This is a genomic window from Acinetobacter sp. ANC 4218 (genome assembly GCF_002135245.1).
Classification (GTDB): Bacteria; Pseudomonadota; Gammaproteobacteria; order Pseudomonadales; family Moraxellaceae; genus Acinetobacter.
In genome coordinates, this window is record NZ_NEGD01000012.1 from 57672 (window position 1) to 115342 (window position 57671).

Sequence of the window (57671 nt, forward strand, 5' to 3'; positions counted from 1 at the left end):
TTCCTATCGGAATTTTTGCTGCAGCGTTGTCTCTTGTATTGGTAATCTTATTATTATCTATAGTTGTTGTATCCCCATTACTATAATCGACAAAACGACATGTTGCACTGGCAGTCATGCCGATGCTCATTAACAGCATTACAAAAAAAAATTTGAGCACAATGTAAAATTTATCATCCATATTATTCATTCTCTACAATGCATTGTAGTTGTAGTTTAATCATCGGTTGCTCTAGCTGCTGACGGTCAATACGGTAAGGCATTGTGCAACGTTGTCCTGCATCATCACCCCAATCGAAAGTCAGTGTACCTTGTGGCTGTTCGACACGCACATAAGCCTGCCCAGCCTGTCCGACCATGCCAATCACTTCACCGGCTTCATTGCGGACATCTGCCCCCATCGGAATATTTTGCCCTTCAGCTAACATACTTTGTATCAGCACACTATAGCCATAACGGGTTTTAAAGTTCACTTTGACTGCAGCACCGGCATAGGGTGCAATACGCTGTTCACCACCTTCCAATTCGATATTGCCGGACACCCCTTGCGGATCAAGGGCGATGGTATTGTAGCGATAAGGACTGATACTCGGGACCAAGGCATAACCAAAACGATCAATCCTGTTAGTTGGGGAACTGACAATTTTGGCACCTTTGGCACCTTTGGCTTCAACCAGGGCAAAGGTATCTCCGAGATAAGAACCCAATGTAATTCCACCAGCATGAATGGCCAGGGCACCACTGGCATTCAGGGAACTTTGCCAATATTGCTGATTATAGGCACTATTCAGGCCCAGCGACATTTTCGACAGCCGTTTGTACAAACCCACATTATAAGTTTGATCATTCGACTGTCCGCTGCCATTCATGCCCAGGTTATAGCTCAAGCTATAGTCTTCATCTAAGGCACCGCTAATGCCAACTTGATAGTTATCACTGTCATTGCTGCGATTATAGTTTGCATTCAGGTTCGGCGTCAGCCTGCCGCGGTTTGAACCAAGCGGGAAAGACAGGCTCAGGCCACCAAAGTTGTCAAAACGCTCTTGCTTGACCGAACCACCTTGAAGGCTATGCAATTTTTGACGCGTATAATTCAGATTGACACTCAGAATACCAAAAGATTTTTGATAGCCGGCTTGCAGCGATGTATCGCGTTGGCGTCCATCCCGATAGTCTTGGGTAGAACCAGATAAATAGAATGAACCATAACTTCCCAAGGGCTGACTCAGATTAATCTGAAAACGCGAACGCTGTAAGTTGTTATAGGAACTCCATAGACTGCCTTGCTCCCAAGCATAGCGGGATCTTAAAATATCACTGAATTCACGATAGCCACTGGTCGAATAACGATAGCCCGCCAGGGTAATCGTGGTCTTGGTTGGCTGCAAGGTCTTACTGTAAGTCAGATTGGTCATCCAGCCATCAGTGGATTCCTGCCCGTCTATACTTGGCAAATCAGCTCGTGAGTACGTCAAATTGGCACCCAAAGCGCCCAGAAAACTGCCATAAACGCCGCCGACAGCCAATGCCTGATAAGCATCGGCAAGACGTATACCACCATTCACAGTAATACTGTTGCTGACCCCATATTCATAATTAATATCAGAAAAAAAAGCATCAGGGGTCTGATCAAGATCGGTCCAGCCTAAGGCCAGACTATAATTCGACAATCCGGCACGTAGAGAGGTCGGAACCGCCGCATAGGGAACTTCTGTAGAATGTCTGGAACCATCGGCTTCGGTGACAATCACAGTCAAATTGCCATCATAATTGGTCGGATAGAGGTCATTAATTTCAAAGGGGCCAGGAGCCACCGTAATTTGATAGATCTCGATGCCATTCTGTTCAATCGACACTTTGGCATTGCTCTGGGCGATACCACGGATTACCGGAGCATAACCGCGCATCGAATCTGGCCGCATTCGTTCATCTGTTTGCAGACTCAGTCCCTGAAAAGCCAATCCGGACAAAAAACGTCCTGAGCTATACTGCTGTCCCAGGAGCAGTTGGGACTTCAACTTATCCACTGGGCGTTGCACATAACTGCGAAGATGACGCCAGGTCGTGTCATGCTCATTATTCATGGACAAATTGGATTGCTGCCGATATTGCCATTTACCCAGATTGATCCCACCGTTAAACCCCATAAAGGCAGATTCATTATTGTCCTCATGACTTAAACGGCTCTGAGAATAATAATAGTTGCCCATATAATTGACAAAGCCAATGCTGCTGCCACTATCCAGATCGGCTGGATTGACATAGCCTCGTGGCAAATTTTTCATGAAACGTTGCGGCACCATCAGGCTCAGACGTAACAAGGAAAAATCAAAATGGCTGCTACTGCCTGTTGCAACTTGGGTGATGGTTAAACATGGAGGAAGTTCAGGGATACTGGTTTGTTGTTTACGGTATCCTTCATCTCCCAAAACACCAGCTTGCTCTAGCAGTTCGGTGGATAAGCAGGCGTCTACACCCTGTGCTGCTGTCTGATTTTCAATAAACGGGATACTAAGCCGTTCCAAAAAACGATCATTGATGTAGATATCAACTTTATAGACACCGGCTTCAATCCGGTCTGCCTGATTAAAGCGTTCAATCATTGCAGCACTTAAGCCACTGCCTTGAAATAAATGCGGATCAAAAGTAAAGGTCTCTTTTGTCGGCTGTTTGCTATACGCCTGTGTAAGTGAGTTACTATTTGTGCTGACAGCCAATGGCTGTTCCTGAGCAGATGCTTGCTGTAAGCAGATACAGTGAATCATTAAGGATAAACAGGATGGTAAGAATAAGGGAAGTGTTCTCTCCATATTTTATCCTTACGCGACGCTAAGGCTGTTGTACAGGAATGTCCTGTCTGGCTATAGCACCATAATCATTCACATAAGTCACGCTCAGTACGCTGTCTTGATCTGCAGTTACTTTTTTAGGCAGTGGCCAGGTTGCATTGCTGTATGGGGCAATCATGGCAACAGATTTCGGGTCAATACTATAGCTTTGCTGTTTCACTTTGAGGGTCGCTGTGGTCAGGTTGGCATAATATCCAGTCGGGTTATGCACGGTCACCGTGCTGCCTTTAGTCTGCTGCTGTAGCGTATAGGTCCATTTTTGCGGCATGACTTCAACATTGCCAATAATGCTTTTAGGACGATAAAAAACTTTTAAGCGGTTCTTGACCAGAAAAATTAGCTTATTTTGGTCAGCCGAACTTTCCTGTAAAGCGGGAATCTGTTTGAAATTCAGATAAAAAATGGATTCACGATCCTGCGGCAAGGCAGTCTGAGGTACATAAATCAGGCGCGCCATTTGCCCCTTATGCGGATTAATACGGAATAACGGGGGATTCACTACAAAAGGAGCATCGGCATTTTCAGGCGTAGATGCATCGTTCCCCCGATCCAGCCAAATTTGCACAATATAGGGGATGTCACCATTATTACTGAACTGCAGGGTCTTTTCATTGCTTTCCGCAGGAAAAATAACTCGCGTCCCGACCATTACAATATTCGCCCAAGACTGCGTGGAAACTATGGAAGCCAATAAAGTTAATATAAAAGCATAACGAAACACGGTTTGGATTCCTGCATTTTTTTATATTTTTACTGAAATTATCTGACACATATCTAGAAATAAGTAAAGATCAATATATGTCAGATCGTTTATACATGTTTTATTCGTAAACTAATTCATAGTCTACAATTGCTTGCACAGTACCAGCGGTGACTCCATTTTCTACTGCAATATATCGTGCTACGAAAGGAAATTTTACTACTCCTAAACCTATAGCATCTGCTAATGGTTGAGTACCAGATTCAGCATATCCTGTAGTAAAGTTTAATGCTGTATCACCTGTGCTACCAATCACTCCTGTATCTTGCAAAAGTTGTATCGCGACCTTCGTTGCAGGGGTAGTGCCGGCTGTATTAGCTAAATTTGCTCCATTCACGTTCTGCGCTAAAAAACGCGTTTTAATCGATGTAATGAGTGGCGTGGTAATGGCAGTACAACCGGTTACGTCTATGGTAAAAGGTGTAGCCCCTGCAGTATCATTTGCATTAGCTAACTCTTGAATTTTCACTGTTGGCAACGTTACGGTAGCACTGGCAGTAGTGTTATTAACTGTTACTGCACAAGTACTATCCACAACTTGACCAATGAATGTAATTGTACCTGTATTAGCCATTGCCATATTTGCTGCTCCTGCAGCAATTCCAGCAAGTAATAAATGTTTTAATTTCATAAAAATCCCCTATTCCTATATACATTTATACGTAGTTATCAAGTGAAACTTAACGATAATTTTAAATTATTAATTTAACATTAGCATTAATAATCTATAAAAAAAAGTATTTTAGACATTAAAATTAAGAGGTTATTAAGCTTTAAAAATAGACTTTAAATATAACTGAACTGTTGCTGATGATTTCTTAAAACTGTCAAGGCTATCCAATATAGCGAAGTCTGGGTTAATGCCCTTGTCTTGAATAAAAGCGTCTCTTAGATTCCAGTCTACAGGTAGATTCTCAATAATGATCAGTGAAAACGCCAAAATGGCAGAATGTCTGAGTGATGGTTTTATTCAGCTCTCTTGTTCTTGAAACTACAGCCTCTCAAGAATGTCCTGCCAAAATATATAATGTTGATGGGCATAAACGTTACCTACTATGTAATATGTCTTTGATTGCAAGCGTATACCCGACACCGTCAGTGTTGCACCTTTTTATCACCCTTGAGTCAGCTTGTGGTAAAACCTGCTGGAGTCAGAAAGGCTTCCACGTATGCGACAACAATTTTTCAATCTGGCTGATTTTCTGTGTCGGCACTCTTTTCAATACATCACTCAAATCGGCTATGGATCCAATCAGCACAGTTCCGCTGACTGGATTAAAGGTCATATTGGCAGCGCATGGGCTCGCTGAGCAATGGTCCTATGAAACACTCAGACAGTTTTCTATAGCAAAATCTAAGATCGAATTAGAAATTTACAGTCCATGACAGTTGTGCGGTACGTGGTGCCCCAAGGAACAAATAGTCATCACCGAAGAAACTACCCGCATCTCGCCAGTATTTCTTATTGAACAGGTTATCTATGTTGAAGCGCAGCATATTGTCATAACCATAAGCCCGGAAGTTATAGCTTGTACCTGCATCAAATACGGTATAAGCAGGTACTTTTACGGTGCCTGTTTTGTTGGCATATTTACTGCTGCTGTACTGCATACCGGCCAATAAACGCCATCCCTCTACTTGCGGCACTTGATAAGACAGATGGCTGACGAAGCGGACAGTGGGTACATTTTGAGTTTGATGACCCTGGTATTCAGCTGTTTGTATTTCTGTGAGACGTGAACGGGTAAGTGCCAAAGTCGAGTTCAGATCTAGATTCTGACCTACGCGCCCTTGTAGACCCAGTTCCAGCCCCAGATTATGCTGCTCCCCCTCATTCACATAATAATTGTCTGAGTTGGTATATTGATTGTCTTGGGTTAAATCAAACACTGCCGCGGTAAAGAGTAACTTTTTCCACTGCTGCTTAATCCCCAATTCATACTGGGTGGAATGTACTGGCGCTAAAGTTACGCCAGCATTACCTTCGATACCTTTATCAGGATTACCCAGAGCATACCAAGGTGCCTGTCCACCATCACTCAAACCTTTGGCATAAGACGCATACAGATGGGTGTTTTCCCCAGGCTGATACATCAAGGCCAGCTGCGGCAGGAAACGAGTCAAATCGGTATCGCGGATGTTGTTGCCATTCGCATTATAAGCACTTTCATTGACATGCAAGAATTTGCCACCCAGCAAAACGGACCACGCCTGATTGAAATCAATCTGGTCGAGTAAGTTCAAGGCCTTGTGCTGACTATCCAGTGATTTGTAATGATTGCCTAGAGTTCTGTCATTAGGGGGTACGATGATAGGATCACTATAAATATTTCCTGTACCTACCCAAACCATACTATTAGTAGCATCATATTGTGCATGCCGTTTATAGGTTTGTGACAGTTCCAAGCTAAGCGTATGTTGCCATGCTCCAGTGTTGAATTGACCATTTAATCCAGCTTTAAGCTGATTGGTCAGATAGCTGTCATTCGGACTACGAAAATCATAAATATCATAGTTGCCATTTTGGTCAAAGGTATTACTTAAACCAAATCCCCATGGAAATGCCGAATAATCATCCACCGTCACACGGCTTTGCGAAGCGGCCAGATTGGCTGTCCAGTTATCATTGATCTGGTGAATATATTTTAAGCTGGTATTCAAACTTTCATTGGTCACCGGTTGGCTCCAGCTTTGATAACCCAGCAAACGGTCCCATTCAACGCCTGTGGGTACTGTTTTACCATCCAGCAACTGATAGCCGGGTACGGAGCGCTGACGTTGGCGCTGCGATTCGATATCAAATTCCAGTTTTGATCGATCCGAGATTTTCCAGTCTAAAGCCAAAGCACCAAATACGCGCTTGCCATCGGCATGTTCCACATAAGGATGAATCTCTTCATGTGTCAAATTGACTCGATAGCCAAACTGTTGATCTGCTCCAAGTAAACCACCCAAGTCCGTTGCCACGCGGTTGCCACCATGACTGTCGGCTTCAACAGTAAATGAGTGAATATCTTTGGGGCGTTTGGTCACATAGTTCACCACACCACCCGGGGTTGCCATGCCACTTTGAAGCACACTGATGCCTTTTAAAATTTCGACCTGTTCTTTGTTTTCCAGTGCTACATTTTGCTCACCGCGCAGCAAGTGACCATTGAGTAAATAGCTGGATCCCAGATTTAAGGCAAAACCACGCATGACAAAGTTCGGATAATAGCCAATCGGTGCATAGCCATCCCCTACTGCAGCGTCATTTTTAACTACATCCGTCAGGGTTTTGGCGTGCTGATCAGCGATCTGCTCGGCTGTGATTGTGCTGAGCGATGCCGGAATTTCAGCCAGATTTTGCTGGCTAAAACCGTATAAATTCACCTCGGGTTGGTCATAGGCCGTTTGTGCAGTCACTGTGAGCTTTTCCAGTTGTGAGATCTCATTCTCATTTGCAGCATGTACCCATACCGGGCTTAAGCTTAAGCCTAGACATGAAAATGAACCCGCAGCCAGCAATGCTTTTTGTAAATGAGAAAATGAATACGTTTTCACAGTAGTTGTCCAACCCCAAAAGATAATCTTGCAGCATAAATTTGCGGGCATGAGTATTCACAATTTTCTCAGATTGAACAAGCATTTCTACACCATATCCGAGATTTTTTTATCATGCTTCCGATACGGCTTTTTAAACCAGGATTTTGGATTGGGTTTATCCCTCCACTATTCAGATTTAAACTGCAACTTGCTGTGAAAGGTTTACATCATTCATTCAGCCTGTTGAATACCGCCATACCTGCATATATCTGAAACCTGATTTGAGAATACTGAATCGCCTCGGACCAAGTTTGATTTTGGCCTTGTTTGTCTTTTGATTGGATTTAGCATTAAATCACAAGAACGGTATTGCTTAGCCTGTGCCTTTTATTCAAAGACAACAGGCTATTCGTTTTATTAAAGCCTGCGCTGTAAATCTAAATGATTCAGCTTACTATACTGCTGCTGCATATCATTAAATGCGTCAGAAAAACCAATTAATGAAACTTCATTCACAACCGGTTTAGCATTATGAGATACATTAAACTCGGTTTTTACCTCAAAGCCACGCTTGAACTGATCTATAATGGCTTGAGCGTCACGGTATAAACCCTCACGCGCCTGCAAAACACTATTATTATCTACTTTAAGTAGTGTAATAGAATTTCTTGCATGGTTTATGCCAACACTTAAGCTGTAAGAATCGTTCATACGCATTACCGTAATATGGTTTTTACGCATTGTGCAAATTTTAGTATTTTCACTACTCTTTACCCAGCATTGAATATCCCAGCTTGCACGTCCCAATAACCGATTTTCAGATTTTTCAAGAGAGTCATTTATATGCTGATAATCTACCTGTTGTATTAAATAGCCCAACCGATCATTCTTCATGCTTATAGTTGCAGCTCCTGCCGCATTTGCAATCGTTAAACCTAAAACTGCCCCAAACAAAATATAAGTATTATTTAACATTAGTCTATATAAAAAGCTAAATTCAGCACACTATAGCAAGCTTTTAGCCTTTCACATCTTATACATTAATTTTATTTACTAAATTAAAAATCCATGATCCATTATTTTTATATTATCCATTATCTTGTCAATGTATGAGATTTAAAGCTAGCGTTCAGATGAAGAGGGTATCTTTTTAATTTTATAGTTTTTAACTTTTAAACTAAAGATAATACCTTTAAGAGTGTTATAGGCAGTTGTCTCTCAATCAGGTAAAGGTTATTTTGGAATAAAAAATGCAATATGAATATAGATTTCAGAAGTTAAACCAATCAGCAAGGTTTTTTAACCGCCTTATTTCCATAAAATAAAGCTTTAGAATATGTGATATATAAAATATCTCTTTCATAAATCAAAAATTAAGCTATTTATTGTTGATTATTTGTACCGTAGAATTTTTAACATTCATGCATAATTTTTAGATGAAATACATTGACTCAAAACAGCTTTCTGAAACACAGCTTAAGCGATTATGAGCATCTCATGGTCAACGTTTTATTTAATGGTTGAGAATTGCATAAGCATGTTCTAGCTAAAGGCAGACTACCCAAATTACACCTGGAGGATCAGATTCTGCTTTATCTAGGATAATGGGAGCAGTCCAATCATCTACTTAAGTACTAAGCTATGGTACAGAAAGCTTTGTCTAGACAAAGCTTTCCCGATTAAAGTCAAAATCAGAATTTCTGTCATCCTGATCTATTTTGAACAAAACAATAAGAAGAGTTGAAATGTTTAGGCTTAAGCTATGCTAAAAATCACTGTTTTCATACAGATGTGACATACGCTTCTGCTTTGTTTCTAAATAAGCTTTATTAAAATGATTTAAGCCTACCGTCAAGGGAACGCGGCTAACCACATTAATTCCTAAATCAGTCAGTGCCTTGATTTTAAGTGGATTATTTGTAATCAACTGGACATCTTTAATTTGTAGGTAATCCAGCATAATGCTACACATGTCATACTGCCGGGCATCTGCAGGTAAATTTAACAACAGATTGGCATCAAGCGTATCATGACCTTGATCTTGCAGTGCATATGCACGAATTTTATTGGTCAATCCTATGCCACGACCTTCCTGACGTAGATACAAGATCACCCCTTGCCCTGCATCATTAATCATTTTCATGGTTGCATGTAATTGTGGGCCACAATCACATTTTAATGAACCAAAAGCGTCCCCTGTGAGACACTCAGAATGCATTCTGACTAATACGGGTTTTAGAGGAACTGTTTCTAATCCTTGAGCAAGAGCAATATGTTCTTCACCCGTCGTTTGATCTTGAAATGCTATAATCTCAAAATTACCGAAAGCAGTCGGTAATTTAGATTTAGAAACAAATTGTATCACCACTGATTCATCCAATTAAATTTTAAGAGTCAGTAAAAACACTGTTCATCAAAAATAAAAGATCTGTCATATCAATTAAATTAAGATTGATTCAGTATTTTCGTATCTTCGAAATATTACATTTCGGATTTGATCATAGTGATTTTAAAGTGAATTTTATGTGAAACCCAAAAACATCTTGTTCACATTTTTAAACCGCTCTAGACCAGCACACAAAAACCACGGATTGAATGCTTGCCTCCTGTCAGCGTATCTGCTGTCAATGAGCATAACCTGTCCACTTTTGTCCGGAGCGTTTTGCAATCAGTCTAGCTGAGAGTAACCTGCAATGCTGCTGCCACATCAATCGCCAAGACATAAGGTTTCTGCTGGTAGTAATTGCCCCATTGAAGTTTTGCTTCCCCCAACACTTCAGGGTCGGCTTTTTCAATGACATGAAACTGCAACCCCATTTTTTGCAATACATAACGAACCGCTGCAGTACCGGTACACATGGCCCAATCAATATTTTTTTGCGATAAATGAAACACCAGAAAAGCCACCATCAATTTGGCTTTTTCCATATCCAAAGCTACCAAATTGCCAATCTCAACAATCTGCGGTCTTTGCACTGGCACATTACTTAATTGAGTGAGTATCTGTTCAATCGACGCATCTAGATACCGTTCAAGAAAAGCATCTGCCGTGCTTAAATGCTCCATACCAATCACAACCTGCATCTCAGTCCCAACATAACCGGCAAACAGGGTAGAAGAAAATTCACAGACTGAGGCCTGATGGACTTGGCGATATTTCTCACGGATAAAGTTTTCCAACATGTTCCGTTCAGCGATCTCGCTTCGTTGCACGGTTTTCACCATGAGGCGAAGTGGTGAATTTTTTAAGACCACAACAGGAGAAATAGAATAATTTTTTTGTTCTAAAAGTTTCTGATTATTGATGTTTTTTTTAAATTTTAATGGATGGATATTGCGATCCAGATAGTAGGTTTTACTAAATGAACGATCATCCAAATTGAATTTCATCATTCTCTTTTCACCACACATAAACAGCTTGGTGATCACCTTAGGTCTGTAAACTTAAAAAATACTTAACACTATCGAAGGCGTATTTTTAAGCAACTTCAGGCTTGAAAAGTTGAGCTATAGAATGAATCAGGTTCAAATTAAAGCGAATTATGCATCGCAATATCAGCACTTATCTTTGATTTTTAAACGGGTAGTTTAAATCTCAATCATGTTATTTTTATCACTTAACGTTTTGTTGTTTCTGCTTTATTAAATATAAGAGTAGGCATCTGGAAAACAAAAATCGGAGCTTAAATCATTCTAAAATTCGAACAGGGTAACCACATTTCTGATGAATGAACATCAAGGTGAAATATGGAAAAAATACAGTGTGCTTTAAAATAACAACCCCATAATTCTTGTTGCTGTTTAGTAAAATTGTTCTCTTAATATGTAATCAAATAATTATCAGATACCTTTTCTCCCCAGAAAAGCATTTCCCATCTCACTTATAGCATCCTAACCGGAATAGTGAGCTTAATATGGATTGAGAGCTAAATCTATATTATGTAGCGCTCATGTATTTATATAATAGAACTTTATTTTAGGACTTTTTTGATTTTACTGATCAATGCATTGGCAAACTCATAATCATCAAAATCAATATTGATCACCTCTTTATTTCCCTGACTCATTGACAAGGTTTTAATCAGCACTGAAAAAGTATTCGATTCAAGTGGCATAATTTCTGCTGAAACAATATGGTGAGCATTAAGAAAAAATCTTTTTAAATTGAATTAACATTTTTATTTTCGAATAAAAAACCAGAAAATTTATAGCATCTGAATTCAAAAAATATATAAATACTCCAAATTTAAATACTAAGCATGATTTTTTTAATTACCCATTTTTCTTAAGCTAAGAAAATTCTGATTGAGTCAATAATCGTTTAGTTTGAGTACTGCTTATGCTGATTTAGGTGGTAATTGTTCACAACTTAATGAAAAAGGTGTAGCAATTTGCTACACCTTTTTTTCTATTACTGATTTAGCATTTTTTTCAACAGGTTTTCCAGCTCCTGTAAGTTTTGATCATCAAATTCACTTATTTTTAATGACACTTTTAAAGTATTGTGATCAAACTTGATATTGCCAGCGACTTTCCCCTCATATTCAATTTTATGCACGATTGACGTTTTAATTGGTTGTTTGGTTTCTTTCGATTTGAGAATTTTTTCTGCCAATACTGCCAGTTTTGTTTGCTCTACTTCTTTTTTCAGTAATTTCGCCCAGGCTTCTAGCAGTGCTTTTTTAGCATTGCTGTAATTTTCTTCATAATCGGAGAGAAACTTTTTGACTGCTGTTGCGGCAGTTCGTGCCAGCAATGCCGGTTGCTGCTCTAAATCTTCAATCAGCTCTTGAGGTAATTTTTCGAAAGATAAATATTTATACATATCTTCCCGGTTCATGCCTAAGGATTTTGCCAGTTTTTGCTTGTTCTTTTTTAGTTTCTCATCCAGTGAACTTAAGCCCACATAAATTTCATAATCGGTTAAGTCTTCCCGTTTTAGGTTTTCCGCTAGCGTTAACAGTGCTACTTCTTCATCAGATGCATCAATAACAATCACTTCAATGGTGTTTTTATTGAGAATTTGATGTGCTTTCAAGCGTCTTTCACCAGCGATTAATTCATATTTGTCCTGGATCCGTCGCACTGCAATTGGTTGTAACAAGCCAATTTCTTCAATCGATGCCGCTAAGTCTTCTATATCTTGTGGATTAAATATTTTTCTTGGCTGATTTGGACTTGGCTGGATATCTGTAATTTGTACATTACGACGCAATTCTTTCACATCATTAACATGCTCTTGCTGAGCTTGTTGATGCTTTTGAGTATTTTGCTGTAAACGTTGTGCCAGCAATTCTTTTGTACTTACCATAATATTCTCAGCAGGCTTTTATTCAACACGATTGATGATTTCTTTGGCTAAATCTTGAAAGGCTTTACGAACTTTAGCGTTTTTATCTACACTTAATAAGGGCTGTTGTAAAATTGCGGCCTGATTCACTTTAGTACTCATAGGGATGGTTGTTTTTAACAGTTCACCGACTTGGCTTAAAGCTTCATCTCTAATCAATTTACAGACGTTTTGACGTTCATCATGTTTAATCAACAAGGCGCCTAAAAGTTTTAACTCAGGATTGACCCGTCTGATTTTACTTAAATGGTTAATCAAGTCAGTTACTCCATACAAGCCATATTGTGAACCTGACTCAATTGGTACCATCACATGGGTAGATGCTGCCAATGCATTACTGGTGAGCAGTTTTAGGCTTGGAGGACAGTCAATCAGGATGAAGTCATACAATCCTTTTAATAATTCCAACTTATTGGAGAGTTCTTCGGATGGTCTTGGTGCATCATCTTTGAGTTGATCTTCAGCTTTACCTAAATTAAGTGAACCATAAATTAAAGAAACGTTTTTAAAATTGGTTTCTTCTTCCAGGGCATCCGATAATAGGTTTAAATCACCCAGCAGTAATTCAGCCGACGTAGTTTCCACTTCACTTGGATGTCTTGATCCGATATGTAAGCTTGCATTGGCCTGAGGATCTAAATCTATTACCAATACTTTATTACCCAAGTCGGCTAGTTCAGACGCTAGATGAACGACTGTGGTTGTTTTTCCACAACCACCTTTATGATTTGCCACTGCAATGATTTTAGTTGACCGAGTTGTCATAATTATCCTCACTTGAGTTATTGTAATATAAAGAACTTTGTAGCAAGTTGCTACACCTTGTTGAGCTTAGTTTGAAGTTATAATCTGAATATGAATAAAAAACAAACAAATTGATTTTTTTATAAAATATAGCTAGCTAATTATAATTAGTATTAATTAATATAATTAGTTAATTATAATTAGAGCACTTTTTTATTTTTTAAAATCAATATCTTATAGATTTTAAAGTGGAAGGTTTGTCACCGAAAAGTGGAAGGTTTGTCACTAAAAGGTGGAAGACTTGTCACTGAAAGGTGGAAAACTTGTCACTGAAAGGTGGAAGGTCTGTCACTGAAAGGTGGAAGGTCTGTCACTATGGTGGAAGGCTTGTCACGGGTTTAAAAAAAAATTTAAATTTATCTTACAAAATTATTTAAATTCAATATTTTAATCTGTTGATAAGTTGAATTATTTGACCTTAAAGGTGGAAAGCTTGTCATTTTGATATTTTTATCCTGTGGATAAACTGTTTGTTGCTAATTTCATCAAGGCGACTGTACATTTTCACTTCTGGACTGGCTAAAAGTGGAAGCTTTGTCACTATTAAGGTGTATTTTTTATTATGTTTTCCACTTTAATGGCAAGATTAGGACATTTTTTACCCTTTTATAAGATTATAAAATGTCTGGAAAATATTAAAAGTGGAAGCTTTGTCACTAAAAGGTGGATTTTTTATATTATTTTCCACTTCATGTTTAAAAAGTGGTTTAAATGGCAAAATAGCGTGACAAGCTTTCCACCCTTAGCTTTGGATTTGCTTGCTTCCTGTCCAAGCATCGCTTTGCCTGAGTTAAAATGGTGGATAATTTGCATGAGATTCCACTTTTGTGTATAACATGTAGAAAATAACTTTTATTTTCCACTGATGAACAAGCTGAATGAACAAGAAGAAATAGAATATTTACCATATTGTATTGGCAATATTCGACATAATGGCGTGGTCAGCACCAGCAACCGCCTGATCCGGCCGATTGAACTGTCATCCAATGAGTATAAAGCGCTACTTTATGCGATGGCGGTGGCGAATTATGGGGAAAAAAATAATCAAGATCGTGAAATTACCGAACAAACCTATATTTATTTGCATAAAGATGATTTAGGCGAATTGCTGGGTTTGGATAAAAAGAACTCTATTAATGTCGCGATTGACCGGATCTATAAAGAGCTGTCCTCCCGGGTGGCCCATTTTGTGATTGAAGAACCGGTAGATGAAAGCAAGCGCAAGGTAAAAAAAGTCCATTCAGTGGTCCCGATTATTCGAGAGCTGCGTTGGGAAGATGATGCGAAAAATGCCTTGCAGATCCGTTTTACCAGCGAAGTGCTGCCTTATTTTACCCGTCTGGCAAGCGGCAATTTTACCACTTACCAATTAAAGGATTTATTTGCTTTAGACTCGGTAACCAGTATGAGCCTGTATTCCTACTTTATTAAAAACGAGTTCAAATATGCCAATCAAGACGTCTATGAAGTTGAACTGTCCCTAGAAAATATCAAGGCTTTAACCGACATTGGCGAGAAGAAATATGATCGTTGGGTCGACTTCAGACGTTATGTGCTGGATAAGATTGTGGAAGAAATTAATCAAAGAACCAGCCTCAAACTCGAATATGACACTATCAAGAAAGGTCGTCCTGTTGTCGGGGTGCGCTTTAAAATTGTGAATGGACATACTGAAAAGGTGATCCCGCACAGCAACGAAAAGACCCAGATCTACCTGGATGTCGATTTTGATGATAATGCCATTGTGAAAGAGTTGGGGGCAAAGTTCGATCTGACAGTGCGTTCCTGGTATATCTATGCCAATGATCCGAATTATAAACAGTTCAGCAAATGGTTTAAGATCGAAGGCTGCCTCACCGATTCACAGGCCAACGTGATTGTGAACGATATTATGTTTCAAATGGATTTTGCTGTGGCGGGTGCCTCCATGAGTGATTTCAAGAAAGAGATGAAATATAAGCTGAAAAATAATCCCAATTTCGTGCAGGAAAATCGCGAACGTTTGAATGAGATTTTTGGTAAAGAAATTATTTAAAAAGTGTAGCAACTTACTACAGCTTTTATGGCAAGGCTTCAAGCCAGATTTTTGGGCCAGTACTGATTTAAAGCGTGTAGCAACTTGCTACAACATTTATCATCTGTCTCGCATTTCAATGCAATATTTGAAAAAGTACAATCAAAGCGAAAAGTGATGTCACATCGCGCTGAAAGCTTTTGATCATTAAGCTAAACTATACTTATTGTTAAAAATTAAACTGATGGATTCTGCATGACCCAGGTACAACTGCAACAGCTACAAAAACAACTTTGGAATATTGCCAATACTTTGCGCGGCACCATGGGGGCAGATGAATTCCGGGATTACATTCTGGGTTTTATTTTCTTTAAATATTTATCGGAAAAGTCGGTTAATTTTGCTAATGAATTGCTAGATGGCGAAGACCTCAGTTTTCTTGAGCTGGATGAAAACCATCCTGAGCATGTGCCTTATATCGAAGAAATCAAAAAGAATGCAATTGCCGAAGTCGGTTATGCGCTGACGCCAAAACAGCTATTCCATACCTTAGCTGAGCGTGGTCGTCAGGGCGAGTTTATTCTGGATGATTTAACTGCGACTTTAAAATCGATTGAACAAAGTACTTTAGGCACCGACTCTGCCGATGACTTTGCCAACCTGTTTGAAGATCTGGATCTGAATTCGACTAAGCTGGGCAATAATGCCAGTGACCGTAATGAACTGGTGGCGAAAGTCCTCAGTCATTTAGACGACATTGATTTTGATATTTCCAATACTGAAGCCGATGTACTGGGTGATGCTTACGAATACCTGATTGGTGAGTTTGCATCAGGTGCGGGCAAGAAAGCTGGTGAGTTCTATACCCCGCAAACGGTATCGACTTTACTGGCTAAAATTGTCACCCAAGGCAAAGAGCGTTTACGTTCAGTGTATGACCCAACCTGCGGTTCGGGTTCTTTGTTGCTGCGGGTAAAACGTGAAGTCAAAGATGTGGATATGATTTATGGTCAGGAGATGAACCGTACCACTTATAACTTGGCGCGCATGAACATGATTCTGCATGGTGTACATTTTGCCAAGTTCGACATCAAGCAGGAAAACACTTTAACCCGTCCGCAGCATTTAGAGCACAAGTTTGATGCGGTGGTGGCCAATCCGCCATTTTCAGCCAACTGGTCAGCCGATCCCTTATTTCTACAGGATGAACGTTTTGCCGCTTATGGCAAACTGGCGCCAAGTTCCAAAGCCGATATGGCTTTTGTCCAGCATATGCTTTATCAACTGGATGATAACGGCACGATGGCGGTGGTGTTACCGCATGGCGTATTATTCCGTGGTTCCAGTGAAGGCGTTATTCGTCAGTACCTGATTGAACAGTTGAATGTGGTGGATACGATTATTGGTTTACCGGCCAATATTTTCTATGGCACCTCGATTCCGACCTGTATTTTGGTGTTGAAGAAAAACCGTGAGCATACTGGCAATATTCTGTTTATTGATGCCAGTAACGGTTTTGAAAAGCAGAAGAATCAAAACAAGTTATTGCCTGAGCATTTGGACCATATTATTGCGGCTTTTGAAAAGCGCCAAGACATTGAAAAATACGCGCATGTAGCAACTTTACAAGAAGTTAAAGACAACGATTACAACCTGAATATTCCGCGTTATGTGGATACCTTTGAAGCGGAAGCCGAGATTGATCTGGATGCAATTGCTCAGCAGTTACAGGCTTTGGAACAAGACAGCCAAAAGACCGATGCGGTAATTGCGGATTTCTGCAAAGAGCTTGGGATTGCTTCGCCTTTTACGGAGGTGAAGTAATGACTGCGCCAAAGTTAAGATTTAAAGAGTTTGATAGTGACTGGTCTAAGGTTAAGTTAAAAGAATTGGTGATATCTTTAGATCATAGGTATCTACACATCTTTAGGTACCTAATGCAATTGTTGCGATTTCATTCAGTTCATCTATTGAATATTCCGAGAGCAGTTGAAGAGTGTTCAGTAAAATCGAAAGTCCTGCCAATATTGCAGGTGCACTTTCCAACTTACCTCTCTTCTGCTGTCGGCCTGAAAGACGGGCCAGAAATATACGAATTTTCTGATTTTGTTCATCTTCAGAACGCTGTATTCGCCAAGTCAGCACACACGCCATACTGCTATCAGGAGCCGTCTTAAAATCGCTGCAGGTGTGGTCTGAAGCCATGATTCAACGTCATGGCCTGCCTGCTTGAGAAGCTTGAAATAGCACTCAATTGTCCAGCGCCAGTAATACCAGGTGGTTAGTTCTACCGCATCAATCTCTGAAGAAACATTGCTGATCAGCGACCATCTCGCGACTGTTTTACCTTGAGCATCTTTCACCACAGCAACAATTAATCTGGCTGCAACCGCCTTGCCTGGCTGGGGAGTAACCCGTTGGCCTGAATCGTCTTTTCTCTTCGGCTTTGCTGCACGCGTTATCCGAATATCGGTTTCTCCAACATGCAGCATATGCCGGTTTCCTTTATAAGCAATCGGCTTAACCTGCTGAGTTACTACTTTTTCTGCGGCTTCTGCAACTTTGTAGGTTTCCCCTTGATGCTCAATCCGATGGCTTTCTTTGGCCCGGATCAACCATTTAAAACCATGGCTGCTGATTTCCCTCAAGTGGGCAATCGAGTCTCCTTCACGGTCAATGATATGGACTTTTGTTTTCTCAATCGGATACTGTTCAATCGTTTTAATTTGTTCTGCGAGTGAGTCCAAATGGGACTTGCGCTCGCTGTATTGTTCACTGAATGTAGAGTAACAGCCGGATGCATCTGTTAGCGTCTGAGCTAATGGCGCAATCGGGAGCCCTGATGATGCATCGACAAGTAAACTGCTTTGCAATTCATAGCCTGAATTCACCTGTGTTCTTTGAAGACGCTGAACCTTATGATTGTGCTTCACATACTGCAGCTGAGACCAGTCATGAACGATTAATGCATACTGATGCGGTGATGTCTTGATCTGTTCGCATGCAAGAAGCTTAATCGGCTGGTTTAATTGACTAAAAGAGATTTTATCATTATTCAGGAATCGCCAAACTGCCTGTGTAGTTGAGAAACTCGACTTTTGGGTAGAGGCTAGGTCTTTGATTGCGGGAGCAAGTGAAGCAAGAGGATTCATATTGAGTTTTACAAGGCTGTTATAGCGTTTGACAAGACGCTGATCCAGACCAGAGATGTGAAATTGAAGAGCATGCTCTTCAATTTAACGCAAAGCTCGGAAATTGTGTAGATACCTATGTCTTTAGATGCGGGCGTTTCTGTAAATGGTGAAGATGTAGATGTCACTGAAGATGATTTTTCTGTTCTGAAAACGAGCTGTGTTTCTTTAGGTGTTTTTAATGCAAATGAACGAAAACTAGTTAATTTAGAAAACGAGATTCAAAGACTAAAAGAGCCTTTACTAGATAATTCACTTGTTATGAATCGTAGTAATACACCTTTATTGGTTGGATCATCTGCGTTTATTAAGAAAGCTCCGAAAAATACATATTTATCAGATAAATTGTGGCAAATCAAAGTTAATGATAAGGCTGATATTAGATGGTTGTCGTTTCATTTATCATCTGAAACTACTCTAATAAAACTAAGAGATATGGCAACAGGCACAAGTAATAGTATGAAGAATATTACTAAGTCTGATGTACTAAACTTTGAATTAAGTGCTCCATCAAAACAAGAACAAACCAAAATCGCTTCTTTTTTTTCCGCTGTAGATGAAAAGGTTAGTCAACTCACGCAAAAACATCAGCTACTGAGCCAATATAAACAAGGCATGATGCAAAAGCTGTTTAGCCAGCAGATTCGTTTTAAAGCGGATGATGGCAGTGAGTTTGGGGAATTTAAACAGAAGTGCATAAAAGATCTTAATCTTTACATTTCTGATGGAAACTATGGGGAGCTTTATCCAACAGCATCACAGTTTGAAACTGTGGGGATCCCTTTCATTCGGGCTAATAACATTAAGAACCTCAGAATTACTAATGATGATATGAGATTTATTGATGAAGATCTGAACAGAGTATTGGTTAGTGGGCATCTTAAAGAAAATGACATTTTAGTTACAACTAGAGGTGACATTGGAATGTTAGCTTTAGTTGATAAGCAACATGAGAACTCCAATATTAACGCTCAAATTTGCTTGTTAAGAGTATTGAATAGTAAGGAACTAGATTCTTTATATTTGCTTTATTTTCTTCATAGTAGTTTTGGTCAAAAACAATTCAAAGAACTACAAACAGGTACTGCATTAAAACAACTGCCAAAGAAAAATTTGAATCAAATTATTGTGTTAATCCCTTGCCTTGAAGAACAAACCAAAATCGCTAATTTCTTATCTGCGATTGACCAAAAAATTGAAGTGGTTGCACAGCAAATTGAACAGGCTAAAACTTGGAAAAAAGGCTTGTTGCAGCAGATGTTTGTGTAGGGGGTAAAGCATGACAGATTATTTTAAAAATCTTGTGCAACAGCTCTTAAATGAACCCAATGAACAGGAATGGTTAGAGTTTAAAGAAAACTATCATGGTCCAGAGGAGATTGGTGAGCGTATTTCGGCTTTATCCAATGGAGCCTGTTTATGTAGCAAAAGTTACGGTTACTTGATTTTTGGTATCAAAGACGATGACCAGACCATTGTGGGTACAACCTTTGAACCCAAAAAACAAAAAGCCAAAGGCAATGAAGATTTAGAATTTTGGCTACTGACCCGTTTGAATCCACGTATAGATTTTAAAATTCATGAACTTGATTTTGATGATAAAAAAGTCATTTTATTTGAAATACCCGCCACAAGTGGATCACCTGTGAGTTTTCTTCATGAGGCTTATATTCGTGTGGGTAGTTACACTAAAAAATTGAAAGACTATCCAGAAAAAGCCAAAAAAATATGGCAAAGTATGTCTACAGACTGGAGTGCTGAAATTTGTCCAGAGGCCACGATTCACGATTTAGATCCAGTTGCAATTACCACTGCACGACAGTTATTTATCCGTAAAAACCCGCGCTTGGCTGCAGAAGTCCCACAATGGGATGACGCCACCTTTTTAAATAAAGCCCGGATCACGATCCAAGGCAAAATTACACATACAGCGATAGTTTTATTGGGGTTGCCGGAATCTGCACATTTCCTTAATCCTGCTGTGGCCCAGATTACCTGGATTTAAAAAGGGGTAGATGGTATTGAAAAAGACTATCAACACTTCTATACCCCTTTTCTGCTGGCAGTAGATGAGGTGTATCACAAAATCCGTAATCTTAAATATCGCTACTTGGTTGATGGCACCTTGTTTCCTGAAGAAGTCGATCAATACGATCCATATATCATACGAGAAGCCCTCAGTAATGCGATCGCACACTAGGACTATCGTTTGGGTGGACGAATTACCATTGTAGAAAAAGAAGATTCCACACTGACCTTTCAGAATTATGGCAGCTTTCTTCCAGTATCGATTGAAAATGTCATTTTAGGGGATACACCCGAGCAAAAGTATCGTAATACATTTTTAGTCAATGCCATGATGCAGTTGAACCTGATTGATACCATTGGCAGCGGTATTCGAAGAATGTTTTTGAAACAACGAGAAAAGTTTTTCCCGATGCCAGATTACACTTTAGACAATAATCGTGTTCAGGTGAAAATCACAGGAAAAGTCCTGAGTATTGACTACGCGAGAAAACTCGCTGAGCTTCCAGATCTTTCTTTGACCAATATTATTACTTTAGATCAGGTTCAAAAAAATCAATTGATTAGCGATGATGATGCTGTGGAATTAAGAAAGAAAGGCTTAATTGAAGGAAGAAAGCCCAACTATTGTATTTCAGCCGATGTTGCCGAACATACAGATCAAAAAACCGAATATTTAGAAATGCGTGGATTAGATGATCAGCATTATCAGGGACTGATTTTGGAATATTTAAAAAAGTTTGGTCAAGCAAAGCGTTCTGAGTTAGAAAAACTATTGCTCGATAAGTTACCTCAAGTTTTAGATGAATCAAAAAAATTAATAGAATTAGGAATTTAATGCAAAAAATGCGGTTAAATGGCTTAATTAAAACAGAAGGGAAAACTTGGAAAATAGCTAAGAAATAGCTAAAAATGACTAAACTTAGCTAAAAATAACTAAGTTTAGTCATTTTTGTATATAAGTATTTGTTAAATATATATTTAAGTAAAAGAAAATAATGACAGTACAAAGCGAATATCAACTTGAAAACGAACTGATTGGCCAGCTGCAACAATTGGGTTATGCCTCAGTGACGCTCAAGGATGAAGTCCAGCTACTGTCTAACCTGAAAACCCAGATTGAACGTGCCAATGGTCTTGCGCCACTGTCAGAAACTGAGTGGAAGCAGGTCATCAGCTTTTTAAATACCGTAACAGTATTTGAACGCGCCAAGAATCTGCGCGATCTGTTCCCGGTCAAGTTTGATGATGGTACAAGCAAACACATCTTTTTCCTGTCCGATGACCCCAGAAAAAACATCTATCAGGTCACCAACCAGATCACGATTGACCACCGTGACTATAATGGCCGTACCAGCCGTTTTGATGTGACCTTATTGGTCAATGGTCTGCCACTAGTTCAGATCGAGCTGAAAAAGCGCGGCATGGAAATCGCCGAAGCCTTTAACCAGACCCAGCGCTATACGCGTGAAGCCTATTGGGCCAGACAGGGCCTGTTTGGCTTTATTCAGCTGTTTGTGATCAGTAATGGCGCCAATACCCGTTACTACTCCAACGGCACGACTGGCATTGAGTTCGCCTTTCCTTGGGCTGATGTCAGCAACAAACATATCAATGAAATTGTCGACTTTGCCGACGCTTTTCTCAATCAGCAGCATCTGACCCAGTACATGGTCATGCTGGAAACCACGAAAAGCCTGATGGTGCTGCGTCCCTATCAGATCTATGCAGTACAGAAAATTGTCCAGCAGGTACAAAACTCAAATCAGAACGGCTATATCTGGCATACCACCGGTTCAGGCAAGACCCTGACCTCGTTTAAAGCCAGTCAGATCATCATGCAAATGCCGGACGTGGAAAAAGTCCTGTTTGTGGTGGACAGGAACGACCTGGACACGCAAACCTCACGCGAATTTAATGCCTTTAAAGCCGAAAGTGTCGACAGCACCGATAGCACGCATACTTTGGTCAAGCAGCTGGATCAGCGGCATGACAAACTGATTGTCACTACCATTCAAAAGCTCAATCGCGCCATCAGCACGGATCGCTATCTGGAATACATTGATTATCTCAAAGACCGGAAAGTGGTGTTTATCTTTGATGAATGTCATCGCAGCCAGTTTGGTGAGACCCATCAGAATATCAAGAAGTTCTTTGGCAATGCCCAGATGTTTGGCTTTACTGGAACGCCGATCTTTGAGGAAAACAGCCAGTCTAAAGCCGGCCTGAAACTCACTACAGATTACCTGTTCAATGAATGCCTGCACCAATATGTGATTGTCGATGCGATCCGTGACGTGTTGTTAGCGGCAGTGTAAAAATGACCCCCTAATGGCATTTAAAAACTGACCCCCTTGGTTAATATAGCGGTCATTTTGGACTGCTCAATATGTTAACTTTGGAGCAAGCAGTGACAATCCGCAGCGTCTGGAAATGATTGCGCGCTATATTGTCGAGACGCATGATACCAAAACCCGTAATCGTGAATTCACGGCGATGTTCTGTGTCAGTTCGGTCGATACCTTAACCCAGTACTATGAACTGTTTGAAAAGGTTCAGGCCGAGAAACAGCAGCAGGATGAAGAGCAGGGCAGGTTATTTAAACCGCTGACCATTGCGACGATTTTCTCCTATGCCGCCAATGAAGCCGTGCCGGTGGATGAACAGAACGGGCTGATCCATGAAGAAGCGGCAGATATCCCGAGCCAGATCAATCCGTCCAGCCGTGACAAGCTGGATCGCTATATTGCCCAGTACAACCAGCAGTTTAAAACTAACTATAATTCTGGTGATCAGTTCTATGCCTATTACCGTGACATTGCCGATCGGGTCAAAAAGAAACAGATTGATATCCTGCTTGTGGTGAATATGTTTCTGACCGGTTTTGATTCCAAGCCATTGAATACGCTGTATGTCGACAAGAACCTGAAATACCATGGTCTGATTCAGGCATTCTCGCGAACCAACCGCGTCTTTAACGACAAAAAACCTTTCGGCAACATCATCTGTTTCCGTAACCTGAAACGCGCCACCGATGAAGCACTGGCATTATTTTCCAATAAAGAAGCGCAAAAAGTAGTACTGGTGCCAAGTTATGAAGAAATTCAGCAGGACTATGAAGTGGCAGTACAGAAGCTATTAAATATTACCTCTGATTATCAAAGTGTCGACGAGCTCATCACTGAAGATCAGCAGCTGGCGTTCATTAAAGCCTTTCGAGAAGTGATGCGTTACAACGCCCAGCTGCAAACCTTTATTGAATATGATCAGGACCAGACTGCACTGGATAAACAGCATTTTGCCAACTTTGCGTCCAAGTATGCCGATCTATGTCGTGATGTACGCAAGACCACTAAAAAAGAAAAAGTGTCGGTACTGGACGATGTCGATTTTCAGCTGGACTTACTGCACAGTGACCGGATCAATGTTGGTTATATCATTAACCTGTTACAGCTGGCCGTCAATAGCGGGGACGAGCAGAAGCGCAAAAAGTATGAAGCTCAGGTCTATGACCTGATTGGCAATGAAATCACCCTGTATGACAAGCAGGAGCTGATCCAGAAGTTTATTGAAGAAAACCTGCCCAAGATGATCAATGGCCAGAGCGTACAAACGGCCTTTGCTCAGTTCTGGGATGCTGAAAAAGAACAGGCCTATCAGCATCTCTGTAAAGAGGAAAATCTTAAACCAGAAGCAATGAAAACCGTCCTGGAGCATTATGAGTTCACCAAACGCTTGCCACGCAAGGAAGAATTGAAAGACTTGCCAAATTACAAGGTTAAGCTGTTTGAACGGGAGAACGTGTTTAGCAATCTGCTTGTGAAAACGCGGCAGCTGATTGAAAAGTTTTATATCGGGTTGTAAAAGCAAACAGCGATGTGATCTGACAGGATAAAATTTGAGCTAGTCAAGATCATGCCTGATCAGAGATCGTATTTAACCGATGGATTTATGCTTATGAAAAAAAAAAGGAAATGATCATATATCAATGATGTACCTTGGCTTTTTCTCTGGTAAATAGCCTAAGTATGAGACCTAACTATTCAGCTCATAAATCCGAAATAGTTGGTCAAAGGGTATTAATATCTTTGAGAACAACTGAATAACGCCATTGAAATTGGAGGCTATCTTAGGTCTATTTTGCAGGTTTAGCTAAGTTTTAATTTCTATTCAATAACTTGTCGTGATTTTACTGAGTAGCTTATGCATCGGCACACTCAAACCCGAGGTTGAAAAAATAGCATGCATCGAGTTTATTAGACATGAATTTATTAACTTATTTATCAAATGTATTATAAAATATAAATATAGTCACAATAGTTTGGGATCAGGTTTTTGAAACAGATTCTCTTGGCACTTAAATTAAATCTTCGCAAACTGATTTTGATTTCGACTATCCTCAGTGTTTCGTGTTTATTTATTGTTTCTGTATTTATTCTCAATTATGTCATTAAATACCAATTAATTCAGAATTCACTTTTAGTGAATGTCAAATATGCTTCAAAGGTTGCCAACAGCGCAGATCAGCATTTCGATGATATGCTCAAAGAATTAAAGTATAGTGCTGAGCTGTTAGGGCAGGATTTTTCTAATCCCCAATTAATCCAAGAAGAAGCAAAGCGTCTTAAACATCAATCCAACAAATTTAACAGTGTATTGGTTGTGGATAAGCAAAGTAGAGTTATTTCTTTTGCACCGCAAAGTTTAAACTTGAGTCCCCATATTTTATATAAAACAGTGGGAATTACTGAATCCTTACAGCATAAAAGTATTTATATTTCTCCCCCTTATTGGTCAGTGAGACATAATCTGGTGGTACTCTTGTCTCAACCGATCTATGACCGCAATAAAAAATATCAGGGCATGGTGGGGGGCACGATTTATTTACAAAAAAATAATCTGATCCAGAAAATGCTTTCTACCGAATATGACTTTAAGAAAAGTTATATGTATGTCATTGATCAGGATAATCGAATTATTTTTCATCCCGATCCGAGCAGAATCGGAGAAAAAATTATCAATAATACCGGGCTGGATTATATGATCCGTACTCGCATGGGAAGTGTCCGGTTAATCAATAGTCGGGGAATCGAGAATTTGGCAGGTTTTGCCTACATTCCCAGTGTGAACTGGATTGTCGTCTCCCAGCAACCGACGGAAGAGTTGTTTAGGCAGGCTAACGTTATTCTTTTAAAAGTCTCAGTCGGCATTTTAATTTTTTATATTTTTATTTTTATTATTGTCTGGAGAATGTCGCGCTTTATTTCTTCACCGTTAAATAGCTTGGCAAAAATGGCCAGCATGCTCAATCAGCCTGACATTCAGGAGAACATTAAACAAGTTGATCCTTGGTATTTTGAGGTTTTAAAGTTTAGAACCTCATTGTTACTCAGTTCGCAAACCTTCAGTGAGAAGATTGCTGAATTGCGTCAACATGTGAATACTGATCCACTGACCGGTTTATATAACCGGCGGGGGATGCAAATCTTCTTAAAAGAAGTGATGAACTTAGGACGAGATTTTGCTGTGCTAGCGATTGATATCGATTATTTTAAGCAGGTGAATGATCGCTATGGTCATGGTCAAGGAGATGCCGTTTTAAAAACCCTGGCCAGCTTGATGAAAAATAATTTCAGGGATGAAGACATCTGTTGTCGGATAGGAGGAGAGGAATTTATTGTATTAATGACGACTTCAGATACGAAGGTTGCTTATAATGCTGCGGAACGTTTAAGAAAAACAATCGAATCTAGTAACTTCAATTTTATCGAACCTATTACCATATCTGTTGGAATTGCCTTTTGGCCTAAAAGCTCAGATGATGTGACCGAGGTTTTTAAAATGGCTGATAATAAACTTTATCAGGCTAAAAATAACGGACGCAACTGTATCTGTTATTAGGCGGAGAGAGCGTATTGAGTTTTATACCAATTCTACCCGTTTATAATTAAGCTTGAGCTCGCTAAGCGAAGCGGGGTGAGCAAAATGGTAACCTTGAAAATGGTCACAATCATAGTTTTTTAAAAACTGTGCCTGAGCTTGAGTTTCTATGCCTTCAGCAACCACTTGTAATCCAAGTTGATGAGCCATGACAATAATTGCAGCGACAATCGCGCCATCTTTCTCATTTTGAGGTAAATGTTCAATAAAACTGCGATCGAGTTTTATCTCATCCACAGGTAAAGTACGTAAATAACTCAGGCTGGAGTATCCTGTGCCAAAGTCATCGACAGAGACTTTGATGCCCAAATCACGAACAGCCTTTAAAATTTCTAACGAACGGTCAGCACCTGCGATTAACATGGTTTCGGTAACTTCAATTTTTAACAACTCGGGCTGCAACTGGGTATCTGCCAGGGTTTCTTGTAAGTCATGTAAAAAGCCGGTGCGCTTAAACTGTAGCGGGGAAAGATTGACAGCTACACTCAGATTAGTGCCATTTTTCTTGTTCCAATCGACGATATCCTGGCAGGCTTGCTGTAATACCCATTGGCCAATCACTACAATTTGACCGGTTGTTTCAGCAAATGGAATAAACTCTGCTGGAGAGATGGAACCTCTTTGCGGATGCTGCCAACGAATCAAGGCTTCTACACTTTTTAATTGTCCTGAGTCAGCATCAATAACCGGTTGATAGACTAACCTGAACTGTTTTTCTTCTACGGCAACCATTAACTCATGGCGCATCAGCACATAGTCGATTTTCGGAGTGCGCGTAGAGTTAAAAGCATACCAATGCCAGGTATTGCCCCCTTCTTTTTTCGCTTCACTCATTGCATGTATGGCATGATGCAGCAATTCGTTAGATTTTTCTATTTGAGGATCATCATCTGCAATGCCAATACTTGCACTAATATGGATTTTATGACCATGAATATTAAATGGAGCGGATAGACTTTTTAAGACTTGCTCTGCAAGCACAGCGACCTGTTTTAAATCATCACATTTATTTAGCAGTATGCCAAATTCATCTGCTGAAAAATGTGAAATGATATGCTCTTCTGGGATAACCTGACGCAGACGATTGGCTACAGCTATCAAAAGTTGATCGCCAATGAAGTGGCCCAAACCTTGATTTAAAGGCTGGAAGCCATCTAGATCCACATACATGACAATGAGTGATCGGTGATTGTCATGGTGCAAATGGAAGGTCGTATCCAGTATTTCTTCAAAGGTATGATGATTAATTAATCCGGTTAGACTATCGTGGGTCTGCTGACGGGCGATATATTCGCTATTTGCCCGCTGCTGGGTAATATCTTGCTGAATTCCAATAAAATGGGTGCAAAAATTTTTGTCATCAAAAACCGGCCCCAATACCAGCTGATTCCAGAACCAGCTGCCATCTTTACGATAGTTTTTTAGGGTGATCTGGATTTCTTGCTGTTCTTGAAGTGCGTTGCGTATTTTATCAATTGTCTTCGGGTCGGTATCAGGACCTTGCAGAAAACGACAGTTCTGACCTAGCACATCTTCTTTTTTATAACCGGTCAGGCTTTCAAAAGCAGGATTAACATATTCAATAGCATGGTGTGCAGAAGCATTGGTCAGCACGATGCCATGAGGATTCGCATCGACACTACGTTTCAGTAAACGTAACATTTCTTCGGTTTCATGCCGTTCGGTAATATTACGGGCGATCCCAAATACACCGACCACCTGCTGAGCTTGTTGAAGAGGTAAATACGTGAGGTCTAGCCAGTAACATTCCCCCAAGGCATTCTTTGCCTGAATTTCCAGGTGTTGGCTGTTGCCTTGCAAGGCCTGTTCAAATGCAGTTTGAACTATAGCTTGAAAGTCAGGGCAGATAAATTTTGAGAAATGTAAGCCCCTAGTCTGTTCCGGATTTAATTTGGTGAGGTCTTTAGATGCAAGATTAACATCCAGAATAATACCTGCAGGATTATGTTCAAAAATGGCATCGGGATGGTAAGTGAAGAAAGACAGATATTTGTCATTTAACGCCAGTCTCTGTTGCCGTTCTGCATGCAGGTCCATACTCAAGGCAACTAAAGACGCGGCATGAGTAATCAATTTAATATGAGTAGAGCTTGGACACTTGGGAGAACGGTAATAGGTTGCAAAGGTTCCATAGAGGGTTCCCTGCGCATTAATAATCGGCATTGACCAACACGCGTTGAGATTCTCTTCTTGAATCAGGTTATTGAAAGCTTCCCAGTTGGGGTCAATCGCTAAATTTTCACAAATCACCAGTTTGCGGTGAAAAGCTGCCGCACCACATGCTCCCACATGTGGACCTATTTTTAGATCAGAGACCGTTTCTATATATCGGTTGGAAAAATGCTGGCTACCACTAATTAAATTTAAAGTTTGTTCTGTTTCAGAGTACAACATAATGGAGACCATTGAATCTGGTATCCGGACTTCTAGCCATTCACTGACCATCTGAAATATGAGGCTTAACTCAGCATGCTGCCCAATTAAATTAAAAATAGATTGAGTATCTAAATAACTCGCTGTTTGACTCATATAGTTTGCCACCCTAGAGTTGTATTGCGCATTTTGGATAGATTCTCAACGAAATTTTGTAAAACTGGATCTAAATGTGAATGATTACCCTTACTTAAATACTATAACAAAAATGCGATAATCTTCACATATTATTATCTAAAAGTCTTATCGATATCCGGTTTTAATTTACACAAGTAGCCTCAAGAATATTCCTGGTTACAATCATCGGGACAGAAACAATGGTTTGTTAACGTATCAACAGCTTATCTTAATCGAGCGTAAGACCCCCACCGACAGCCAGGTGGGGGATATAAGCGAGTAGCGTAAGCCATAAAAAATCTAATATCTTTATTGGTTTTTATCGCTTATTTTTGATACAATATAAATATATTAATTCTTTTTTAAACAATACTTTAACAAGTCAATCCTGGATCAAAGTTGGTCGATGCTTGTCGATATGTTGGAGTACAAACAGCAATGGCGAGGTGGTTTACTCGTTAAAGTTGACCCTAAATATACAAGTCAGACTTGTAGTTCTTGTGGTCATGTTGCAAAAGAAAATAGGCTCACTCAGGCAAACTTTAATTGTATGGACTGTGGCTTTAGCGAGAATGCGGATATTAACGCTTCTCGTAACATTTCGGCGGTGGGACACACCGTTTTGTCTGTGGAGGGTGGATGCGGTCAAGGTCACCCTGTGAAGCAGAAAGCAAGTGAAATCCGTGAGGAATTCACCTAAGAGCTTTTGCTTTTAGAATCCCTGAGAAACGAGTTTCGCAAGGAGCTAGTCGAAAGTGGGGGGAGTATGTCAATTCTCTCTTTTCTACTTGCAAATACCTTGGGATGCCTTGTTGAAGAAAAATGCGTGCTTGATAAAGCTCATACCCCATCATACTGATATATAATCGATAACAATCAAGTGAACTGAGCGACTGGAGCAGCGATGTCTGTACAGCATTTTGACGATGACACCCATGAAGATGATTTAATTCATCCAGAACAGCGTGCTCAGGCAGCGAGTAAAACCACTTGGGTGAGTGTCGGGGTTAACCTGGTTTTATCGATCTTTCAGATTGTGGTCGGGATTTTTGCCAAGTCCCAAGGCCTGATTGCAGACGGTATTCATACCCTCAGTGATTTGGTGGCTGATTTTATTGTCCTGTTTGCCAACCATCACAGTAAAAAAGAGGCAGATGACGATCATCCTTTTGGCCATCACCGTTTCGAGACAGCAGCCTCTTTTATTCTCGGTCTGTTGTTATTAGGAGTCGGTATCGGCATGCTGATTATGGCAACGAATAAAATTCTCAATCCGGAACAGATTCCGAAAGTACAGTCAGTGGCCTTGTATATCGCCATGTTGGCCCTGGTAGGTAAAGAATTATTGTTTCGTTACATGCTGAAAGTTGCCAAAAAAGTCAAATCAAGTATGTTGGTCGCGAATGCCTGGCATGCCCGTTCTGATGCCGCTTCATCTTTGGTGGTGCTGGTCGGGATTGCAGGAAACTTGTTCGGTTATCCTATTCTTGACCCGATTGCTGCTCTTGTGGTCGGTTTGATGATTATTAAAATGGGGTGGGAATTTGGCTGGCAAGCATTAAGTGATCTCATGGACCGGGCGGCAGATGAACATGAAATTCAGGCCATAGAACAGACCTTCCTTTCCACTGAAGGTATTCAAGGCGTGCATAATATTCGGACCCGTAAAATGGGAGATATGATTATCGTGGATGCACATATTGAGGTCGATGGCAATCTGAGTGTTCGTCAAGGACATGATATTTCAGTGAATGCGAGAAATCTGGTGATGAAGAAGCATCAGGTAATTGATGTCATCACCCATATGGATCCCGTTTGATTTATCCTGAGGGGGTACACAACCTAGGCGACCGCACTGAACAGCAATTGATGAAAACTGAAAAATAGCTTTCTTTGGTTCAGTGCCACCTTGTGCTTCATATTGAAGGTGACATGACGGTAATAAAATAATTTTCAAAAATGTCTTTAGAATAAAATTTGGGTAACAACGCACATGAATATGAAGAAACTCACGTTGGTCGGTACAGTAGTGATTCTGGGGCTGGTGGCCTATCTGGTCTGGAAAAACATGAACCAGCCGGATACAAAGGCTTTAGTCAGTGGTAATGGACGGATTGAGGCGACTGAAATCAATATCTCCAGTAAATTGTCTGGTCAGCTGGAAGAAATTTTGGTGCAGGAAGGCGATTTTGTCGAACCAGGCCAGGTTTTGGCACGCATTAAAGTCTCTACACTAGAAGCACAGCTGCGTGAAGTTCAGGCCCAGCAGCGTCAGGCACAGGATGGCATTGCGACCGCAGAAGCCCAGGTGGCCATGCGTATCAGTGAAAAAGCGGCAGCTGCAGCTATGGTCGAGCAGCGTGAAACCGAACTGGTCGCTGCTAAAAATCGTCTAGCACGAACCGAAATTTTGGCCAAAGACGGGGCAGTCTCTAAACAGCAGCTGGATGATGAGCGTGCTGATGTCAAAAGTGTTGCAGCCGTGCTGAGTGCGGCAAGAGCACAAGTGGACAGTGCACAAAGTGCGATTGTGGCCGCGCGCAGCCAGGTGTCGAGTGCACACTCGCAAGTCGATGCCATTAAGGCCACAATCGAGCGGATCAATTTCGATATTGAAGACGCCCAGCTCAAGGCACCGTTGAAGGCACGTGTCCAGTTTCTGGTGGCACAGCCGGGTGAAATGATTTCGGCAGGTGGACGGGTCATGAACCTGATCGATTTGTCTGATGTGTATATGACTTTCTTTCTGCCGGAAACCGTGGCTGGACATATCGCGATAGGTACTGAAGTCCGTATCGTACTTGATGCGGCCAAAAATGTGGTGATTCCTGCCAAGGTATCGTTTGTCGCGGATACTGCGCAATTCACGCCGAAGACGGTGGAAACTGAAAGTGAACGTCAGAAACTGATGTTCCGTATTAAGGCAAAAATTGATCCAGTGTTGTTGCAGAAATACATCCAGCAAGTCAAAACTGGTCTTCCGGGTGTAGCCTATATCAAAATTGACAAGAATGCACCTTGGCCTGCATTTCTAAGCCATCTGGTTAAATCATGACAGCAGCATCTGTACAGGATACGATTGTTGCCGACATTCAGCAGGTCAGTCTGAAATACGGCAAAACCCAGGCCTTAAAGGACATTTCCCTGTCATTGCCTGCGGCTTGCATGATTGGTCTGATCGGTCCGGATGGCGTGGGAAAATCCAGCCTGCTGGCATTGCTGGCTGGTGCCAAGGTGGTTCAGCAAGGCCGCTTGATGGTGCTTGGTGGCGATATTGCTGACCGAAAGCACCGCAGAGAAGTCTGTCCACATATCGCCTATATGCCACAAGGACTTGGTAAAAATCTGTCCAAAACCCTTTCGGTTGAAGAAAACCTACAGTTTGTTGCCCGTCTGTTTGGGCACAATGCTGCAGAAAGCCGAAAACGTATTGATGCATTGACCAAAAGCACGGGGCTGTATGACTTCCTTGATCGTCCGGCTGGGAAACTGTCCGGCGGTATGAAGCAGAAACTGGGCCTGTGCTGCTCCCTGATTCATGATCCGGACTTTTTGATCCTGGATGAGCCCACCACTGGGGTTGACCCCTTGGCACGTGCGCAATTTTGGGAATTGATCAACCGTATTCGTAACGTCCGTCCACAGATGAGTGTCATTGTTGCCACGGCGTATATGGATGAAGCGCAGGGCTTTGACTGGCTGGCGATGATGGATGCAGGCAGCATCCTGCAAACGGGTACACCGCAACAGTTGCTGGCCCAGACGGATAGCCATAGCCTGGAAGAAGCTTACATCAAGCTTTTACCGGAGGAAAAGAAACAGGGTTATGAACCGGTGGTGATTCCACCTTTAGCGAATGATGGTTCAGATGGCTATGCCTTGGAAGCCAAGGATCTGACGGTCAAATTTGGTGACTTTACCGCAGTGGATCATGTTAATTTCCAGATTCGGCGTGGTGAAATCTTCGGTTTCCTGGGTTCCAACGGCTGTGGTAAATCCACTACCATGAAGGTATTGACCGGATTGCTTGAAGCTTCGGAAGGGCAGGCCTGGCTGTTCGGACAGCCGGTGCAAGGCAGTGATATTGGCACCCGTCGGCGTGTCGGTTATATGTCGCAATCCTTTTCACTCTATAGTGAACTGACCATTATTCAGAATCTGGTGTTGCATGCCAAGTTATTTCATGTGCCGGCAGAGCAGATCGCATCACGTGTGCAGCAGATGTTGCAGCGTTTTGACCTGATGGAGCTGAAAGACAAATTGCCTGACGATTTGCCGTTAGGGATCAGGCAGCGTCTGTCACTGGCGGTGGCACTGGTGCATAATCCGGAAATTCTGATTTTGGATGAGCCAACTTCCGGTGTAGACCCGATTGCCCGGGATAAGTTCTGGCATGATCTGATCACTCTATCGCGCAAAGATGGGGTCACCATCTTTATTTCCACCCACTTCATGAATGAAGCCGAGCGCTGTGACCGCATGTCGCTGATGCATGCCGGACGGGTGCTGGACAGTGCCGCGCCGGCTCAATTGATGAAAAACCGGCAGGCTGTATCTTTGGAACAGGCCTTTATTGGCTATCTGCTAGATGCCGGTGCGGGCAGCCAGACTGTAGCGGAAGAACAGGAGGAAAGCAGTTCAGCCGATCATCTGCCCCTCAAGACGCAGCAAAGAAGATCCAGCCGATTCAGTCTGCAACGGCTGCTTAGTTATGCTTGGCGTGAATCCCTAGAGTTGGCTCGTGATCCGATTCGTGCCACCATGGCGCTGGTCGGCTCAATTATCCTGCTGTTTGTCATGGGTTATGGCATCACCATGGATGTGGATGGTCTGACTTTTGCTGTGCTGGATCGGGATCAGACCGGGCTAAGCCAGAACTACAACATGAGTATCGCTGGTTCGCCTTATTTTGTCGAAAAGGTACCTTTGCAAAGTTATGATGATCTGGACCAGCGCATGCGTAGCGGCGATATTGCTTTAGCTATCGAGATTCCGCCCGGTTTTGCCCGAGATGTGGCCCGAGGCGAAAATGTCAAGATTGGTGCCTGGATCGACGGTGCCATGCCCCAGCGTGCCGAGACGGTTCAGGGCTATGTACAGGGCATTCATGCACACTGGTTGATGCAGCAGGCGCTGGAGCAAAGCGGGTATAAAATATCGAGTACAGTCAATGTTGAAACCCGCTTCCGCTATAACCCGGATATCAAGAGCCTGCCTGCAATGGCACCGGCCTTATTTCCGCTGCTCATCCTGCTGATTCCGGCTATGTTGACAGCGCTGTCTGTGGTGCGGGAAAAAGAGCTGGGTTCGATTGTGAATTTGTATGTCACCCCGGTCACCCGTAGTGAATTCCTGATCGGCAAACAGATTCCCTACGTCGTGCTGGCCATGCTGAACTATGTCCTGATGTGCCTGATTATTGTGGTGATGTTTGATGTACCGATCAAAGGCAGTTTTTTGACCCTGACCCTGGCTTCCTTCCTGTTTATCATTTTTTCTACAGGCACGGGTTTATTGGCCTCCGCCCTGACCAAAAGCCAGATTGCCTCGATGTTTCTGGTGATGCTGGGTACGCTGATTCCGGTGATGCAGTTTGCCGGTATTATTAATCCGGTTTCCTCGCTAGAAGGATTTGGCCGCTGGTTTGGTGGGATTTATCCTGCTACACATATGGTGAATATCAGCCGTGGCGTATTTAACAAAGCTTTAGGTTTTCAGGACTTGCATCAGTCTCTTTGGGTAATCTTGCTGTCAGTGCCTGTCATTATGTGTGCGGCAATCCTGGCGCTAAAAAAACAGGAGTCCTAGGATGTTCCGTCAGAAAATACAGAATATCTACCAGCTCGGTTGCAAGGAATTGTGGAGTCTATGGCGTGACCCGGTCATGCTGATCCTGATCATCTACACCTTTACTGTGGCAATTTATACGGCAGCCACCGCCATGACCGATAGCCTGAACATGGCTCCGATTGCAATTGTAGATGAAGATCATTCAACCTTGTCCGAGCGAATTACCTCGGCATTTTATCCACCGTATTTTATTCCACAAAGCACTGAACTGAATTATATGGATGCCGGAATGGATGCTGGGGAATTTACCTTTGCTCTAAATATTCCGGTGAATTTTGAGGAAGATGTGCTTGCAGGAAAAGAAGCGGCGATTCAGGTGAATGTCGACGCCACGCGCATGTCTCAGGCAATGACCGGGGCTGGCTATATTCAGCAGATTATTCAGTCCGAAGTCAGTGAATATGTGTTGCATAGCCGGGAAGTGAGCAGCATGCCGGTTGAACTGGAGATGCGTGCCCGCTTTAACCCCTTGCTGGACCAGAAATGGTTTGGCAGTGTCATGGAAATCATCAATAACGTAGCGATGCTGTCCATCATTCTGACCGGAGCAGCTTTAATTCGCGAGCGTGAGCACGGCACGGTAGAACACCTGATGGTGATGCCGGTCACGGTGTTTGAAATTATGATGTCCAAGGTCTGGTCCATGAGTCTGGTGGTATTGATTGCGGCTTTTGCAGGGCTGAAACTAGTGGTACAGCTAGCCTTGCAGGTTCCGATTGAAGGGAACCTGTTGCTCTTCTTCTTTGGGGCATTATTGACCCTGTTTGCCACTACCTCGATGGGCATTTATCTGGCCACCATGTCGAAATCGATGCCACAGTTTGGTTTATTGATGATGCTGATTCTGATCCCGATGGAAATGCTCTCAGGTGGGATGACACCGCGGGAAAGCATGCCAGAGGTATTGCAGTATCTGATGCTGATCGCCCCGACTACGCATTTTGTTGAACTGGCCCAAGCCATTCTGTATCGAAATGCCGGGCTGAATATCGTTTGGCCGTCGTTTCTCTGGCTGGTTGGAATTGCCGTGCTGTTTTTCTATGTGGCCTGGAAACGTTTTAAGGATACCATCCATACCATGACCTGAGCATAACCAGTAGCGGGTAAATATCAATATTTTTAAATATCCCTAAGTTGCCCGTAAACACAGTTTTGTTTTTATCCCATGAGTTGTCCACAGAAATTGGGGATAATTTTTGCCCTGGGAAGGCCGGGAACATTGAAAAAATTCCAAATTTGATTAAAAAATAACCTTTTTATTGGCAGAAAGTGTCAAAATGCTCATAAAAAAACCGACTTGTTTCTAAGTCGGTTGAACGAGGTCGTTCTAGAGGGTATGACTCAATGTAAGCTAATGATCTTAAAGTAATCTTAAAAATGCTGTTATTCCTAAGTAGATATGGTTCGTATAAACAAAAACAGGCTGATAGTTTTTTTGATATTTTTAATAATTTTTCTCTATAACGGTGAGGATATAGATACTTTAGACGGGTTTTAATCCACTCTATAAGGTTTTTGGCGTACGGCTAAATTAAGTAATTAGCTATAGTAGAGTAAGTGGTTAATTGATTCCTGAAAAGGCGTTACGCTGCGATACTTTCTCTTGAAGTTGCTGTTTTTCCTGAGCGGATAAAAAGGCGATGCTCAAACCGTTTTGCTGCGCTTGTCGGATTTGTGCTTCGGACAAGCCTGCCTGTGGTGCTGCGTGTAAATATTCATATTGAATATCAATGCCTTCAACCGCAGGATCGTCACTGTTAATCGTGGCTAAAATGCCATGTTCAAGAAAGGTTTTAAGCGGATGTTGAGCAATATCGGCAACGGTACTGGTTTGCAGATTTGAGGTAATGCAGGACTCAATCCCGATCTGATGTTCAACTAAATAATCCAGCAATTTTGCATCTTCCACAGCTTTCACCCCATGCCCGATACGGGTTGCACCGAGGGTTTGAATCGCTTGCCAAATACTGCTTGCACCTGCAGCTTCGCCTGCATGGACGCTGATGTGCCAGCCTGCATCACGAGCTTGCTTGAAATGATCAATAAACAGTTCCCCTGGAAAGCCCAGTTCATCACCTGCCAAATCTAGTGCGGTAATCCGGTCACGATGAGTCAGTAAGGCATCCAGTTCTTGCTGGCAGCGAACCTGCCCAAAGGTACGACTCATAATACCGATGAGCTTAGCAGGAAGATCAAAGTCACGGCTGCCTTGCTGAACGCCATCAATCACGGCTTCGACTACGCCAGCCAATGGAAGTTGATGGCTCATCGCCATATAAAAGGGTGAAAAGCGCAGTTCGACATAGTCCAAACCTTGTTGTGCTGCATCTTGCATATTTTCCCATGCGACACGGCGGCAGGCGTCCAAATCACCCAAGACTTTCACGCCCCAGTCCAGTTTGCTTAAGAAGCTCAGCAGGTCGGGCTGATTATCCATGACCTGAACATGCGGCAGTAGTTCAGGCAGGGTGTTGGCAGGCAGTTGAATCTGAAATTGCTGCCCCAGTTCTAAAATGGTTTGCGGACGGATGTTGCCATCTAGGTGGCGGTGTAAATCGGTGAGCGGGATATTTTTATCAATCATTATTATTCACCTAAGGGTTTATCCAGTCAGAAAAGTGTGATGTCCTCACAGCATAATCGCAAGTGGATTCATTCGGCTACTGCTTAGTCATATATGCCGTAGTGAAGGCGATATTTTAAAAGAGATAAGCCTTTATTGAATGGGTTATGGAGTATTGTTCTATCCCCGCTGATGGACTTGAACAGTGCTAAGAACATACTTGTGCTTAGGCATAATCTAGCAGTAGGAATCACCGTCCTTAAAGGGTGGTGAGGATATCAAATCCATCATGGAGAGAGTGCAGAACATATAAAAAACGCTCTTATGCCACGCTCACATTAAATAATGATCCGATCCAAGAGCTGAATAACATCGCGATAATGCCCCAAAGCATTACCCGGATTGAGCCTCTCCAGATGCTGACTCCGCCTACATAACTGGCCAGTGCACCCATAATGCCAAGACTTAATACCCCAATCAGCATCACGCCTTTCTCTAAATATTGCTCAGGCAGCAGCATAATGGAAATTAAAGGAAAGAGTGAACCGACTGTAAATGCAGTAGCTGAAGAAAACGCAGCACGAAAGGGCTGGGCAGAGGTATGATCTGAAATACCAATTTCATCACGAGCATGGGCATCTAAAGCATTATGTGCGGTCAGCTGGCGGGCAACCTCTTCAGCTAAAGTGGGTTGTAATCCGCGTTGTATATAAATATTTTTTAACTCATTTAATTCATGTTCGGGATGGCGTTGTAGTTCACGTTGTTCCATCTCCAGATCATTCTGTTCAATGTCTTGCTGGGATTTAACCGAAATATATTCACCCGCAGCCATTGATGCAGCCCCAGAAATCAATCCGGCGATACACGTCACCAATAGGGTATGGGTAGATGCACCACTGGCTGCAATTCCCACCACCAGACTGGTGACTGAAATAATCCCGTCATTTGCCCCCAGCACAGCTGCACGTAACCATCCAGCACGTTCAATATAATGTTTTTCGATATGATAAGAATGACGCACAATAAACTCTCTTGCTGTTATCCATGTGATTATAGTCAATATAAGATGACTAAATCTTAATTGAGCAGCCAATAGCGAATATAAATCCGTATCTATACCTATCCCTGCCATTTTGAATCACTGGCTTTAAATACTCGTCAATCCAGAACTGCATCCATATTCAGGCTTTATATCATTGGTATTTTGTTCACTGGCGATCAAATTAAGATTCAGATAATCTTCAGATCTTAAAATTAAGCTCTAATCAATACTATTTTTTGAATGCTTTTCCTGCTTGATGGGAGCAATCATAGAAGAGGGGAATAAAAACGCCTGAGTTTGGTATATACAGTTTCCCAAGGATGCTTATTCCTATCATGTCGTTGCACTTTCAATTACCTAAAGAGTGGGCATATTGAAAAATCTACTGATTTCTATAAGGTTTTTGATAATCCCTAATGTTGTGGGGTTTAGCGCAATGAATATTTCCGTAAAAAAGGATTCATCCTGATTCGATATGAGTAATCGTTTCCTCCTTTACATTAAATCAATACCGAAATGGTGCAAGATAGCCGCCCATGCCAGGAAAAGAACCAGGGTCATTACACAACAAAGGGCTAGAGCTGGCCAAAATCCATAACGCTGATACAGGAGGGGAAATGCTAAAAACATCGGTAAAGTCGGCACCACATACCAAAAAGTGTACCAAGCATGATTTGAAATTTTCTGTGGATCTTGATGCTCAAGTTTCATCCATATCAGCACCAGTAGAGTTACAATAGGTAAGGCTGCGATCAACCCGCCTAAACGGTCACTACGTTTGGCCACTTCTGAAATGAGTATCACCATCCCAGCTGTCAGCGCATACTTAGCAATAAGCCAGACCATGTGCATTTCCTGTAATTAATCAAAATTTTATTTTATAGCGGGTTGAAATAAGTTACATGTTTTATTTCATCGATGGCTGAGGAGCGATGATGAGCTGTCAGCCTAAAATAAAAATGACTGTGCTTTGGGTATCCTTAATTTGTGAAATAAATCATTTTTCCAGATTGACCTGTCTATAAGTAAAGGGTTTACCTTAATTGAACAATGAACGAATGACAAAAAATATGCTTACTGTATCCCGCTTAGCTAAAAGTCTCAATTTATCGAGAACCACCGTTCTTTATTATGAGAAACAGGGTTTATTAAAACCCAGATTTATAGCTGAAAATGGTTACAGATGGTACGGTGAAAGTGAGATCGAGCGACTGAAAAGTATAGTCTCTTATCGCGCTTATGGACTATCAATTTCAGATATCCGCTTGCTTTTAGAACCGTGTAGCATATCCCAAGGTCAAATCTTGGAAAATCATTTTAGGACATTGGAGAAAGAGATTAATAACTTAAGGGTTCAGCAAAAAGCCATCATTGAGTTATTAAAAAAATCAATTTTATTAAAGGAAAAGTTCATGAATAAAGCGAAATGGGTAGAAATTATGACTGCTGCTGGTTTATCAAAAGAAGATATGATGAAGTGGCATCAGAAATTTGAGGAAATGGAGCCTGAAGAGCATCAGAAATTTTTAGAGTCATTAGGAATTTCACCAGAGGAAATTTCACAGATTCGCAATCTCTAGCATTTCCTCTCTTTGAGTCTAATCTCAATTTAACATAATAGAGTGAATAGCCACTGATTTTTTAGATACTTTTTAGTTAGATAGAAAAAAGGCGATGCTTCGTTATTTTATTATGGGCATTGTCAGGGTGAAATGTGTCTAATCAACAGGGTGTTCGGTCTCTAAGCTATTTTTGAATCGGATATCATCGACTTAGATCCGTATTTGCAACAGTGCCAAAATTTATTGAATTTTAATTATTAATTAGAAAATTAAAACGCCCAATTTAAAAAACTGGGCGCTTCATTAATGGTAATAAGCATTACCATTAAAACTAGAGAACACAAACCATGGTTCAGTTTTGTGTTTTATAAACATACTTTGTGTATGAGAGTTTGTAAATGATTTTTTGCCCATAGATTTAAAAATCAAAGTAACTTCTTGTTGATTTTGTTAAATTAGACTATACCCTAAAGCAACACTCAGAATGTCCCGGATTTTATGTATCATTTAAATGATTTTTAATCATATATAACATGTAACTTTGATATTAAAGATTTATAATTTACGAAATTGTTCATTTTTATCCAATTGGGGAGTGAAAGAGTGAAAGGTCAAAAAGTAGGTTATGTCCGGGTGAGTTCAGTCGAGCAAAATACAGGACGTCAACTTGAGGGAATTGAAATCGACCGGATTTTTGTTGACCGAGCTTCGGGTAAAAATACCGACCGACCGAAATTTCAGGAAATGTTGAACTATGTCCGGGAAGGGGACAGGGTGATTGTACATTCCATGGATCGTTTTGCTCGAAGCTTAAAAGATTTAGTCACTGAAGTAGATAAACTGGTCAAACGAGGAATTGCCATCCAGTTCGTAAAAGAAAATATTACTTTCACTGCTCAATCTACCCCGATGGATAATTTGATGCTGCAATTGATGGGCGCTTTTGCACAGTTCGAACGTGAGATCATTTTAGAGCGTCAAAAAGAAGGAATAAAACTGGCCTCTGCTCAAGGAAAGTACAAAGGGCGTGTACATAAATTGAAACCTGAACAGGCTGAAGCTTTAAGACAAGAATGGAAGGAAGGAAAGTACCCTTCAAAAATGGCATTAGGCCAGGCATTTGGAATTAGTCGCCAGGCGGTATACCGCTATTTAAAAGCAAGTGAGTAACTCAATTAAAATGGAAAATATTCGAAATTTTCTTGAAGATAATCAAGTCAAAATCTACTTCTGTACCATCTTTATCGGAGTTATTTTTGGATTAACCATCAGTGGAGCGACGATTTTAGAAAGTTTGATTAACCCTGCACTGGCATTAATGTTATTTGCTACTTTTTTACAAGTACCTATTGCAGAAATTGGCAAGGCATTAAAAAATTTACGTTTTATTTCTGCATTACTTATTACTAACTTTATTGCCTTACCTTTAATTACGGCAGGTCTAATACAATTTTTACCTGAAAACCCACTTATTCGTTTAGCTGTACTTTTTGTTCTACTAGCACCGTGTATTGATTATGTGATTACTTTCACCCATGTTGGGAAAGGTAATGCAAGATTATTACTTGCGATGACACCTGTATTATTGCTTATCCAAATGATCTTACTACCAATTTATCTTGGTGTACTCCTCGGAGAAGAGGTAGCTCAGCTTGTTGAAATTGGTCCTTTTGTCCATGCGTTTGTATGGTTCATTGTTGCACCCTTAGCAATGGCAGCTATAGTTCAGTTCATTGGGAATAGAAATGAACAAGCAGAAAAAGTGGCTGAAAGCCTAAACTTATTTCCTGTACCTGCCACAGCCCTAGTTTTGTTTATCGTCCTAGCATCAGTTATGCCTCAAATTGGGCTTGCAAAAAGTGCAGCTCTTCAAGCTTTACCAATTTATATTTCTTTTGCCATTATTGCTCCATTCGTGGGTTGGATAATTGCTCGTATTTTTCGATTAGAATCTGGCTCTGCTAGTGCTGTGTCCTTTTCAGCATCATATAGAAATTCATTTGTTATTCTTCCATTAGCTTTTGCAATTCCGGGAAGTATGCCCATAATTCCTGCTGTAATCTTGACTCAGACTATCGTTGAACTATGCTTTTTACCAATCTATATTCGTCTGATACCTCGACTATTCAAAACCTAGAGATTTAAACATTTAAGTAGTTGTTATAGTTAGATAAAAGTATTCAGAAGCCCACGCTTACATCGAGTAATTTAATAAAGGGGGGGGAGCTAGCTCCCCCCCTCTTTTATTCATTTGCTAATTAAAACTTACTCGCAACTTGATATGTGATGAATGAAAAGATGTAGGCTAATGCAAACAAATAAGTTGCCATAACGACAGGCTGTTTCCAGCTACCTGTTTCTCGTCTAATTGTTGCTAACGTGGCAAGACAATGTGGAGCAAAAATAAACCATACCAATAATGATAAACCTGTGGCTAACCCCCATCCATCCGGGCCTGAAATTTGACTTAACAGACTTTGAGTTACAGTATCTTCATCACCTGACATCGCATAAATCACCCCAAGAGCTGCAATTACAACTTCCCTTGCTGCCATAGCAGGAATGAGTGCAATACATATTTCCCATGTAAAACCAATAGGCGCAAATATAGGGTGAATTAAATGTCCTAACTGACCAGCTAAACTATAGTTAATGGCTGGCATGGTTGCATTATCTGGTGCTTGAGGGAACGTGACTAGCACCCATAACAAGATAGACAGTGCAACGATAATGCCACCAACTCGTTTTAAGAAAATAGTTGCCCTATCATATAAGCCTAATGCAATATTTCTAATATCTGGAATTCGGTATGTGGGAAGCTCAAAAATAAAAATACTTTCAGTTTTATCTTTTCGAACCAACTTCAGAAAGAGTGAAACTAATAACGCTGAGACTATTCCCGACATATAAAGACCAAAAAGGACTAATCCTTGCAGACTTAACCAGCCGTAGATTAATTGGTTCGGAATAAATGCCGCGATCAATAAAGCATATACGGGCAATCTTGCTGAACAGGTCATCAATGGTGCAATCATAATTGTTGCTAATCGGTCCCGTTCAGAGCTGATACTTCTGGTTGCCATAATTCCGGGAATCGCACAAGCAAAACTGGATAGCAGAGGAATAAATGAACGGCCGCTAAGCCCGGCTTTAGACATTAATTTATCTAAAAGAAATGCTGCTCGGGGTAAATAGCCTGACTCTTCAAGCATTAAAATGAAGAAGAATAAAATCAAAATCTGAGGCATATATGCAAGCACGCTACCTGTGCCAGCAATTACCCCATCGACTACCAAGCTTTTTAATAGAGGATGTTGGATTAGTGGTCCAATAAAATCACTGAGCCATACGATAAAATTTTCAATGAATTCTATAAAAGGTGTTGCCCATATAAATACCGCTTGGAACATCACAAACATGGTTAAAGTTAAGATTACTAAACCTAATACAGGATGTAGAAAAATTTTATCTAGAAATGCGGTTCTTTTATCACCATTGTCATTATTTAAAATAACTTGTTTGGTGATTTGTTTGACCTGTTCAAAATGACTTAATTCAGAATGATAAGGAGTAATAAAAAGATTTTTTTGATCTAATTGATTAATTAAATCTTGAATTCCTTTTGTTTTAACTGCGACAGCTTCAACTACAGGGATACCTAACAGTTGAGACAGTTTATCCTTATCAATGGAAATACCACGCTTTTTGACCTCATCCATCATATTTAATACAAGAATCATAGGGCGATTTAAAGCACGAACTTCGAGAACCAAGCTCAAATGTAAGCTTAAATTTGTGGCATCTACGACGCATATAAAAATGTCGGGTAGAATTTCACCTTTTAGCTCGCCCAAACAAACTGCCCTGGTGACTTCTTCATCTAAACTACTAGGTTTTAAACTGTAAGTTCCGGGTAAGTCCAATACTCGTATTGCATCACCAGAAGGTAAGTTAAAAGAACCTTCTTTTCTTTCTACGGTAACCCCAGCATAGTTGGCAACTTTTTGTCGCGTACCAGTAAGTGTATTAAATAAAGAGGTTTTTCCGCAATTTGGATTACCGACTAATGCAATATTCTTAATCTTCATTGGATACTAACTCTACAAAAATTCTTTCAGCTTCATTCTTTCTTAATGCGAATCTTGAAGTTTCAATCTGAACTAAAACAGGATCTCCGCCAAAAACACCTTTAGCGAGTACTTGTAGAGTTTCACCCTCTCTAAAACCTAATAGTTGGAGCCGTTCCAATACGGGATCAGTGGTATGACTGTATTGATTACCTTTTTTGAGATCTCTAATTTTGACGATCTGATTTTGTTTAACTTGAAATAGATTCATTTTCGATACTCTTACTTCAAAGCCAAAATCTTTCGAGCACCATTAAGCACGAATAAAGAAACCAGGATGCCAATGATTAAGTCTGGATAAGCTGATCCCGTCCACGCCACGAGTACACCGGCAAATATAACGCCCATATTTACGACAACGTCATTCGCCGAGAAAATCCAACTGGCTTTCATATGTGCGCCATCTTCTCGATGACCAGAAATAAGATATAAGCATGTCACGTTAGCTATAAGTGCGAGCAGGCCAATAACAATCATGAGCGTTGATTCTGGCTCGCTTCCAAACATGAATCGTCTAATGACATCAATAATCACGATGACAGCAAGTAATAACTGAATCCAACCTGCGAAATGGGCTGCTTTCACTTGATATTTCGCAGCTTTTCCGACGGCATATAGCGCAATACCATAAACGGCTGCATCGGCAAACATATCTAGAGAATCAGCAATCAATCCTGTAGACGCAGCAATAATTCCGCTGATGAATTCTATAAAGAACAGTAGAGCATTAATGCCTAATAACAGTTTAAGTACTTTAGCTTGTCTCACAGGATCAGGTTCATTAGGTATATCGCCTGTAGAAAGCTGTGTTTCATCAAGTTTCGCCCCAAAACCCAGTCCTTCGAGTTTAGCCGTAATTTGCTGAATCCCTTCATTATGGAAGACTTTCAGTTTTCGATTGGGAAGATCAAAAGTAAGACCTTTAACTGCTTCAATATCTGCAAGAGCCATACGGACCATTTGCTCTTCAGCAGAGCAATCCATTTTAGGAATGGTATAGGTACTTGTTTGCTTAGCCTGTTGATTGCTTATATAAGTTTCAGTCTTCACAAGCTTTGCACCAAAACCCAAAGCTTCAAGTTTGGTAGTTATATTTTCATCTTTTTGATTATGTAGAACCTTTAAAGACCGGTTAGGTAAATCAAAGATGAGTTTTTGAACACCATCAATTGAAGATAGCGCCATACGAACCATCTGTTCTTCCGCAGAACAATCCATTTTGGGAACTAAGTATTCACTCATGTAGTGCGAATCTTTTAAAACGTTTTCAGTGCTTAAATTTTCTTTGGGATCAGAACCACAACAGGATTGAGCGGTATCTTCACAACTGTTTGAAGTGTTACAGCAAGGAGATGAAGATTTTTCTTCTTCCTCTTCACCACAACAGCTAGGCGTATTATCACAATTCTTTGAATTGCTTGCTTCTGCAATTGATGGATGATTTTCTTGTTGAGATTTCTTATCTTCGCATGGTGTTTCTTTACTACATCCACAGCCACTCATAGTTATACCCATTAAAAAAATTTATAAACTTTGAATATTAGAATCCCTATAGTTACTATAGAGTCAAGATTTTTTGGAAATACCAACTCAATGCATTTAAAAATTGGTGAACTCTCTAAAAAAACCTCATGTTCAGTATTAACAATTAGGTTTTATGAAAAGGAAGGTTTAATTCCGGAACCCGAAAGAACGGAAGGAAATTACCGCCTTTACGATATAGGCTATGTTGAGCGAATTAAGTTTATTTTGAATTGCCGAACTTTAAATATGAGTTTGAATGAAATTCGTCAATTACTCACCTATAAAGATAATCCCAAGAAAAATTGTTCAGATGTGAATGAATTAATTGACTTACATGTCAGTGCTATCAGAGAAAATATAATCAAGCAACAAAAGCTTATTGAACAATTATCTGATTTAAGAGGTACTTGTGATGGCTTATGTACAATTGACCAATGTGGAGTTCTAAAAAATCTAGCTTGATTATCTAGACCTATGCTTTTTTCAAAAATTCTGTATATCTTTACTTAAGGCTGCAAAAAGTTTAAGGTTACTCAAATTCTGTGATCAGATCTTTGATAGATCTGGACAGCTTCTTATTGGTGTTTTAAATACAGATTTGTGTATGAAGAGAAAAACATTTCTAATCCAGATATTGGTACTCTTATTCACATTCCAGAATATTTGGAGTGTGGCAGAGGCTGCGTGTCTGCATGAAATGCCAAACATACCCAATTCAATACTCTCTAATCCAATCGATTTAGACGAAAAGAGTGATAGTCCTAGTCAAGCACTTTATTCCTTAGAAAACTATAAAGAAATTTATGACTATTGTCAGAAGGTTTGTTTTAACGAAAAGTGCAGTCATTTCTCAAATACAATCGTGATTCAGATTGACCCACCCGATGATTTGAAGCTTAAAACTCATTTTGAGACAGTCCTTACACCATCTTATTTGGGAAGAACTTTTTATAAATCCCCTTATCTGAATCAATTAACACCCCCTCCTGATTTGCCCCTACTATTGGTGGGGTAGTCTTATAAAAGCCCACCACTCCTAATCTCATTATGTGTGGGGCATTTCATGTCAAAAAACAAATTATATCAGGATACTTCTATCCTGAATTTATCCTGGTCAGCATTCCGTACAGGTGTCTTGCTATCCGCAATGATCAGCTTGAGTACTTCTGTAGTCGCCAGTCCTCAAGATTTAACGCTGCGACAAGCCATTGATCAGGTCAACCAGTATCAAGCGTCCCAAAATTTCTGGGAAACGCAAAACAGCATTAATGCCACGAATCTTCAGCAAAGTAAGCTGTTTAAAAATCCTGAACTGTCAGTTGAACAAACGGGATTTGGTTCAAATAATGGAAAAGAGCTTGCCATTGGCATATCACAACCCTTGGATATTTTTGGTGAGCGAAAAGCAAACCAAAAATTAGCCAGTCTCTCTACAGATAAAACAGCACTGAAGCAGAAGATTTATCAAGCGCAAATTGAGCTTGCGGTGAAATATGTATGGTCACAACTGGCCATTGCTGAACTTGAAAGAAACATTGTCAATGAACAACTTCGGGTGAGTGAAGAAAACCTTAAAGCGATCGAGAAGCGCTTTACTGCGGGCGGTATCGCGCAAGTAGATGTGAATCGCGCACGTTTAAGTCATGCTGAAAATATACGCCTTTTTAGACAGGCAGACTTACAGGTACAAGTGGCCACCCAACAATTATCAAATTTATGGGGTACGTCTGATAAGTCATTGCAGGTAAACCTCTCTTCACAAAAGCTCTGGCCAAAATCGACTCATGGACAGGTTCAAGAATATTTAGCGGAAAACTACGTTGAGAAATATCGAGCTTTACTGGTATTAGAGTCTCAAGCAACGGTTGATCAACTAAGAGCAAAGGCACGTCCTAACCCCACTTTAAACCTAGGTGTCAACCGCACCCAATCCTTGGAAAACTCCACACAAAATCAATTAGTAGTCGGAGTTAGTGTACCGCTTAATATTTTCGATCGTCAGCAAAATGGCATAAAAATCGCGCAAGAAAAAATGAACTTATTAGAGCGTCAGAAAGAGTTTTATCTAAAGCAAAATGCGCTGCAAATAGGCACAATTTTAACCGAGTTGCAGGGTTTAGAGCTGCAATTCAAAGTCGTTGACGAGACTCAAATTCCTTTGGCGACTCAAGTTCAAAGTAAGACGCTACAAGGTTTCTTGGCAGGCAAGTTTGCTTTAACCGATGTTCAGCAAGCCACGCTTCAATTACAAGACATCCGTCTGCGTAAAGTCCAGTTGTTACGGGATGGCTGGCAAAAGGCCATTGAAGCAGAAAGTTTGAGCTTAGGCATTAGCCCAAGTGAAGTCATGTCGAAAGATGCTATTGCACAAATCAATCAAAACTTATGGCAAGACATACAGGCCATGCCTGTCATTGGTGGGGGAAATTAACATGTTCGATCTTAAAAACAGCTTAAAAAAACAGAGCGGAAAAATCTCTCAACCTCTACTGATTGGTTTGGTCATCGGCGCAACCGTACTCCTCAGTATTTTCTTGATCTTGTCGGGTAAGAATAAATCTGAAACATCAGATGAACATGCAGAGGAAGAAGGCGCAGAGGAACATGGAAGTGAAGAACATGGCGGTGAAACCGAAGAGCATGCAGAAGGCGTGAGCCTGACGGCCAAGCAACTGGTGGAACAGGGCATACAGTTATCAGCGGTCGATCAAGGTCCGGTGGTTAAATTAAGTTCTTATCCTGCCAAACTCAATGTGAATACGGATCAGCAAGCGCATGTCTCACCGAGTTTTAGCGGTCATGTAGAAAATGTTTATGTAGAACTCGGCCAAAAAGTTCAGAAAGGGCAGCCTTTGGCTACATTGCTTGTTCCTGATCTAGTTGATCAGCAGGCCAATCTTAAAATTGAACAAACCAATCTGGAACTGGCGAAACAAGACTTTGAGCGTGAGCGTCAATTGTGGTCACAGGGTATCTCAGCAAAACAGGACTATCAACGGGCTTATAACAGTTATAAACGGGCACAAATCCAGGTTCAAGCGGCCCAATCACGTTTAAGTGCATTTGGTGCAGTGAATGCTAGTAACGGGCGTTATATTTTAAAAGCCCCAATTTCTGGCGTGATCAGTAAAAAGGATTTGGTTCTCGGGGAAAATGTTCAGTTAGCAAGTCAACTCTTTACCATAGACCGGTTAGATCAGCTCTGGCTTGAATTTATTGTTCCAAATTCTGAAATTGTGGGCTTAGCCCCGAATCAAAAGATCGAATTTAAATCTTTGCAAACTGAAAAGGTCTATAGGGCGGTTATTCAAACCTTAAATACTGAAGCGGATATTCAAACAGGTCGTCTTCAGGTGCGAGCAAAAGTTGAATCGAATGCAACCGAATTACGTCCAAACTTGATGGTAAACGTACAGTTGCAACAACGCAGTGAAAGTACCGCATTACGGGTGCTTAAGTCCGCAGTTCAGAATGTCGATGGAAAAGATGTGGTTTTTGTCGCCACTCAGCATGGACAAAAAGTTGAATTCACTCCGCAACCGGTGAAATTAGGTCAATCGTCTGGGGATAGCCAGTGGATTGAAGTGGTAAATGGGCTTAATCAGGGACAAAAATATGCCGCTCAAGGCAGTTTCTTACTGAAATCTGAGATGGAAAAAGGAGAGGCTTCACATGAGCACTAAAAGCCCTCACATTCCAGACCACGAATCGGTAAAACCTGAAGGGCTGTTTGATCGGCTGATCCAGTTTTCTATTCATAACGCAATCTGGGTCATGCTGTTTATTGCAGCCTGGATTGCTATTGGTATTTATAGTTATCAAAAGTTACCGATTGATGCTGTACCGGATATTACCAATACTCAGGTGCAGATTAACACTTCAGCCAATGGCTTTACGGCTTTGGAAATGGAACAGCGGATTACCTATCCAATTGAGAATGCCATGTCAGGCATGCCGAAAATGGAACAAACCCGTTCGATTTCACGCTACGGCTTATCGCAAGTGACCATCATTTTTGAAGATGGCACGGATATTTACTGGGCCAGACAGCTTATCAACCAGCGCTTGCAAGAAGCAATGGGAGAAATGCCTGAAGATGTGCAACCTAACATGTCGCCTATTTCGACAGGTTTAGGTGAAATCTATCAATGGGTGATTAAAGCCGAACCAAATGCTAAAAAGCCGGATGGAACCCCTTATTCGGCGATGGATTTACGTGAAATTCAGGATTGGATTGTAAGACCGCAATTACAGCGCGTAAAAGGCGTTGCGGAGATCAACAGTATCGGTGGCTTTAATAAAACCTATGTGGTTGCCCCTGATCTGAACCGATTGCAACAATTGCAAATTCCTTTGTCTGATTTACAAACTGCCTTAACAGAGAATAATGAAAACCGTGGTGCTGGCTATATTGAGAAAAATGGACAACAGCTAACGGTTCGTGTTCCCGGCACTTTAAACACGATTGAAGATATCCAGAACATCAGTATTACCAATAAAAACGGCTATCCTATTCGGGTGGCAGATGTCGCCAATGTCTCAATTGGTCATGACTTAAGAACAGGGGCTGCAACCTATAATGGTGAAGAAACTGTATTGGGTATTGCCATGATGATGATGGGAGAAAATAGCCGTACCGTTGCTCAAGCCATTGATGAAAAGGTGCAATCGATCCAGCAATCGCTACCTAAAGGTGTGGTGATTGAGACTGTGTATGACCGTACGCATTTGGTTGATCGGGCGATCAAAACCGTTCAGAAAAATTTGATTGAGGGTGCAATCCTCGTCATTGTTATTTTATTTCTCTTTCTAGGTAATTTCCGTGCTGCGCTGATCACGGCTTGCGTTATTCCACTGTCAATGCTGTTTACCTTGACGGGAATGGCAGAGCAGAAGATTAGTGCAAATCTGATGAGTTTAGGGGCACTGGACTTCGGTATTATTATTGATGGTGCAGTGGTTATTGTAGAAAACTGTATCCGTCGGCTAGCAGAAGCTCAGAAGCTGAAAGGTGGTTTACTTAGCCGTTCTGAAAGATTTAAAGAAGTCTTCTTGGCTGCAAAACAGGCGCGTCGTCCTCTCATCTTTGGACAGTTAATTATTTTGGTAGTTTATCTACCTATCTTTACCCTGACGGGTGTAGAAGCCAAACTTTTCCATCCTATGGCAATGACGGTTGTACTGGCTTTAATTGGGGCCATGATTTTATCTGTCACTTTTGTGCCAGCCGCAGTTGCCCTATTTGTCACTGGAGAAGTCAAGGAAACCGAAAGTCGCTGGATGCATTGGCTTAAAACTAAATATGAATTGCTTTTAGATAGAGCCTATGAGCTTCGTTTATTTGTGACTATTGTGGCTGCCTGTATTTTAGTGCTTACGGGTGTGCTAGCTACTCAAACAGGTAGCGAGTTTGCACCTCAACTGGGTGAAGGTGATTTTGCTGTTCAGCAAATGCGTTCCCCAAGTACAGGGTTAGAACAGTCACTGAGAATGCAGGAAAATACTGAAAAGTTACTGTTGAAAGAATTTCCTGAAATTAAAGCAATCTTTGCCCGTACCGGTACAGCAGAAGTGGCCACAGATGTCATGCCACCCAACATTTCAGATGGCGTGGTACTGTTAAAACCTCATGATGAATGGCCTGATCCAAAACAAACGATTGATGAGCTTCGCCAAAGAATGATTACTTTCTTAGCGACATTGCCGGGAAATAACAGTGAGTTCTCGCAACCCATTGAACTGCGTTTTAACGAGTTAATTTCAGGGGTGCGAAGTGATGTGGGTGTCAAGTTATTTGGCGATGATATGGAAATTCTGAATCGTGAAGCGAATAAGATTTCTCAGAAAATTAAATCAATTTCAGGCGCGACAGCCGTTAATGTAGAGCAAACCAGCGGCTTACCCTTGTTGAATGTAGAAGTTGATAAGTCCAGAGCAGCACAATACGGCTTGTCGGTAAGAGCAATTCAGGATCTGGTGGCGACAAGTGTCGGTGGTCAAAATGTTGGAACCATTCTACAGGGAGACAAGCGTTTTGATTTTGTTATCCGTCTAGATGAATCCCAGCGTAGTCCCGAGCAGTTAGCGCTACTTCCTGTTCAATTGCCAAATGGTGGTTTAGTCCAACTGCAAGATGTTGCACGCGTTGAAAATATCCTGGGTATTAATCAGGTCAGCCGTGAAAATGGTAAACGTCGGGTGGTTATTACTGCAAATGTAGAAGGACGCGATTTAGGCTCATTCGTAACAGAACTTCAGAGCACGTTATCCAAACAGGAATTACCAAGCGGTTATTGGATAGATTATGGCGGTCAATTTCAAAATCTGATGTCTGCAAAAGCGCGTATGCAATTGGTGGTTCCGCTCGCATTGTTGACGATCTTTATTTTATTGATGGCTGTATTCCATAATATCAAAGAAAGCTTACTGGTCTTTAGTGGTGTCCCGTTTGCCTTATGTGGAGGCTTAATCGCGTTGTGGTTGCGTGACATTCCATTATCCATGTCAGCAGGGGTTGGCTTCATTGCACTATCGGGGGTGGCTGTACTGAATGGCTTAGTCATGCTCACCTTTATCAAAGAGTTGCGACAGCAATATGACCTTTATTATGCAACGTGGCAGGGTGCAATTTTGCGTCTTAGACCTGTGCTGATGACCGCTTGTGTTGCTTCGCTTGGGTTTGTTCCGATGGCTTTGGCAACCGGGACTGGGGCAGAAGTACAGAGACCTTTAGCGACTGTAGTCATTGGAGGAATTATCTCCTCTACCCTGCTTACATTGGTTTTACTGCCTGTACTGTACCGGTGGATGAATGAAAAGAAAGCTTCTTAATCCATTAGATTAAGCAATTTTTAGCAGAGATATTGGGTCTGTCTCAAATATCTCTGCTAATCATGGATTAAATAAGGAAAATTTTATGTCAGAACATCATGATCATAGCCATGCGGTTGTTACTGAAGGAAATAGTAAGAAATTAATGTTTGCTTTGGGTTTAACGACTACTTTTTTAATAGTAGAAGTTGTCGCTGCTTTTATTACCCAAAGTTTAGCATTACTGTCTGATGCCGCTCACATGTTTACTGATGTAGCCGCATTAGCTATTGCTCTTGCTGCTATCAAAATTGGTAAAAAAGCCGCAGATGATAAAAGAACTTTTGGCTATCAGCGATTCGAAATTTTAGCGGCTCTGTTTAATGCAGTGATGCTTTTTGTGGTGGCGATATATATTGTCTATGAAGCTTACCAACGCTTTACGCATCCTGCTGAAATTCAAAGTGTTGGAATGATGATTGTCGCAGTCATTGGTTTGGTCATAAATTTGATTTCAATGAAAATCCTTTCTGCGAGTGCTCAAGAAAGTCTAAATGTGAAAGGCGCATATTTAGAAGTCCTTAGTGATGCACTGGGATCGATAGGCGTGATTATCGGAGGAGTGGTCATTTATTTTACCCAGTGGATGTGGGTAGATACCGTAATCGCTGTGTTAATTGGCTTCTGGGTTTTACCTCGAACTTGGGTTTTATTAAAACAAAGTATCCATATTTGGCACTGTTGCAAATAACCACGAATGGTAAGCTGAAGACTGTTTTAGCTAAAGGTGCAGCATATGAATCCTTTCCATGGTCGGCATTTTCAGGGCGAAATCATTCTTTGGGCTGTGCGCTGGTATTGTAAATATGGCATTAGCTATCGTGAACTGCAGGAAATGCTGGCCGAACGGGGTGTGAATGTTGATCACACGACTATTTACCGTTGGGTTCAACGTTATGCTCCTGAAATAGAAAAACGTTTACGCTGGTATTGGCGTAATCCTACAGATCTGAGCTCGTGGCATATTGATGAAACCTATGTAAAAGTGAATGGACGATGGTCTTATCTGTATCGTGCAGTCGATCAACGTGGCGATACCATTGATTTTTATCTTTCTTCTAGACGTAATACCAAATCAGCATATTGTTTTCTTGGAAAAATKTTAAATAATGTGAAGAAGTGGCAAATTCCACAAGTGATCAACACGGATAAAGCACCCACATATGGACGTGCTTTATCACGGTTAAAACGGGAAGGTAAATGTCCACCAGACCTTGAGCACAGGCAGATTAAGTATAAAAATAACGTGATTGAATGTGATCATGGCAAGCTAAAGCGGATCATCAGGGCCACATTAGGATTCAAATTTATGAAGACGGCTTATGCCACAATTAAAGGTATTGAAGTCATGCGTGCACTACGTAAAGGACAAGCATCGTCATTTTATTATGGTCAGCCTCAGGGTGAAGTGTGTCTAATCAACAGGGTTTTCGGTCTCTAAGTACTTTTTAAAGGGAACATCATCGACTCAAATCTCTATTTGCAACAGTGCCGATCACAGTACAATTTATCGTTGGGTTCAGCGTTATGCTCCAGAAATGGAAAAACGGTTACGCTGGTATTGGCGTAATCCTACAGATTTACATTCATGGCATATGGATGAGACTTATATCAAAGTGAAGGGGCGATGGACTTACCTGTATCGTGCAGTTGATCAACGGGGTCATACGATTGACTTTTACCTTTCCGCTAGACGGAACAGTAAATCAGCCTATAGTTTTCTAGGAAAGATCTTCAATACGGTGAAAAAATGGCAAATTCCACGGGTCATCAATACAGATAAAGCAGCGACCTATGGCCATGCTTTATCACGATTAAAGCGAGAAGGAAAATGTCCAGTAGATATTGAGCACAGGCAGATTAAGTATAAAAATAATGTCATTGAATGTGATCATGGTAAGTTAAAGCGAATCATCAGGGCCACATTAGGATTCAAATCTATGAAGACGGCTTATGCCACAATTAAAGGTATTGAAGTCATGCGTGCACTACGTAAAGGACAAGCATCGTCATTTTATTATGGTCAGCCTCAGGGTGAAGTGTGTCTAATCAACAGGGTTTTCGGTCTCTAAGCACTTTTTAAAGGGAACATCATCGACTCAAATCTCTATTTGCAACAGTGCCGTAAATTTGAGAATGAATCTGTACGTACAGACTCATTCCCTATCTATAAAGATATTAGAAATAGCTACATAGAGTTTATTTCTAGTTTATTCAAATTAGTCGTTCAAATTAGGCGTTACTACGGATGAACAATAATTTTTACAGCAGACTCATTATTATGAATCAATGTTTCAAAGCCTTTAGAAACAAGATCATCTAATGCAATCCGTTGGGTAATAAAAGGTTCTAGATTAATCTTACCTTGCTCAACCAAACGGATAGTTTCCTGATGATCATTTACATAAGCAATCGTGCCACGAATATCTAGCTCTTTCATCACCACACTATGCACATTAATTGTGGCAGGATGGCTCCAAATAGAAACGATAACGACTACACCAGTTGGTTTCATTGCTGCAACGAGTGTATCCATGACTTTATTGACACTACTACATTCAAAAGCGACATCTACACCGCGGTCTTCTGTAATTTTCATTACCTCAGCAACTACATCAACCTTAGATGGGTCTAGTACATAATCGGCAACACCCGCTTCTATCGCTTTTTCTTTACGTTTTGCACTCAGTTCAGTAATGATGACCGTGAGACCTTTAGCCTTTAAAATAGCAGATAAAAGTAAGCCTATTGGGCCTGCTCCACCAACCAGTGCGATATCGCCAGCTTTTGCGCCACTTCTGACATAGGCATGATGACCGACAGATAAAGGTTCTATCAATGCTGCTTGGTCTAAAGGAATATCATTTGAAATAGGATGTACCCAACGCCGCTGAACTGCAATTTTTTCAGAAAGACCACCACCGCGTCCGCCTAAACCAATAAAGTTCATATTTTTTGATAAATGATACTTATCATTGGGGCCAGTCGGCACATCGTCAGCAATGATGTAGGGTTCAACTACGACATGTTGCCCAATTTGGATATCATCTACACCCTCTCCAACTGCATAAACCACGCCTGAAAATTCATGTCCCATTGTTACAGGTGCAGATTCTCCCGAAATTGGGTGTGGGTGACCACAAGGTGGAATAAAAATAGGACCTTCCATGAATTCATGTAAATCTGTACCGCAAATACCACACCACGCAACTTGAATTCCAACTGTGCCTGGAAGTACTTTCGGTTCAGGGATATCTTCAATTCGAATATCCCCTCGGTCATAAAAACGAGCTGCTTTCATTTTATATTCCTTATATTGATGTTAACGGTAAACCATTCTAGACGTAATACCAAATCAGCATATTGTTTTCTTGGAAAAATTTTAAATAATGTGAAGAAGTGGCAAATTCCACAAGTGATCAACACGGATAAAGCACCCACATATGGACGTGCTTTATCACGGTTAAAACGGGAAGGTAAATGTCCACCAGACCTTGAGCACAGGCAGATTAAGTATAAAAATAACGTGATTGAATGTGATCATGGCAAGCTAAAGCGGATCATCAGGGCCACATTAGGATTCAAATCTATGAAGACGGCTTATGCCACAATTAAAGGTATTGAGGTCATGCGTGCACTACGTAAAGGACAAGCATCGTCATTTTATTATGGTCAGCCTCAGGGTGAAGTGTGTCTAATCAACAGGGTTTTCGGTCTCTAAGTACTTTTTAAAGGGAACATCATCGACTCAAATCTCTATTTGCAACAGTGCCCGATGGACTGCATCTACTCGTAGACTCTACAGGCATGAAGTTTCTAGGTGAGGGCGAATGGAAACGCAAGAAACATGGAGCTGAATATCGTCGCCAATAATGACGTATAAAGTTTTATCTAATTTTTCTTTTTATCCAATTTAAAATTAGGTGCGTACACGGCCTCAACTTTCAATAAAGTATAAAAGGTGTTTGTGTAGGCAATACCCTTACTTTTGATAAGCCAAAAGAAAGCAAAAGCCTTTGTTACCCATACATAACATCCCTATTATGATGGATAACGTGTGGCATCCCTGCCACACTCGTGTATCCAAACGTTGCTTAAATTAAACTATGTAATAGTGGCGACATAAAGGTGCTCTTATCGCTATATATTAAAAACTTAGTGGAACACTGTTTCTAAAGCTTTTAAACCCACTTTGGGATCAAGTAGACCGTTGTAAATTTCAGGGATTTCACGTTCCACCCCAAAAAATTCATAAATGGCAAGCATCGCCCCACGAACTGAATATTCCACAGTAAAGACCACGTCATCTTCAATTTCCACAAACTGTCCAAGGAAAGCAAAGTTTTGTGAGCCTTGTGGAATTACCTGTGGACGATCCCCCGGTTTACGGCAGGCGAATAGGGCAGAGGCGTATGGCATCATGGCGGTAGTAACATCAGTCGTTGCCAAAACATGATCTAAAATGTCGTCAAAACCGAGCTGTTTAATCAGTTCTGTTAGGATTTCTTGCCCCGTGGCTTCGGACATTGGTTTTTTGATGTAATCGCCTATATGGTCAATTTGGAAACCGTAGCCCCATAAGGTATATAAACCTTCAGGTAAGTCGGCAAAGTGTGGCTGTGCAGGAACCACGATGGATAAATGCCAACCCGACTCATACCAAGTCATGAGTGCGCCTGTGCCTGGTTCATTGCCTGTATAGTCAATAATACGTTTAAGTAGCACGTCATCTTTCATGGTCAGAGTGAAAGACTCCCACTTATGTTCATCGACATTGCCATAAAAAGTCATTGGACGGCCAAAGTCTGGGGCTTTTTGTGCCAGCGTTTCCCAAAGCGTCCAGCCATGATCTTCTCGATGACGAATAAGGGCAGGCACGTCATGATTACCGCCATAACGTGAGTCTGCTGTAATAGAGCCTAAAGTGAAAATAGCTAAATCATTGGCTTTCAGATTAATTTGCTCTGAGCCTTCAGGCAATTGTACATATAGGCGTGAAGCGTAGCGTTCTTGAGTTTCAGCATTGGTAATGAAGTCTGCATCTGTGACATAGTGTCCAAAACGCACATCGACGCCTTGTGCGACTAACCAACGCTGTAGG

At 41.0% G+C, this 57671-nt stretch carries 41 protein-coding genes and 9 pseudogenes (2 of these 50 cut by a window edge); 28 read left to right on the forward strand and 22 right to left on the reverse strand.

Features of this window, described 5'->3' with window-relative positions:
* The 11 genes from B9T38_RS12585 to B9T38_RS12635 all read right to left on the reverse strand — a co-directional run.
* Positions 1 to 190: the 5' end (the start) of a fimbrial protein gene (locus B9T38_RS12585; protein ID WP_086197134.1), read on the reverse strand. It extends 1358 nt beyond the left edge of the window; the window shows 190 of its 1548 coding nt (coding positions 1-190); its start codon is at positions 188 to 190; its stop codon lies beyond the left edge, outside the window.
* Positions 183 to 2810 (reverse strand): fimbria/pilus outer membrane usher protein, encoded by a 2628-nt coding sequence (locus B9T38_RS12590; protein WP_086197135.1) that lies wholly within the window; start codon positions 2808 to 2810, stop codon positions 183 to 185. The genes B9T38_RS12585 and B9T38_RS12590 overlap by 8 nt, the downstream gene beginning before the upstream one ends.
* A gap of 19 nt (positions 2811 to 2829) precedes the next feature.
* The gene (locus B9T38_RS12595; RefSeq protein ID WP_251992240.1) at positions 2830 to 3570 is read right to left on the reverse strand and encodes a fimbrial biogenesis chaperone; all 741 of its coding nucleotides are present in this window, start codon (positions 3568 to 3570) and stop codon (positions 2830 to 2832) included.
* A gap of 100 nt (positions 3571 to 3670) precedes the next feature.
* Positions 3671 to 4240: a fimbrial protein gene (locus B9T38_RS12600; protein ID WP_086197136.1), complete on the reverse strand. Its 570-nt coding sequence runs from the start codon at positions 4238 to 4240 to the stop codon at positions 3671 to 3673.
* A gap of 734 nt (positions 4241 to 4974) precedes the next feature.
* Positions 4975 to 7152, reverse strand: a complete 2178-nt coding sequence (locus B9T38_RS12610) for a TonB-dependent siderophore receptor (RefSeq protein ID WP_086197138.1) — start codon at positions 7150 to 7152, stop codon at positions 4975 to 4977.
* Between the two features lie 399 nt (positions 7153 to 7551).
* Positions 7552 to 8109, reverse strand: coding sequence for a hypothetical protein (locus tag B9T38_RS12615; RefSeq protein WP_086197139.1), 558 nt, complete (start codon positions 8107 to 8109; stop codon positions 7552 to 7554).
* Between the two features lie 790 nt (positions 8110 to 8899).
* Positions 8900 to 9502 carry a GTP cyclohydrolase II gene (gene ribA, locus B9T38_RS12620; protein WP_086197140.1) on the reverse strand — a complete coding sequence of 201 codons (603 nt, stop codon included), beginning with the start codon at positions 9500 to 9502 and terminating at the stop codon, positions 8900 to 8902.
* 305 nt (positions 9503 to 9807) lie between these two features.
* On the reverse strand, positions 9808 to 10527 hold the full coding sequence (locus B9T38_RS12625) for a thermostable hemolysin (RefSeq protein WP_086197141.1): 720 nt from the start codon (positions 10525 to 10527) through the stop codon (positions 9808 to 9810).
* 578 nt (positions 10528 to 11105) lie between these two features.
* Complete coding sequence (locus tag B9T38_RS16795; RefSeq protein WP_171263237.1) at positions 11106 to 11249, reverse strand: hypothetical protein; 144 nt, start codon at positions 11247 to 11249, stop codon at positions 11106 to 11108.
* 296 nt (positions 11250 to 11545) lie between these two features.
* Positions 11546 to 12445, reverse strand: a complete 900-nt coding sequence (locus tag B9T38_RS12630; RefSeq protein WP_086197142.1) for a ParB/RepB/Spo0J family partition protein — start codon at positions 12443 to 12445, stop codon at positions 11546 to 11548.
* A gap of 18 nt (positions 12446 to 12463) precedes the next feature.
* Positions 12464 to 13249, reverse strand: a complete 786-nt coding sequence (locus B9T38_RS12635) for a ParA family protein (RefSeq protein WP_086197143.1) — start codon at positions 13247 to 13249, stop codon at positions 12464 to 12466.
* A 904-nt stretch (positions 13250 to 14153) separates the two neighbouring features.
* Between B9T38_RS12635 and B9T38_RS12640 the strand changes: the two genes are divergently transcribed.
* Both B9T38_RS12640 and B9T38_RS12645 read left to right on the forward strand, forming a co-directional pair.
* The gene (locus B9T38_RS12640) at positions 14154 to 15323 is read left to right on the forward strand and encodes a replication initiation protein (RefSeq protein WP_086197144.1); all 1170 of its coding nucleotides are present in this window, start codon (positions 14154 to 14156) and stop codon (positions 15321 to 15323) included.
* A gap of 234 nt (positions 15324 to 15557) precedes the next feature.
* Positions 15558 to 17126, forward strand: a complete 1569-nt coding sequence (locus tag B9T38_RS12645; RefSeq protein ID WP_086197145.1) for a type I restriction-modification system subunit M — start codon at positions 15558 to 15560, stop codon at positions 17124 to 17126.
* A gap of 102 nt (positions 17127 to 17228) precedes the next feature.
* Here B9T38_RS12645 and B9T38_RS17215 read toward each other — a convergent pair whose 3' ends face one another.
* On the reverse strand, positions 17229 to 17447 hold the full coding sequence (locus B9T38_RS17215; RefSeq protein WP_502687115.1) for a hypothetical protein: 219 nt from the start codon (positions 17445 to 17447) through the stop codon (positions 17229 to 17231).
* Complete coding sequence (locus tag B9T38_RS17220) at positions 17441 to 18049, reverse strand: transposase (protein WP_502687116.1); 609 nt, start codon at positions 18047 to 18049, stop codon at positions 17441 to 17443. Before B9T38_RS17220 ends, B9T38_RS17215 begins: the two co-directional genes overlap by 7 nt.
* A gap of 95 nt (positions 18050 to 18144) precedes the next feature.
* Between B9T38_RS17220 and B9T38_RS17225 the strand changes: the two genes are divergently transcribed.
* From B9T38_RS17225 to B9T38_RS12675, 8 genes and pseudogenes are all read left to right on the forward strand, one after another.
* The gene (locus B9T38_RS17225; protein WP_502687117.1) at positions 18145 to 18294 is read left to right on the forward strand and encodes a hypothetical protein; all 150 of its coding nucleotides are present in this window, start codon (positions 18145 to 18147) and stop codon (positions 18292 to 18294) included.
* A 460-nt stretch (positions 18295 to 18754) separates the two neighbouring features.
* Positions 18755 to 19018, forward strand: a pseudogene (locus B9T38_RS17230) (restriction endonuclease subunit S domain-containing protein); the annotation flags it as partial.
* Positions 19007 to 19762 (forward strand): annotated as a pseudogene (locus tag B9T38_RS17235) (restriction endonuclease subunit S); the annotation flags it as partial. The pseudogenes B9T38_RS17230 and B9T38_RS17235, both read left to right, overlap by 12 nt.
* 10 nt (positions 19763 to 19772) lie before the next feature.
* Complete coding sequence (locus B9T38_RS17020; protein ID WP_251992241.1) at positions 19773 to 20498, forward strand: AlbA family DNA-binding domain-containing protein; 726 nt, start codon at positions 19773 to 19775, stop codon at positions 20496 to 20498.
* Between the two features lie 204 nt (positions 20499 to 20702).
* Entirely contained in the window at positions 20703 to 21356 is a 654-nt protein-coding gene (locus tag B9T38_RS17025; RefSeq protein WP_251992242.1) for an ATP-binding protein, read from the forward strand.
* Between the two features lie 160 nt (positions 21357 to 21516).
* A pseudogene (locus B9T38_RS12665) lies at positions 21517 to 22822 on the forward strand (HsdR family type I site-specific deoxyribonuclease); the annotation flags it as partial.
* Between the two features lie 105 nt (positions 22823 to 22927).
* A pseudogene (locus B9T38_RS12670) lies at positions 22928 to 24382 on the forward strand (type I restriction endonuclease subunit R, EcoR124 family); the annotation flags it as partial.
* Between the two features lie 471 nt (positions 24383 to 24853).
* Entirely contained in the window at positions 24854 to 26419 is a 1566-nt protein-coding gene (locus B9T38_RS12675) for a sensor domain-containing diguanylate cyclase (RefSeq protein WP_086197147.1), read from the forward strand.
* 21 nt (positions 26420 to 26440) lie between these two features.
* Here the strand turns inward: B9T38_RS12675 and B9T38_RS12680 are convergent, their stop codons facing one another.
* Positions 26441 to 29008 (reverse strand): bifunctional diguanylate cyclase/phosphodiesterase, encoded by a 2568-nt coding sequence (locus tag B9T38_RS12680; protein WP_086197148.1) that lies wholly within the window; start codon positions 29006 to 29008, stop codon positions 26441 to 26443.
* Positions 29009 to 29393: 385 nt separating this feature from the next.
* Here B9T38_RS12680 and B9T38_RS12685 point away from each other — a divergent pair.
* The 5 genes and pseudogenes from B9T38_RS12685 to B9T38_RS12705 all read left to right on the forward strand — a co-directional run.
* Positions 29394 to 29729: pseudogene (locus tag B9T38_RS12685) on the forward strand (RNA-guided endonuclease InsQ/TnpB family protein); the annotation flags it as partial.
* Between the two features lie 204 nt (positions 29730 to 29933).
* Positions 29934 to 30848, forward strand: a complete 915-nt coding sequence (locus tag B9T38_RS12690; protein ID WP_086197149.1) for a cation diffusion facilitator family transporter — start codon at positions 29934 to 29936, stop codon at positions 30846 to 30848.
* Between the two features lie 174 nt (positions 30849 to 31022).
* Positions 31023 to 32084, forward strand: a complete 1062-nt coding sequence (locus B9T38_RS12695) for an HlyD family secretion protein (RefSeq protein ID WP_086197150.1) — start codon at positions 31023 to 31025, stop codon at positions 32082 to 32084.
* Positions 32081 to 34837 carry a ribosome-associated ATPase/putative transporter RbbA gene (rbbA, locus tag B9T38_RS12700; protein WP_086197151.1) on the forward strand — a complete coding sequence of 919 codons (2757 nt, stop codon included), beginning with the start codon at positions 32081 to 32083 and terminating at the stop codon, positions 34835 to 34837. The genes B9T38_RS12695 and rbbA overlap by 4 nt, the downstream gene beginning before the upstream one ends.
* A gap of 1 nt (position 34838) precedes the next feature.
* Positions 34839 to 35966 carry an ABC transporter permease gene (locus B9T38_RS12705; protein ID WP_086197152.1) on the forward strand — a complete coding sequence of 376 codons (1128 nt, stop codon included), beginning with the start codon at positions 34839 to 34841 and terminating at the stop codon, positions 35964 to 35966.
* A gap of 474 nt (positions 35967 to 36440) precedes the next feature.
* On the opposite strand, the gene add is transcribed toward B9T38_RS12705, so the two are convergent.
* The 3 genes from add to B9T38_RS12720 form a co-directional block, all read right to left on the reverse strand.
* Positions 36441 to 37463 (reverse strand): adenosine deaminase, encoded by a 1023-nt coding sequence (add, locus tag B9T38_RS12710; RefSeq protein WP_086197153.1) that lies wholly within the window; start codon positions 37461 to 37463, stop codon positions 36441 to 36443.
* 301 nt (positions 37464 to 37764) lie between these two features.
* Complete coding sequence (locus B9T38_RS12715) at positions 37765 to 38466, reverse strand: VIT1/CCC1 transporter family protein (RefSeq protein ID WP_086197154.1); 702 nt, start codon at positions 38464 to 38466, stop codon at positions 37765 to 37767.
* 516 nt (positions 38467 to 38982) lie between these two features.
* On the reverse strand, positions 38983 to 39333 hold the full coding sequence (locus tag B9T38_RS12720; protein ID WP_086197155.1) for a DUF3147 family protein: 351 nt from the start codon (positions 39331 to 39333) through the stop codon (positions 38983 to 38985).
* A 197-nt stretch (positions 39334 to 39530) separates the two neighbouring features.
* On the opposite strand from B9T38_RS12720, the gene B9T38_RS12725 reads away from it, so the two are divergent.
* From B9T38_RS12725 to B9T38_RS12735, 3 genes are all read left to right on the forward strand, one after another.
* Positions 39531 to 40067 carry a MerR family transcriptional regulator gene (locus B9T38_RS12725; RefSeq protein WP_251992243.1) on the forward strand — a complete coding sequence of 179 codons (537 nt, stop codon included), beginning with the start codon at positions 39531 to 39533 and terminating at the stop codon, positions 40065 to 40067.
* A 585-nt stretch (positions 40068 to 40652) separates the two neighbouring features.
* Entirely contained in the window at positions 40653 to 41219 is a 567-nt protein-coding gene (locus B9T38_RS12730) for a recombinase family protein (protein ID WP_004758168.1), read from the forward strand.
* A 10-nt stretch (positions 41220 to 41229) separates the two neighbouring features.
* Positions 41230 to 42186, forward strand: a complete 957-nt coding sequence (locus B9T38_RS12735) for an arsenic resistance protein (RefSeq protein WP_004665958.1) — start codon at positions 41230 to 41232, stop codon at positions 42184 to 42186.
* A 121-nt stretch (positions 42187 to 42307) separates the two neighbouring features.
* On the opposite strand, the gene feoB is transcribed toward B9T38_RS12735, so the two are convergent.
* From feoB to B9T38_RS12750, 3 genes are read right to left on the reverse strand one after another with little or no spacing between them, the layout of a single operon-like run.
* Positions 42308 to 44137 (reverse strand): ferrous iron transporter B, encoded by a 1830-nt coding sequence (gene feoB / locus B9T38_RS12740; protein ID WP_086044985.1) that lies wholly within the window; start codon positions 44135 to 44137, stop codon positions 42308 to 42310.
* Complete coding sequence (locus B9T38_RS12745; RefSeq protein WP_004665962.1) at positions 44127 to 44387, reverse strand: FeoA family protein; 261 nt, start codon at positions 44385 to 44387, stop codon at positions 44127 to 44129. The genes feoB and B9T38_RS12745 overlap by 11 nt, the downstream gene beginning before the upstream one ends.
* A gap of 11 nt (positions 44388 to 44398) precedes the next feature.
* Positions 44399 to 45679: a cation efflux transmembrane domain-containing protein gene (locus B9T38_RS12750; RefSeq protein ID WP_005407391.1), complete on the reverse strand. Its 1281-nt coding sequence runs from the start codon at positions 45677 to 45679 to the stop codon at positions 44399 to 44401.
* A 90-nt stretch (positions 45680 to 45769) separates the two neighbouring features.
* Here B9T38_RS12750 and cadR point away from each other — a divergent pair, with 90 nt between their 5' ends.
* From cadR to B9T38_RS12790, 8 genes and pseudogenes are all read left to right on the forward strand, one after another.
* Entirely contained in the window at positions 45770 to 46162 is a 393-nt protein-coding gene (gene cadR, locus B9T38_RS12755; protein WP_004281856.1) for a Cd(II)/Pb(II)-responsive transcriptional regulator, read from the forward strand.
* A gap of 142 nt (positions 46163 to 46304) precedes the next feature.
* Entirely contained in the window at positions 46305 to 46715 is a 411-nt protein-coding gene (locus B9T38_RS12760; protein WP_025465702.1) for a hypothetical protein, read from the forward strand.
* Between the two features lie 48 nt (positions 46716 to 46763).
* The gene (locus B9T38_RS12765; protein ID WP_086197157.1) at positions 46764 to 48131 is read left to right on the forward strand and encodes a TolC family protein; all 1368 of its coding nucleotides are present in this window, start codon (positions 46764 to 46766) and stop codon (positions 48129 to 48131) included.
* 1 nt (position 48132) lies between these two features.
* Positions 48133 to 49383 carry an efflux RND transporter periplasmic adaptor subunit gene (locus B9T38_RS12770; RefSeq protein ID WP_086197158.1) on the forward strand — a complete coding sequence of 417 codons (1251 nt, stop codon included), beginning with the start codon at positions 48133 to 48135 and terminating at the stop codon, positions 49381 to 49383.
* On the forward strand, positions 49373 to 52531 hold the full coding sequence (locus B9T38_RS12775; protein WP_086197159.1) for an efflux RND transporter permease subunit: 3159 nt from the start codon (positions 49373 to 49375) through the stop codon (positions 52529 to 52531). Before B9T38_RS12770 ends, B9T38_RS12775 begins: the two co-directional genes overlap by 11 nt.
* Positions 52532 to 52616: 85 nt before the next feature.
* Positions 52617 to 53243 (forward strand): annotated as a pseudogene (locus B9T38_RS12780) (cation diffusion facilitator family transporter); the annotation flags it as partial.
* A 63-nt stretch (positions 53244 to 53306) separates the two neighbouring features.
* On the forward strand, positions 53307 to 54011 hold the full coding sequence (locus B9T38_RS12785) for an IS6-like element IS1006 family transposase (RefSeq protein ID WP_086197160.1): 705 nt from the start codon (positions 53307 to 53309) through the stop codon (positions 54009 to 54011).
* 46 nt (positions 54012 to 54057) lie between these two features.
* Positions 54058 to 54642: pseudogene (locus B9T38_RS12790) on the forward strand (IS6 family transposase); the annotation flags it as partial.
* A 170-nt stretch (positions 54643 to 54812) separates the two neighbouring features.
* Here the strand turns inward: B9T38_RS12790 and B9T38_RS12795 are convergent.
* On the reverse strand, positions 54813 to 55871 hold the full coding sequence (locus B9T38_RS12795; protein ID WP_004281883.1) for a 2,3-butanediol dehydrogenase: 1059 nt from the start codon (positions 55869 to 55871) through the stop codon (positions 54813 to 54815).
* A gap of 36 nt (positions 55872 to 55907) precedes the next feature.
* Between B9T38_RS12795 and B9T38_RS12800 the strand changes: the two are divergent.
* Together B9T38_RS12800 and B9T38_RS16615 are read left to right on the forward strand one after the other, a co-directional pair.
* Positions 55908 to 56291 (forward strand): annotated as a pseudogene (locus B9T38_RS12800) (IS6-like element IS1006 family transposase); the annotation flags it as partial.
* Between the two features lie 53 nt (positions 56292 to 56344).
* A pseudogene (locus B9T38_RS16615) lies at positions 56345 to 56440 on the forward strand (IS5/IS1182 family transposase); the annotation flags it as partial.
* A 285-nt stretch (positions 56441 to 56725) separates the two neighbouring features.
* On the opposite strand, the gene B9T38_RS12805 reads toward B9T38_RS16615, so the two are convergent.
* On the reverse strand, positions 56726 to 57671 hold the 3' portion of the coding sequence (locus B9T38_RS12805) for an oleate hydratase (protein WP_004726755.1). It continues 674 nt past the right edge of the window; 946 of the gene's 1620 nt are visible here — the last part of the coding sequence; its start codon lies beyond the right edge, outside the window; it ends in the stop codon at positions 56726 to 56728.

Coding starts and splice junctions, on each gene's coding strand:
- B9T38_RS12745 (WP_004665962.1), bottom strand. CDS start 44,387: ATGAATCTATTTCAAGTTAAACAAAATCAGATCGTCAAAATTAGAGAT.
- feoB (WP_086044985.1), bottom strand. CDS start 44,137: ATGAAGATTAAGAATATTGCATTAGTCGGTAATCCAAATTGCGGAAAA.
- B9T38_RS12735 (WP_004665958.1), top strand. CDS start 41,230: ATGGAAAATATTCGAAATTTTCTTGAAGATAATCAAGTCAAAATCTAC.
- B9T38_RS12645 (WP_086197145.1), top strand. CDS start 15,558: ATGACCCAGGTACAACTGCAACAGCTACAAAAACAACTTTGGAATATT.
- cadR (WP_004281856.1), top strand. CDS start 45,770: ATGCATTTAAAAATTGGTGAACTCTCTAAAAAAACCTCATGTTCAGTA.
- B9T38_RS12630 (WP_086197142.1), bottom strand. CDS start 12,445: ATGGTAAGTACAAAAGAATTGCTGGCACAACGTTTACAGCAAAATACT.
- B9T38_RS12705 (WP_086197152.1), top strand. CDS start 34,839: ATGTTCCGTCAGAAAATACAGAATATCTACCAGCTCGGTTGCAAGGAA.
- B9T38_RS12615 (WP_086197139.1), bottom strand. CDS start 8,109: ATGTTAAATAATACTTATATTTTGTTTGGGGCAGTTTTAGGTTTAACG.
- B9T38_RS12635 (WP_086197143.1), bottom strand. CDS start 13,249: ATGACAACTCGGTCAACTAAAATCATTGCAGTGGCAAATCATAAAGGT.
- B9T38_RS12680 (WP_086197148.1), bottom strand. CDS start 29,008: ATGAGTCAAACAGCGAGTTATTTAGATACTCAATCTATTTTTAATTTA.
- B9T38_RS16795 (WP_171263237.1), bottom strand. CDS start 11,249: ATGCCACTTGAATCGAATACTTTTTCAGTGCTGATTAAAACCTTGTCA.
- B9T38_RS12625 (WP_086197141.1), bottom strand. CDS start 10,527: ATGATGAAATTCAATTTGGATGATCGTTCATTTAGTAAAACCTACTAT.
- B9T38_RS12690 (WP_086197149.1), top strand. CDS start 29,934: ATGTCTGTACAGCATTTTGACGATGACACCCATGAAGATGATTTAATT.
- B9T38_RS12765 (WP_086197157.1), top strand. CDS start 46,764: ATGTCAAAAAACAAATTATATCAGGATACTTCTATCCTGAATTTATCC.
- B9T38_RS12750 (WP_005407391.1), bottom strand. CDS start 45,679: ATGAGTGGCTGTGGATGTAGTAAAGAAACACCATGCGAAGATAAGAAA.
- B9T38_RS12795 (WP_004281883.1), bottom strand. CDS start 55,871: ATGAAAGCAGCTCGTTTTTATGACCGAGGGGATATTCGAATTGAAGAT.
- add (WP_086197153.1), bottom strand. CDS start 37,463: ATGATTGATAAAAATATCCCGCTCACCGATTTACACCGCCACCTAGAT.
- B9T38_RS17020 (WP_251992241.1), top strand. CDS start 19,773: ATGACAGATTATTTTAAAAATCTTGTGCAACAGCTCTTAAATGAACCC.
- B9T38_RS12760 (WP_025465702.1), top strand. CDS start 46,305: ATGAAGAGAAAAACATTTCTAATCCAGATATTGGTACTCTTATTCACA.
- B9T38_RS12720 (WP_086197155.1), bottom strand. CDS start 39,333: ATGGTCTGGCTTATTGCTAAGTATGCGCTGACAGCTGGGATGGTGATA.
- B9T38_RS12600 (WP_086197136.1), bottom strand. CDS start 4,240: ATGAAATTAAAACATTTATTACTTGCTGGAATTGCTGCAGGAGCAGCA.
- B9T38_RS12590 (WP_086197135.1), bottom strand. CDS start 2,810: ATGGAGAGAACACTTCCCTTATTCTTACCATCCTGTTTATCCTTAATG.
- B9T38_RS12640 (WP_086197144.1), top strand. CDS start 14,154: ATGAACAAGCTGAATGAACAAGAAGAAATAGAATATTTACCATATTGT.
- rbbA (WP_086197151.1), top strand. CDS start 32,081: ATGACAGCAGCATCTGTACAGGATACGATTGTTGCCGACATTCAGCAG.
- B9T38_RS12695 (WP_086197150.1), top strand. CDS start 31,023: ATGAATATGAAGAAACTCACGTTGGTCGGTACAGTAGTGATTCTGGGG.
- B9T38_RS12775 (WP_086197159.1), top strand. CDS start 49,373: ATGAGCACTAAAAGCCCTCACATTCCAGACCACGAATCGGTAAAACCT.
- B9T38_RS17225 (WP_502687117.1), top strand. CDS start 18,145: ATGATGCATCGACAAGTAAACTGCTTTGCAATTCATAGCCTGAATTCA.
- B9T38_RS12770 (WP_086197158.1), top strand. CDS start 48,133: ATGTTCGATCTTAAAAACAGCTTAAAAAAACAGAGCGGAAAAATCTCT.